We start from the raw sequence: 56,291 nt of genomic DNA on the forward strand, positions 1-56,291 counted from the left end.
TCTGCGGACCCGAGGACGGCGAACGCCGCGCCGTTCCGTCTGGGCGCGAACAGGTCGCTCGAGATCTCCTCGTCCGCCTCCAGGCAGAACGCCGTGTCGATCACGATGTCGTCCATCCACGCCCGGCACCGTTCGATGGTCGTCGCGACGCGTTCCGTCGACAGTTCCGTCCAGCGTGCCGCGCGCGAGATGCCGGTCAGGACCCGGAACGCGCCGGACGGCGACGGATGGACGACCGCGATCCGCTCGAGCTGCTCGATGTCGAGCGCCCCACTTCCGGCCAGTCGGCAGGCCGCGGCGAACCCGGGTGCCTCGTCGAGGAGGCCGAGCATGGCCGCGACGGATGACCCGTAGGTGTCCGCATCGATGAGGACGACCCGGCGGCCGCGCGCAGCGAGCTCACTGGCGATGCCTGCGGCGACGGTGGTCGTGCCGGGCGACCCGGCCGCACCCCACACGGCGATGACCCGCCCTGCGGCCTGGGCGACCGGACGAGGGCTGTCGCCGCCGAGGTCGAGCGGCGCGATGCTCCGATCGAGCTCCTCGGGATCGACCGGCAGGAGGACGATGTCGACGAGACCGAGCCCAGCCGCATGGCGCCGTTCGGACTCGCCGGACGCGAGCGCCACGACCCTCGTGCCCACGCGGTCCGCGAGGTCGATGAGTTCGGCGCGCAGGCGGTCGGCCCCGGGTGACACGAGCAGCACGTCGACGGGCGTGCCGGCGCCGACGCGCTCCTCGAGTTCGGCGCCGTCGTGACAGCGCCAGGCGACGCGGTGTCCGAGGTCGAGCATCGTCGCGAGGATCTCACCCTCGACCCGTGGATCGAGGGCGAGTCCGACGCGCAGCATCAGCGTTCGCCGGGCTCGGTGGGGACCACGGACAGCAGGTGCGCCGCCGCCGTCGCCGAGAGCACCGTCGCGACGGCGGAGCGCGGGACCGCGAGCTCGAGGGCGACCGAACCACGGCCCGACAGGAGCCCTTCGTCCTCGCCGACCCGGACGACGGTCGCGGCCGAGACCAGCACCTCCGGGACACCGTACCCGTCGCCGTCCGGCGCGGCCGCCCAGAGGTCGACGACGGTCCCCGGCACGATGTCGGCGCCGAGCCGTCCGGCCGGTTCGACGACGAGCGTGGTCACGCCGACGGCGCTCGCCTCGCCGAGCGCGTCGAGCGGCACGAGCTCCCCCGCTGCGATCGTCCGCGTGACGACGATCCCCGGCGGCGGTGCCGCTCCAGCTCCGAGGTACCCGCCCTCGACCGACCCCAGACGTGCGTCGATCACCTGGAGTGAGGAGCGGTCGAGCCGTGTTCCGGGCGTCAGCGTCTCGGACGCCGCATACACCGGGGTCGTCCGACTCGAGGTCGTGACGAGCCACCACACTCCCAGGATCGACGCGACCACCAGCATGAGGCCCACCAGGAAGCGTGGGTCCACCCAGATGCGCGACCGGGACACCTGCCGTCCGCCGACACCATGACGCAGTCCGGCGAGACGGTCGGTCATGCGCTCCCCGCCGTCGATTCGCGCTCCTCCCGACTCCGATCCGTGTCCCCGCTCGATTCCCCGCACCGTCTCCTCCTTCATGGGCACCCCGTGCGCCGCCTCCGGTCCCATGCTGCCCGGGCTCCGGACATCGCGCCGAAGTTATCCACAGCCCGGCGGACGCCGCCCGCGCGAGAGGATAATCGAGGAATGGAATCGCAGCGCGATGCGGCCCCGCTCGGTCGCTTCCTCACCGTCGCCGATACGGCCGAGGTCTTGAACGTCTCGGCCCAGCACGTGGCCGAGCTCATCTCGAGCGGTGAGCTGCCCGCCATCCGGATCGGGCGCAGCGGACCGTGGCGCATCGAGTTCCCGGCACTCGAAGCCTTCATCAGCGGTCAGTACGAGGAGGCACGTCGTGCAGGCCTCTGGCACCAGGCCCAGCTCACCGAACTCGCCGAGTTCACCGGCGCCCCGATGCTCCGGCCCGTGCCGCCCCTCGGCTGAGCCCCGGTTCCGGCAAGCGTCCGACGCGCCGCCTCAGGCGGCACGCTCGACGACGACGACCTCAGCGAGCACGATGACGCGGATCTGCTCGATGCTCCGGCTGCGGCGCGGCGACCCTGGCTCGTGGACGGCCAGATCCAGATGGTCGCGGCCCACCCGGTCGACCGTGCCCGTCCAGCTCCCCGTCCGGGTCCGCACGATCACTGCTGCACGGCGTCGGCACAGATCACGGAGCAGGAACGAGACGGTGAGGCGGTCGAGCAGTCGCGGTTCGCGGACCGCGACGTCGTCGAGACTCCAATCGATCTGGGTCTGCGTCATGGCGACCGCCGCGATGGCATCGAGCGGGACGACGACCTCCCGGCCGCCCGGGGTACCGGATTCGGCCTGGATCCAGTCCTTCCCGATGCTCCGGACCCGCAGCCGCCAGGTCGTCCCGTCGACGAGTTCGACGACGAGCGGTCCTGGTGCGTCGGCGTCGCCGCAGAGGGCGACCAGCCGCTCGCGGAGCGTGAGACGCCCGCGCCGAAGCCGCTCGGCCTCGATGCGGAGGGCGTCGTCGTCGACGGCGAGCTCGTCGTCGAGCTGACCGGCGAGATCGTCGAACAGGCTGTCCCAACGCATACGCCGACGGTAGTGCGCAGAGGGCGGCGACGTCCTGCGTTCTCCACAGACCCCTGGTCCTGGACACCAGGGAACTGACATGATGAGTGTGACATGTCAGATTCTGGTCGCCCGACTCGTGGCGGCCGCTCACCCCTCGGAGGCCCCATGAGCACCGTTGCCCGGCACGACGACGACGAGCCCGAAGCACGCACGGCTCGCCTCCGGCCGGCGCCTCCGCTCCCCGAGCGACGCACGCCGGAGGTGCGGGCGGCAGCGCGCACCGGTGCGGACGACTACTTCGCGCCCCAACCGGCGCCCCGAGCCGAACTCCCTGATCCGCGACCGCTGCTCGAGAACCTCACACGGAGCGTGATCGAGGTGATCGCGGGAGCCCGGGACCTCACGCAGCTCGCGCGGTGGATCACCGCCGACGTGCACACCGTCCTGCTGAAGCGCGTGATCCTCGCCGAACGGGCACGACGCGTCCGCGGCGTCCCGGGCACCGTGCCGGCCGTCTCCATCGGCACCGTGACCGTCTCCGAGCCACGCGACGGCGTCGTCGAGTCCGTGGTCATCGTCCACGGACGAGCACGGTCCCGAGCCGTGGCCATCCGGCTGGAGGGCTTGGACGGCCGCTGGCGGGCGACCTCGGTGAGCGTGCTCTGACCGCCGCTGCACATCCGCCCGCAACCGACAGACGGGAGCCCTCCGGACCGATGTCACCATGGTCCGGAGGGCTCCCGTTCGTGCCGGCGTGGGCCTACTTCTTCTTGCCCTGCTTGCGACGGTCCGAACGGTTGCTCGGAGCAGCCGCAGGCGCCTCGGACTGCTGACCGAAGGCCCCACGCGACGCCTTCGCGGCCGGGGCGGCCTTCGTCGCCGGAGCCGCATCGCCGGCGGGACGGTTCGTCTGCTGGAGCCGCTGTGCGCGTTCGGTGGCCGCCTTCTCGATCTGCCCGCGCTGGTTGCGGACCTCGACCCCACCCTGCTCACTCGGAGCGGAGTAACTGAGCTTCTCGGTGTCGGGGGTCTCCTGCGTCAGGCCCTTGGCCGTGATCGCCGGTGCAGCGGTGCCCGCATCGACCTCGCCGGCGACCTCGACCTCGAGGTTGAAGAGGAAGCCGACGCTCTCCTCGCGGATCTGCCCCATCATCTGCTGGAACATCGCGTAGCCCTCGCGCTGGTACTCGACCAGCGGGTCGCGCTGCGCCATGGCCCGCAGACCGATGCCGTCCTTCAGGTAGTCCATCTCGTACAGGTGGTCGCGCCAGCGGCGGTCGATCACCTGGAGGACGACGCGGCGCTCGAGTTCGCGCATCGCCGGGGCACCGAGCGACTCCTCGCGGTTGGTGTACGCGAGCTTGGCATCGGAGAGGATCTCGCGCCGCATGAAGTCGCGGTTGATCCGCCCCTTCGTCCCCGCCTCCTGGACGACCTCGTCGATCGTCAGGCCGACGGGGTAGAGCGTCTTCAGTTCGACCCAGAGTGCGTCGAAGTCCCAGTCGTCGCCGTTGCCCTCGCCGGTGTGCTCGTCGAGGACGTCGTCGACGACGCTCTCCAGGAACTGCTGTGCGCGATCGTGGAGGTCGTCGCCCTCGAGGATGTGGCGGCGGTCGGAGTAGATCGCCTCGCGCTGCCGGTTGAGGACGTCGTCGTACTTGAGCACGTTCTTGCGGATCTCCGCGTTCCGCGCCTCGACCTGCGACTGGGCGCTGCGGATCGCGCGGCTGACGATCTTCGACTCGATCGCGAGGTCGTCCGGCACGTTCTGGCGCCCCATGAGGCTCTCCGCGGCTCCGGCGTTGAAGAGGCGCATGAGGTCGTCGGTGAGGGACAGGTAGAACCGGCTCTCGCCGGGGTCACCCTGACGGCCGGAGCGACCGCGCAGCTGGTTGTCGATGCGGCGCGACTCGTGGCGCTCGGTACCGAGGACGTAGAGTCCGCCGGCGTCGATGACCTTGTCGGCCTCCTCCTTGACCGCGGCCTTCACCTCGGTGAAGACCTCGTCCCACGCGGCCTCGTACTCCTCGGGGGTGTCGATCGGGCTGAGACCCTTGGCGTTCATCTCCGCGACGGCGAGGAACTCGGCGTTGCCGCCGAGCATGATGTCGGTTCCACGACCGGCCATGTTGGTGGCGACGGTGACCGAGCCGAGTCGACCGGCCTGGGCGATGATCGCGGCCTCACGCGCGTGGTTCTTCGCGTTGAGGACCTCGTGCTTGACGCCCTTCTTGGCGAGGAGCCTCGACAGGTACTCGCTCTTCTCGACGCTCGTCGTGCCGACGAGGACCGGCTGGCCCTGCTCGTGGCGCTCGACGATGTCCTCGACGACCTGCGCGAACTTCGCCTCCTCGTTCTTGTACACGAGGTCCGACTGGTCGATGCGCTGCATCGGGCGGTTGGTCGGGATCGGGACGACGCCGAGCTTGTACGTCGACATGAACTCCGCCGCCTCGGTCTCAGCCGTACCGGTCATGCCGGACAGCTTCTCGTAGAGACGGAAGTAGTTCTGGAGCGTCACGGTCGCGAGGGTCTGGTTCTCGGCCTGGACGGCCACGCCCTCCTTGGCCTCGATCGCCTGGTGGATGCCCTCGTTGTAGCGACGTCCGACCAGGATGCGACCGGTGTGCTCGTCGACGATGAGCACCTCGCCGTTCATCACGACGTAGTCCTTGTCCTTCTTGAAGAGCGCGCGGGCCTTGATCGCGTTGTTCAGGAAGGAGATGAGCGGGGTGTTGGCGGACTCGTAGAGGTTGTCGATGCCGAGGTAGTCCTCGACCTTCTCGATGCCGGGCTCGAGCACGCCGACGGTGCGCTTCTTCTCGTCGACCTCGAAGTCCTCACCGGGCTCGAGTCGCACCGCGAGCCGGGCGAACTCCTGGAACCAGCGGTTCGCCTCGCCGGAGGCCTTCCCGGAGATGATGAGCGGGGTCCGTGCCTCGTCGATGAGGATGGAGTCGACCTCGTCGACCACGGCGAAGAAGTGACCGCGCTGGACCATGTCCTTGGCCTGCCACGCCATGTTGTCGCGGAGGTAGTCGAACCCGAACTGGTTGTTCGTGCCGTAGGTGATGTCGGCCGCATACTGCTCGCGGCGCTGCTCCGGCGTCTGACCCTCGACGATCACGCCGGTCGTCATGCCGAGCGCGCGGAAGACGCGCCCCATGATCTCCGACTGGTACGACGCGAGGTAGTCGTTCACCGTGACGATGTGCACGCCCTTGCCGGCGATGGCGTTGAGGTAGGCCGGGAGGGTCGCGACGAGCGTCTTGCCCTCACCGGTCTTCATCTCGGCGATGTTGCCGAGGTGCAGCGCGGCGCCACCCATGATCTGGACGTCGAAGTGGCGCATGCCGATCGTGCGGCGTGCAGCTTCGCGCACCGCGGCGAAGGCTTCGGGGAGGAGGTCGTCGAGGGTCTCGCCGTTCTCGAAGCGCTCGCGCAGCTCGACGGTCTCGCTCTTCAGCTCCTCGTCGCTCAACTCCGTGAAGTCGTCCTCGAGGGCATTGACCGCCTTCGTGAGGCTGGTCAGCTTCCGGAGGATGCGACCTTCGCCGACGCGAAGGATCTTCTCAAGTGGTGAGGCCACGAATTGCTCTCCATTACGTGTTCCTGATCTCCGTCCTGGTCGACTGACCGGGACGGACGGGGTGCACCAGAACGGGGCAGTCCTCTGAACATGTTAGCGGGGAGTCCCTTGAGTGGACGCTGTGTATCGAGGGGCGGACGGATGTCGACGGAGCGCCGCCGCAGCGCGGGCCGGACGGGTCACTAGGCTGGCGACACCTACGGCGTAGGTATTTCATGGAGGTTCGATGTCGGTCAAGCACGGTCTGCTCGCGATCCTCGCGCTCGGCGACGACTACGGGTACCGTCTGCGCGGTGAGTTCGACCGGCGGACGACACCCGACACACCGCTCAACGTCGGCCAGGCCTATGCGACCCTCGATCGTCTCGAGCGGGACAGGCTCGTCGAGCGGGCCGCCGTGGATGCGCAGGGGCATGTCTTCTACCGCATCACCGCCGACGGGCGCGACGTCCTCGAACGCTGGTGGGCGACACCCGTCGCGGCCAGCGCTTCGCGAGACGAACTCCCGAACAAGGTCGCCCTCGCGGCGTCACTCGACGGCGTCGACGTGTTCGGGGTCATCGCCGTCCAACGCGCGTGGGCGCTCGATCTCGTGCAGCAGCTCGACGAGGATCTGTCGACGCTCCCCCCGACGCCGCAGGGTGACATCGCGTGGATCGGGCTCGAAGCCAGACGGCGACGCTCCCTGGCCGAGCTCGACTGGCTCGAGGTGACCTCGGCACGCCTGCGGGTACACGACGCCGTCTTCGACGTCGCCACCGACATGCCACGACGCGGCCGCCCGGCGAACCGGGCGACCGCGTCGGTCGGGGTGCAGGACGCTAGTTCGAGCCGTCCTCGAGGCTGATCACGCCGTAGTCCCAGCCCTTGCGGCGGTACACGACGCTCGCCCGCTCCGACGAGGCGTCGATGAACAGGAAGAAGTCGTGGCCGACGAGTTCCATGCGGTCGACGGCGTCCTCGACGCTCATCCACTCCGCGGGGAACTCCTTCGTGCGGATGACGACGGGCGAGTACGCCTCCTGCTCCTCGTCCTCGTGGGTCAGCGTCGCGACGCTGCCGGTCGCAACCTGCTCGAGCAGCTCCGGCGCGGCAGGCGTGATGTCGACGCCGCTGAACCCCTCGCTGCTGGCGGCGTGCAGGGAGGTGCGGTGCTTGCCGCGGTGCTCCTTCTTGCGGTCCTTCGAGCGGCGGACGCGCTCGAGCATCCGCGCGATCGCGAGATCGAAGGCCACGTACTTGTCGGAGCCGGTCGACTCCGCACGGACCAATGGTCCGGGGCCGACGAGCGTCAGCTCGACGCGGTCCTCGCCCTTGCGTCCGTTGGCGTCGTGATGGCGGGACACCTTGATGTCGAGCGACTGCGCCTGCTCGACCAGATGGGCGACCTTCTCCGCCTTCTCGGTCGCGTACTCGCGGAACCGATCGGTGATGCCGAGTCCAAGTCCGACGATGTTGATATCCACGTTCGACCTCCTCATCCGGCTGACCACCCGGTCCCGGGCGGTCCTTTCACGCCGTTCTGCAACCGTAGTGCCCGAGCCTGCGGAAGTCATCAGCGGTGTTCAGGGAACGTTCATCTTCCGGCCTCGTGACCCGCCGTCCGTTCGCGGTCCGACCCTGGCGAGGGCCACGACGCCGACGACGAGGCCACCGCCGTCGTGCATCGCCCGGACCGCTTCCCCGACGGTGGCGCCCGTCGTGACGACGTCCTCCACGAGCAGGAAGCGGCGCCCGTCGAGCCGCCGTGGCGCGACCAGGGCATCGGCGAGGTTCTCGAGACGCTCCGCCCGGCCGAAGTCCCGCTGGTCGGCGGGCTCCCGCGCCCATCGCAGCGGGCGCGACGGTCTGGCGCCGAGCCGGCGCACGAGCTGCTCCACCGGGTGGAAGCCCCGATCGCGGGCGGCGCGTCGTCTGGCCGGGATCGTCGCGATCTCCGGCGAGACGCCGCCCATCGCCCGGCTCGCCTCGAGCACGGCGGACCGGAACGCCGGTTCGAGTGCGGCGGCCAGCGGTCGGACGAGGCCGGTCCGGGCATCCTCCTTGTAGGCGAGGAGGATGGCGCCGACGAACTCGTCGTAGCGACGGGCGGCGAGACCGGGGGTACCGTCCGCACCGTTCCACCGCACGAGGAGGGCGTCGTCGTCGGGGGCCGCCGGTCGGACCAGACGCCCGCGGCAGTCGTCGCACAGCCCGCGGTCCGGCGCACCGCATCCGGCGCACGTGACCGGGACCACGAGGGCCCATGCGTCCAGGCAGGCCTCGCGGGCATGAGCGAGGGGCGTGCTTCGACTCGACGAGGATCGCATCATCCGATGGTCGCGCCCACGCGGCGCGTCCGGTGGCGCATCGTCCGAGACGCAGACGGCTTCGGCACTCCGAACGCGCTGTGGAGCGCATTCACTCAGTCGGGCGACCCCAGCTGGGTCGCGATGAACCGGACGTCGCTGCCCGCCTCCTGCCAGCTCGACCCACGGGGCAACAGCAGCCGACCGTCACTCGTGAGGGCCCGCAGTTGCGTCGGTCCGTTGCCCCCGACCAGGTTCGTGACGTCCGCGAGCTTCGGTACGGGCGCGGAGCGGCCGCCGATCTGTTGCGTGACGATCGTCGTCCCGTCACCGCCGCCCAGCAGGACGGCGACGGTGATGTCGTCTACCCAGGTGACGGTCGTCGCCTCCGTGGACATGACGCGGAGCTCGACGGGATCGCCGAGTCGCAACGGCGCGTTCCGGTCACCGCGGATGATCGCGGCGGCCACGAGCCGCGACTGCGTCCCGTCCCGGAGCAGCGCGACGAGGCGAGTACCCTCCCGGGACACCTGGATCGAATCGATCGTGGACGCGCCGGTCCAACTCGTCGCGACCTGCACCGTGCCACCCGCGGCGTCGTGCGCGAGCAGCGCGGACGGCGCCGCCGCCGGCACGGTCCAGGTGAAGCCGAACGGGTCCATCGTCGGCGGAAGGAGTCCCGGGCGGTTGTCGACGAGCCGGATGTCGCCGTCGGCCTGGATCACCGTGACACCGGCGGCGGAACGGACCGCGGCCTGGTCATGGTCGGCGGACAACACGGCCGCGTCGGCCCCGGCCGCCACGACCGCCGTCGAGATCCCCGGCACGGCCTCGAGCCGGTTCCCCGAGGCGAAGCCGAACTCGTCCCCGCGCTGGACGAGTGCCCGGGGGTCGACCCGCGGTGCGGCGAGCGACAGCGGCGAGACCGTCTGCGTGGAATTGCCGACGACGGTGATCGCGACGTTCGAGACGGCGGCCACCCCGCCGACGCTGCCGGACAGCTGCACGAGGCTGCTGCTCAGCTGGAGCTGCATCCGCTGGAGGGTGACCGCGTCCGCTTGCAGGGCCGGTTTGGTCAGGTCCACGCGCGCGGTCCCGGCCTCGACCGGAACGGCGTCGCTCGTGAGCGAGGTCCCCTCGGGGAACGCCGTCGCCACCGCGCCCTTCAGCCACTCCGCCGGTCCGTCGAGCAGCGCCCCCACGATCCTCGTCGCGGTCGACGCCCGCGAGGGGAACCAACGTTGGTCGGGGACGAGTCGGGTGAAACTCGGGTCGAAGTAGCTCAGTGAGTAGGCCGCGAAGACGTCGGCGAAGGTCGATGACTCGAGGACGATGCCCGGCGGAGCGGCCGCGATCCGCCACTCCCCCCGCACCTGCTCGAAGGAGTAGGTCCAGCTCAGTGGCGACGAGTTCCCCGATTCGCGGTACTCACCCCGGTCGTCGACCGCCGCGACGGGGCTGACGGTGAGTTGCACCGTGTCGGCGACCGGGGCGAACGTGCGGCCGCCCTGGTCGATGGTCACTCCGGCGTCGGGATCCCAGTCGGACCGGAGCGCGGGTGCGAGGAACTCGCGCGCGATCTCGTAGTTGTTCTGCGGGCTCGCGGCGGCGTCGATGAAGCCCCGGAGGATCTGCTCCGGCGTCGCCCCCTCGGCGGGACCCGGCGCGATGAAGTTGACGTCGACGTCGCCGCCGTCCCCCTCGACCGTTCCGCCGTCCTGCACGGAACCGCCCCGCGGGATGCCCACGCAGGCGCTGAGCACCACCACGAGGAGCATCGGCAGCGCCGCCGCAGCGATCCGACGTACTGCGGATCGTCGTCTCGGCGATCGTGCGGGGACGTCAACCACGAGCATCCTCCTTGTCGTCGTCCGCCGATCGCACGGTCGGGAGTGAGCGGGTCGTCGGCGCGGTGAGCTCGTCGACGATGGACTCGATCGCATCGTCGGGCGGCAGGCTGATGGGCGAGCGGACGATCTCCGTCCCGGGTTCGCGTGGGATGGTGAGGCGGAAGGACGAGCCGGCGGCGGGCTCCGACCAGACCTCCAGCCACCCCTCGTGCAGGACCGCGTCCTCGAGGGATATCGCGAGTCCGAGCCCGGTGCCGCCGATGGTGCGCTTGCGGGACGGGTCCGCGCGCCAGAAGCGGTCGAACACGCGCTCGGTGGCCTCACGCGTCATGCCCTGGCCGTAGTCGCGTACCGCGATCGCGACCGAGGACTCGTTGCTGTCCACCGACACCACGATCGGTTTGCCCTCGCCGTGCTCGATGGCGTTGCCGACGAGGTTGCGCACGATCCGCCGGATGCGCCGCGGGTCCATCGGGACCGCCGAGTAGCCACCCGGTGCGACGATCCGGAGATCCGAACCGGTCGGCTCCGCGAGCGGGCGGAGCTCCTCCACGACCTCCTCCGCGAGATGGACGAGACTCGTCGGTTCCAGTTCGAGTTCGATGCTGCCGGCGTCGTAGCGGCTGATCTCCAGCAGGTCGGCCAGCAGGATCTCGAACCGCCCGACCTGGTCGTGGAGGAGCTCGGCCGTCCGCTCGGTGGCCGGTGGGAAGGAGTCGCGCTGGTCGTAGAGCACGTCGCCGGCCAGGCGGATGGTCGTCAGGGGCGTGCGCAGCTCGTGCGAGACGTCCGACACGAACCGCTGCTGCACGAGCGAGAGCTCCGCGAGTTCCTTGATCTGCTTCTGCATGCTGGCGGCCATCCCGTTGAAGGAGCGGGCGAGGATGGCGAGCTCGTCCTCGCCCTTCTCGGGCATCCGCACGTCCAGGTCGCCGCCGGCCAGACGTTGACTCGTCTCGGCTGCGAACCGGATCGGTGTCGCCACGAAGCGGACGATGAACCACGCGGCACCACCGACGAGGATCATGAGGCCGACGCCCGCGAGGAAGAGCGTCCGTTGGACGAAGCCGAGCGTCTGCTCCGAGTCGCTCAGGTCGAAGCCCAGATAGATCTCGTATGACCCCGCGGTCGGCATCGACACCATGGAACCGACGACGATGCCGGCGGTGGTCGAGCCGTCGGCGGATGTGAGGGTCACCGACTGCCACTGGAGGGTGTCCGGGTCGGCCCGGACCGCCTCACTGAGCGCGTCCGAGATGACACCCCCTCCCAGCCCCGGCGACTCGAAGCCCGGAGGCGTGACCTGGCTGGGGTCCTGCCCGGGAGCCCGGTAGGCGGCGATGAGGCTGCTGCCGGAGGTCGTCTGGAGATCGGTCCGCACGGTCCCCATGAGCTGCTGGAGGGCGACGCGCTCGCTGGCGTCCGACGCGTCGAGGATGCTCTGCGCGGACGCGATGGCACGACCGGAGCCGCCGAGCGCCTGCTGCAGTCGGGATTGGAAGAGATCGTTGCCGATGCTGAACGAGAGGTAGGCACCGGTCAGGAGGATGGCGAGTCCCGAGAGGCCGACCGTGATGGCGACCGTCCGGAACTGCAGCGAGCGCCGCCACTGCGAGCGCACCTGCTGCGGCCACCTCCGCCACAGCCGCCAGTCGGCCGCCCAGCCGGCGAGTCGGGAGGCCATGTCGGATCAGCCGGTGACCGCGCCGGCGCGGTATCCGACGCCACGCACCGTCATGACGATCTTCGGGTTGTCGGGGTCTTCCTCGACCTTCGCGCGGAGCCGCTGCACGTGGACGTTCACGAGTCGGGTGTCGGCCTTGTAGTGGTATCCCCAGACCTGTTCGAGCAGCATCTCGCGGGTGAACACCTGCTGGGGTTTGCTCGCCAGTGCGAGGAGGAGGTCGAACTCCAGCGGCGTGAGCCCGATGACCCCGTCGGCGCGACGGACCTCGTGGCCCGCGACGTCCACGGTGAGGTCGCCGATGCGGAGGGTCTCCGCGAGGTCGGCGGCCGGCGCGCGCAGCCGCGTGCGGATCCGGGCGACGAGCTCCTTCGGGTTGAACGGCTTCACCATGTAGTCGTCGGCGCCGGACTCGAGCCCCTTCACCACGTCCGCGGTGTCGGACTTCGCGGTCAGCATGATGACCGGGACACCGGACTCCTGACGGATCAGGCGGCACACCTCGATCCCGTCGATCCCCGGGAGCATGAGGTCGAGGAGGACGAGGTCGGGCTTGGTGTCGCGGAACGCCTGGAGCGCGCCGCCCCCGTCCGCGCAGAACGACGGCTCGAAGCCCTCGGTGCGCAGCACGATGCCGATCATCTCGGCGAGTGCGGTGTCGTCGTCGACGACGAGAATGCGTGCGTTCATAGCTCCGTCTCGGGTGTGACCGGCCGGCCGCGCTGCCTGACCGGTGTCCTTACGTCTCGCCTCAGCGTAGTCGAAGTGTCCAGGGGAACCGCCGAACCGCCGGTCGCGGGCAGGCTCGGTGTGACAACATGGAGGGGTTCGAGACGGCGAGGGGGTGTTGCTGATGGACACGGAACAGCGAGCCGGGGGCGAGATGGGCGATCAGGATCCGAACCCGTGGGCGACCCCGCAGGGGCCACGACAGCCGGTGGCGCCGGAGCAGGCGACACCGCAGCCGCTGCCACTGCATCAGGGGCATCCACAGCAGCCCGGCTATCCGCCGCCGCCGCAGGGAGCCCCACAGCAGCCCGGGTACCCGCCGCAGCAGGGATACCAGCAGCAGCCCGGGTACCCGCCGCAGCAGGGACACCCGCAACAGCCCGCGTATCCGGCGCAGGCGGCGTACCCACAGCCGGGATACGGCCAGCAGCCGTACCCGCAGCAGGTCCAGCCCCGGTACACCCAGCCCTACCCCCAGGCTCAGCAGCCCGGGTACGGGACCCCTCCCTCGGCTCCGACCGCCGCCTACGACGCGAACCCGTACGCGACCGGCGCGTCCTGGGCCCCGGGTCCCCAGCAGGGATGGGCACCACCGCCGAAGCCGGGGCTCATCCCGCTCCGGCCACTGTCCTTCAGCGACCTGTTCGGCGCCCCCTTCCTTGTCCTGCGACGCAACCCGAAGGCCACGTTCGGCAGCGCCCTCCTGCTGCAGGGTCTCACCGCCGTCCTCTCCCTCGTCATCGTCGGCGTCGTCACCTGGCTCTCGTTGAGCCGGCTGTCGCAGGCGGCCCCTGGCGAGGAGGACGCCATCAGCGCCGGGGCGATCACGGCCATCATCCTGTCCTTCCTCATCCCGGTGGCGGTCTCGATCGCCGGCAGCGCGATCCTGCAGGGGATCATCGCGCAAGAGGTCGCTCGCGGCACCCTCGGCGAGAAATTGCCGCTCGGCGTGCTCTGGCGGCGCACGAAGGCGCGGTTCCTGCCGCTCATCGGCTACACCTTCCTCCTGATCGGTGTCGTGACGGTGTTCATCGCCGTCGCGGTGGGCCTCGGATTCGTGCTGACCGGTCTCGGCGGGACCGCGGGCGTGGCCCTGACGGTGGTCATGGGCATCGGCGCACTGCTCGTCCTGATCGCCGCTTCCGTGTGGCTCGGGACGAAGTTCTCCCTCACACCGAGCATCATCGTCCTCGAGAACGGCAAGGTCTTCGCCTCGCTCGCTCGCTCCTGGCGCCTGACCGACGGCTATTTCTGGCGGACCTTCGGCGTCCAGTTCCTCGTCTCCTCGGTCGTCAGTGTCGCGTCGCAGGTCGTCGCGACCCCGATCAGCCTGCTCGCCAGTCTCGTCCCCGTGCTGTTCGTCGGGGTGGACTCGGAGGCGACCATGATCGTCGCCACCATCGCCGCGCAGGGCCTCTCCCTGCTCGTCTCCGTCATCATCGGTGCGATCACGGTCGTCGTCATCAGTGCCACGTCGGCGGTCATCTATGTGGACCTGCGGATGCGCAAGGAGGGGCTCGACCTCGACCTCGCGCGGTTCGTCGAGGCGCGCGCCGGCGGTCGCGAGACGGTCGACAACCCCTTCGACGTCGCCGCCGCCGGAGGCAAAGCGACCCGATGAGCCCACTGTTCCTCGCGTCGCGCCTCGACGTCCCGCTCGTCCCTGACGCACCGGGCGCCCGGGACCTCCTGCAGCGTGAGCTGTCGAAGCCCGAGTACCAGACAGCGCAACCGACGTTGTGGGACATCGTCTCGAAGGCGTTCTGGGACTGGGTGAACTCCCTCCGGGTGCCGGGTGAGGGCCCTTTCACTGGCCTGTTCCCGATCATCGCGATGACCGTGGTCGTCGTCGGAATCGTCATCGCGTTCATCGTGTGGGGCGTCCCCCGCCTCAACCGACGGAGCGCCCGTCAGCTCGACCTCTTCGGCGAACGCGACGATCGGACCGCCGATCGGTTGCGCCAGGACGCGAGGACCGCCGCCGCGGCCGGCGACTGGACTCTCGCGCTCCAGGAGCTGTACCGGGCGATCGCTCGCGGACTGTCCGAGCGGACGATCGTCGTGGTCACCCCCGGCACGACGGCGCACGGTTTCGCCGCCCGGGCGGCGGCCGCGTTCCCGCAGGACGGGCGGGCGCTCGCGGAGGCCGCGGACGTCTTCGACGCCGTCCGCTACCTCGAGGCGACGGGCACCGAGGCACAGTACCGTGAGCTCGAAGCGCTCGACGCCCGGCTCTCCGCCGCCGCGCCGCAGCTGCTCGCCGACCCCGAGGAGCTGGTCCGGTGACGCTCACGACGAAGCCCACGGTGCAGCGGGAGCCCGAGCCCGACGTCGCCACGCCTCGGCTGCGAACCCGGCTGCGGCGGAACCGGTTCTGGATCGTCGCGGCGGTCTTCGCGGTCGGGATCGCCCTCGTGCTCATGTTCGCCACGCGAGGCGCATCGATCGACGCGGCGCTGCTCAGCCCCGGAAACCAGACCCCGAACGGCGGCCGCGCGCTCGCGCAGGTGCTCCGCCAGGAGGGCGTCACCGTGACGGAGACCACCACGCTCGACGCGACACTCGAGGCGGTCGAGGACACCGACAGCACCGTCCTCCTGTTCGATCCCAGCGGACTGCTCGACGCCTCGCAGCTCGAGCGGTTGGGCGACGCCGACGCCGGACTCGTCGTCGTCACCCCGCGAGCCGCGGCGCTCCGCACCCTGTTCCCCGGCGTCTCGTTCGCGGGCAGCTCGGATGCCACCGACGTCCTGTCGTCCGACTGCGGCGACCCCACCGCCGAGCGGGCCGGGACGGTCACCGGTGGCTGGACGCTGTACACGACCACCGACGCTGACGCCGACGGCTGCTTCACGGCCGACAGCGGCGGGAGCGCGGTCGTGACGCAGGCGGACGGCGCACGGGTGCTGCTCGGCTCGGCCGACGCCCTGACGAACGATGTCATCGACCGGGCGGGGAACGCCGCCCTGGCGCTCGGCCTGCTCGGCTCCACCGAGCAGTTGGTCTGGTACCTGCCGAGCCTCGCCGACGTGCCGGTCACCGGTCCCCCGAGCCTCGACGAGCTGACGCCGAGCTGGGTCGCCGGAGTCACCGGCACCGTCGTCGTCACGGCGATCCTGGCCATGTTCTGGCGCGGGCGACGCTTCGGCCCGCTCGTCATCGAGGACCTGCCCGTCGCGGTCCGCGCGAGCGAGACGATGGAGGGGCGCGCACGCCTCTACCAGCGGTCCGGCAACCGTCAGCGGGCGCTCGACGCGCTGCGGATCGGCACCGTGTCCCGCCTCGCGGTCGCCGCAGGCCTCTCCCGCCACGCCTCGGTCGTCGAGGTCGCCGACACGGTCGCCGGACTCGCCGGACTCGATCCTCGGCACGTGCGGTCCGTCCTGCTCGACGCCGTACCGACGAGCGACGCCGACCTCGTCTCCCTGTCCGATCACCTGCTCGATCTCGAAGCCGCCGTCGCGCGCGCCACGGACCTCACCGGAAGGAACCATCCATGACCGACGCCCCCGTGCCAGGATCCACCGCACCGCACCCCGACGACCTCCGGCGAGCCCTCGCCCAGGTCCGCGTCGAGGTCGGCAAGGCCGTCGTGGGTCAGGACGCCGCCGTCACCGGGCTCGTCATCGCGCTCCTCGCCAAGGGCCACGCGCTCCTCGAGGGTGTGCCCGGCGTCGCGAAGACGCTCCTCGTCCGATCGCTCAGCCACGCGCTGAGTCTGGACACGAAGCGCGTGCAGTTCACGCCCGACCTCATGCCCGGCGACGTCACCGGCTCGCTCGTCTACGACGCCAAGACCGGCGAGTTCGAGTTCCGCGAGGGCCCGGTGTTCACGAACATCCTGCTCGCCGACGAGATCAACCGCACACCCCCGAAGACCCAGTCCGCCCTGCTGGAGGCGATGGAGGAGCGCCAGGTCAGCGTCGACGGCCGTTCGCTCCCACTCCCGGACCCGTTCATCGTGGCCGCCACGCAGAACCCGATCGAGTACGAGGGCACCTACACGCTCCCGGAGGCGCAGCTCGACCGCTTCCTGCTGAAGCTCGTCCTCGACGTGCCCGAACGCGACGTCGAGGTGGAGGTGCTCCGACGGCATTCCGCCGGGTTCAGCCCGCGCGACCTCACGGCCGCGGGTGTCAGGCCGGTCATGGGCGCGGCCGATCTGCGGGCGGCGCAGCTCGAGGTCGGACGCGTGGGTGCCAGCGCCGACGTCCTCGCCTACATCGTCGACCTCGCGCGCGCCACTCGGCGCAGCCCGTCCGTCCGGCTCGGGGTCAGCCCTCGAGGGACGACCGCCCTCCTCGCGTCGGCGAAGGCCTGGGCCTGGCTGAGCGGCTACCAGTCGATCACCCCCGACCACGTGCAGACGATGGTCCTCCCGGTGTGGCGCCACCGCATGCAGCTGCGGCCCGAGGCCGAGCTCGAGGGTGTCTCGGTCGACGCGATCCTGCGTTCGATCATGCAGCAGGTGCAGGTGCCCATCTAGATGGCCGTCACCGGGAGGTTCGTCGCGCTCGTCGCGTTCGGCATCGTGCCGATCGTGGTGCTCGGCGTGCTCACGGGCGACGCAGCTCCGGCGTTCATCGCGTGGCTCGTGCTCGCCGCCGCGCTCGGAGCGCTCGACCTCGTGGTCGCCGGTTCGCCTCGGGACATCGTCCTGCAGCGGCAGCTGCCGTCCCGGGTCAGGCTCGGTGACTCGGCGACGAGCACCCTCTTCCTCACCAACCGCGGAGGTCGCCGCGTCCGGGCGCTGGTGCGCGACGCCTGGCAGCCGTCGGCCGGCGCACCCACCGGGCGGCTCCGCGTCGACCTCCCGCCCGGGGAGCGACGGAGCGTCAGCCTGGTGCTCACCCCGTTCCGTCGGGGCGAGCGACGGGTGTCCCAGGTCACGGTGCGGTCGTTCGGTCCGCTCGGTCTCCTGGCTCGACAGGCGACGCTGAACAGCGCCGGGCACCTCCGGGTCCTGCCGGCGTTCAACTCCCGGAAGCACCTCCCGAGCCGGATCGCACGCCTCCGCGAGCTCGACGGCGCGACGAGCGTCATGGTCCGCGGTCAGGGCACCGAGTTCGACTCCCTCCGCGAATACGTGCGAGGTGATGACGTCCGTTCGATCGACTGGCGTGCCACGGCACGACGCGGCGACGTCATGATCCGCACCTGGCGGCCAGAGCGCGACCGCCGGGTCGTCATCGTCACCGACACCGGCCGCACCTCCGCCGCGCGCATCGCCGACGAGCCGCGCATCGACACCGCGTTCGAAGCCGCGCTCCTCCTGGCCGCGCTCGCCACGAGAGCAGGCGACCGCATCGACTATCTCGCCTACGACCGTCGCGTGCGTGGTCGCGTCCAGGGGGCGACCGGCGCCGAACTCCTCTCCAGGATGGTCGATGCGATGGCGCTCGTCGACCCGGAACTCATCGAGACCGACTGGGACGCCGTCCCCGGCCAGGTCAGGCAGATCACGAACCAGCGCGCCCTCGTCGTCCTGCAGACCTCGATCGACGCCCCCGGGGCCGCGCGCGGGCTCCTCGCCGTCCTCCCCCAGCTCACGCAGCGCCACACGGTCGTCGTGACGAGCGTCGTCGACCCGGCGACCCTCGAGGCCACGCGCGACCGCGGCGACCGCGAGACCGTCTACCGCGCCGCTGCGGCCGAACGCGCCCTGCTGGACATCGAACGCGTGTCGGCGGCGATCAGACAGCTCGGGGCCGACGTCGTCACCGGTTCGCCGGAGACCCTCCCCCCGGCGCTCGCCGACGCCTACATCGCGCTCAAGGCCTCCGGTCGGCTCTAGCCCGATCCGTCGCCGATCGAGCGGCTTCCTCCGAGTGCCGGCCGGAACCGGATCGACGGGTCAGCGGCCCTTGCGCTTCCTGCGGCGTTCCCGGGCGAGCTCCTCCTGCTTGGCCTTGCGCGCGGCGAGCTGGGCGCCTCGGCTCGTCCCGGCGGCGGTGCCCTGGGTCGAACCGGCCTTCGGCGCCTTCCGTCGTCTCGCGGCCTGCTGCGGTGCAGGAGCGGCGGCCTGCTCGGTCGGGGCGGACCGTCGCGAGCTGTTGGCCGTGCGTCCGCGCACGATGCCGATGAACTCCTCCACGGCTTCGTCCTCGCGGTCCTGCGGCCAGACCAGCACGACCGGGATCGAAGGAAGACCGACGATCGGACGGTACTCCACGTCCTTCCGCTGGTGCAGTCGCGCGACCGACTGCGGGACCACGACGATCCCGACCTCGGACGCGGCCAGTTCGACCGCTGCCTCCGGGTCGTCGGTCAACGGGGCCGCCGGGGCGTCGAACCCGAGCACGGCGGCACGTTCGGCCCACTCGAGGACGAGCGGCGTCATGATCAGCTGCTCGTCGGCGAGCGCGGCCATCCCGACCGTGTCCTCGGCTCCGAGGGCAGCGCCCTTGGCGAAGACGACGACGGGGAGTTCCTCGAACAGGGCGATCGTGTTCAGCCCGTCCTGGTCGATCGGGACCCGGGCGAGCACGACGTCCGCCGCACCGGAGGCCAGGACCGCTCGCTGCTCGTCGAGGTCCACTCGGATCAGGCGGAGTTCGTCGTCCGGACGGCGCTCGCTCCAGATGCGCGCCCACTTCCCCGGGTTCACGCCGCGCGCGTAGGCGACGGTCAGCGCCGGCGGGACGATCTCCGGCACCGTGTCGGCACCGATCCCGTCGTCGCCGACCTCGATCCCGTCGACCTGGTCGTCCTGCCTGTCCATCGAAGCCTCCACTGCTCGGCTTGCCACACTACTGCAGCTCAGTCGACGGGTGATCCGGCCGGTTGGGCGAGGACACCGCAGCGAGGTACGCTGAGCGGATGGGTGCGAGCGAACAGATCATGAAACCGGCGACCGCGGCGAAGAAGCTCGGGGTCTACCTGCCGGCGACCCCGGCGTCGTTCCAGGAGGAGCCGATCACGCGGTCGGCGTTCCTCGAACTGCAGGCGAACCCGGCGGACTGGCTCGTCGAGCTCCGCAAGAACGGACCGCACCCGCGGGACGTCGTCGCCCGCAAGCTGGGTGTGTCGACCTCCGGTCTGGCTCGCGCCGAGATCACCGAGGCGTTGACCACCGAACAGATCCAGGAGCTCCTCCGCACGCTGCCCGCCTGGCTCGTGCAGGAGCGCGCCGTCCACGCCGAGGTCAACGCCGAGAACGCCCGGGTCAACGCGAGGAACGCCGAGCGCCGCGCACGATCCGAAGCCGGCGAGTAGCCGTCAGCCGGCGACGATCCGCTTCGCGCCGGCCTCGAACTCAGCCAGGTCACCGCGCTCGCCCGAGCGGTACGCGCGGCCGCCCCACCAGCACATGTAGCTCAGGAATGCGGCGAGCGCTCCCCCGCCGATGAGCATCTTGACCGCCCACGGCCATGGTGCGGGCGTCACGAAACCCTCGACGAGCCCCGAGACGAAGAGCACGATCACCAGCCCGATGGCGATCGTGAACAGCGCTCGGCCCTCCTCGGCAAGCGCCTGGCCCCTCGTCCGTGGCCCCGGTGCCACCCAGGCCCAGAAGATGCGCAGACCCGCCGCTGCCGCGACGAACACCGCCGTGAGCTCGAGCATGCCGTGCGGGAGGATGTACTCGAAGAACACGTCGCCCTTGCCGTAGGCGAACATGACCCCTGCGGCCTGCCCGACCCCCTGGGCGTTGGTGACGATGATGTACGGGACCCAGACACCGCTGATGCCGAACGCGACGCATTGCGCTGCGATCCACGCGTTGTTGGTCCACACCTGGCCGGCGAAGCTCGCAGCCGGGTTGTTGGAGTAGTAGGCGACGAAGTCGTCCTCGACGTACTGCTTGAGCTGGGCGTCGGTACCGAGGTTCGCGAGGACCTGTGGGTTGCCGGCGATCCACACGGCGTACAGGGTCGCGATGACGACCGTCGCGACCGCGACCGCGAGGGTCACCCATCGGACCCGGTAGAGCGCGGCCGGCAGCGCCAGGACGAAGAACCGCGGGACACTCGACAACACGTTCGCGCTGGCCCCGGTGAACCGCAGGCGCGCCCGCGAGAGCGACACCGAGAGGCGGTCGCCGACGAGGGTCGATCCGGCCGTCGTCTTGATCGCGGAGAGCTGGGTCGCTCCGGCCTGGTAGCGGTCGATCAGCTCGTCGGCCTCCGGCCCGCTGAAGAACCGCTGCTTGCCGAGCGCGTCGAGGCGGTCCCATTCCTGGCGGTGGGCTGCGGAGTAGGCGTCGAGGTCCATCGCAGCCATGCTACGCGGTGGTGGCGCTCCATGGCCGGTCCCCCGCGCATCTGCTTGAATGGAGCACATGTCCGAACCGGCCCGGGTCCCGCTGCACGAGACGACGCTGGACGACGGCACCGAGCTGATCACCGGCGAGGCGGTCGCCCTCGACGTGCGGCCCACCGGATTCATCCTGCGCGCGGCGGGCGCCATCATCGACTACGTGGTGTCCATCCTCGTGTTCGTCGGCCTCATGCTCGCGATGTTCTCCTGGATCCTGTCCGGGGTCGCCATGGACACCGCGATGTTCACCGCCATCGTGCTCGGCCTGACGGTGCTCTGTCTCGTCGTCCTGCCGGCAGCGGTCGAGATCGCCACCCGCGGACGGTCGCTCGGCAGACTCGTGGTCGGTGCCCGCATCGTCCGGGACGACGGCGGTGCACCCGGCTTCCGGCACGCGTTCATCCGTGCCCTCACCGGGTACTTCGAGATCTACGCCACAGCTGGCGGCATCGCCGCACTCACCGGCCTGCTCAGTGCTCGCTCGAAGCGTCTGGGCGACGTGCTCGCCGGGACCTACAGCCAACGTGAGCGTCTGCCGCGGGTGGTGGAGCCCGTCGCGATGATCCCACCGCAGCTCGCCGCCTGGGCCGGCGGCGCCGACGTGGCCCGACTGCCCGATCCGCTGGCGCGGCGCGTCACCCAGTTCCTCAAGCAGGCCGGCTCACTGACCCCGGCCACGAGGACCCGATTGGCGGCCGAACTCGCGGCAGAGGTGTCCCGATTCGTGTCGCCGCTGCCGATCGCTCCCCCGGAGGCGTTCCTCGTCGGTGTCTCCGTCATCCGCCGGGAGCGCGAGTACCAGGCCCAACTCGCGGCCCGTCAGCGCCTGTCACTCCTCCAGCCGGTGCTGAGCGGTCAGCCGCACCGGTTCCCCGACCGCTGAGGCGGGGAACCGGCGGCACCGCCTAGTAGCGGTAGTGGTCGACCTTGTACGGGCCCTCGACCGGCACACCGATGTAGTCGGCCTGCTCGCGCGTGAGCGTCGTCAGCTGCACGCCGAGCGCGTCGAGGTGCAGGCGTGCGACCTTCTCGTCGAGGTGCTTCGGCAGCACGTACACGCCGATCGGGTACTCCTCGATCCGCGTCCAGAGCTCGAGCTGTGCGAGCACCTGGTTCGTGAAGGAGTTGCTCATCACGAACGAGGGGTGCCCCGTCGCGTTCCCGAGGTTCATGAGTCGTCCCTCGCTGAGCACGAGGACGCTGCGCCCCGTGGGGAGGCGCCACTCGTGGACCTGGGGCTTGATCTCGATCTTCTCGGCGCCCTCGAGCGCCTCGAGCGAGGCCATGTCGATCTCGTTGTCGAAGTGCCCGACGTTCGAGACGATCGCGAGGTGCTTGAGCGCGAGGATGTGATCGAGGGTGACGACGTTGAAGTTGCCGGTGCACGTCACGATGATGTCGACCTGGTCGGCGACGCTCTCGAGGGTCGCGACCTGGAAGCCGTCCATCGACGCCTGGAGGGCGCAGATCGGGTCGACCTCGGACACGATGACCCGAGCGCCCTGGCCGCGGAGGGCCTCAGCTGCACCCTTGCCGACGTCGCCGTAGCCCGCGACGAAGACGACCTTGCCACCGATGAGCACGTCGGTCGCGCGGTTGAGGCCGTCCGGCAGCGAGTGCCGGATGCCGTACTTGTTGTCGAACTTGCTCTTCGTGACCGAGTCGTTCACGTTGATCGCGGGGAACAGCAGCTCACCCTGCTTCGCCAGCTCGTAGAGGCGGTGGACACCGGTGGTGGTCTCCTCGGTCACGCCGAGGATGTCGGCGGCGACCTTCGTCCAACGGTCGCTGCTGCCGGCGAGCGAACGGCGGAGCACGTCGAGGACGATGCTGTACTCGTGGCTGTCGGCGTCGGTCGTGTCGGGGACCGCTCCGGCCAGCTCGAACCGACGGCCCTGGTGGACGAGCATGCTCGCGTCGCCACCGTCGTCGAGGATGAGGTTGGGTCCGGTCCACTCGGCTCCGGCCGCGGCGGCCTCGGTCGACCAGTCGAAGATCTGCTCGGTGCACCACCAGTACTCTTCGAGCGTCTCGCCCTTCCAAGCGAAGACCGGCACGCCGGCCGGTGCCTCGACGGTCCCGTGCTGACCGACGGCGACGGCCGCTGCCGCCTCGTCCTGGGTCGAGAAGATGTTGCAGCTCGCCCAGCGCACCTGGGCACCGAGCGCGACGAGCGTCTCGATGAGCACCGCGGTCTGCACCGTCATGTGCAGCGAACCGGCGATGCGGGCACCGGCGAGCGGCTGGCTCGCGCCGAACTCCTCACGGAGGGCCATCAGGCCGGGCATCTCGTTCTCGGCGAGGCGGAGCTGGTGTCGGCCGGCCTCGGCGAGCGACAGGTCGGCCACCTTGTAGGGCAGGGTGGTCGTGGGGGCAGTCGGTGCGGAAGAACTCATGACGCCATTCTCGCAGACCGTCAGGCGTCGTGGACCTTCATGTCGGGCCCGAGATCGGCACCACGCGGTGGCGGGCCGACGGTCAGGAGCCGTAGCCGACGTCGCCGAGGACGCTGTGCTTCACGACGCTCCAGCCCTGCGGCACGCTCAGCCGTACGGCGTGGATGGAGCAGAGGTCGTAGCTGTGCGGGCTCTTCTCGATGCTCAGCGGCCCGAGGACGGCCATCGAGTCACGGTAGTCGTAGGTCAGCGTCGCCACGGGCTCGCGCGAGCAGCCGACCTTCGAACACATCCTGTCCACCATTTGCCCCAGCGTAGCCCGCGGGCGCCGGCGGCACCGTCCGGCTCGCCGGTCGAGCGGGTCTGAACCGGGCCGCCGACCACACCTAGACTGGACGCATGGCGCAGGCTGACGAGGAGACGCGAGGCGCCCTCTCGCGCCGCCGATCACGGCACGGTCGCAACGGTCGGTCGAGCGTCGTCGGACCGGACGTGCCACCGATCGACACCCGGATCGACCAGTTCGACCTGACGGTCGCCACCACCGCCGACTACCTCCGCGGAGCCTGGCCCGCCGAACTCGCCGACGTCCGGTTCGAGGTCGGCGCGATGCCGGCGCAGAACTCCGGGACGGACGGCGTCGACCGCTGGTTCGTCGACCGAGCACGCCGACGCATCATCCTGTACCGGTTGCCCATCCAGCGGATGAGCAAGCTCCACCGGAACGACGAGCTGCATCAGCGCATGATGGTGGAGAGCTGCGTGTTCCGCGCCGTCGCCGAGCTCCTCGGCAAGGACCCCTGGGACCTCGGGCCGGAACGGTACCGGTTCCTCTGACCCGAGGCCGCCGCGGTCAGCGCGGGTAGACGCTGATCGGCGCCGCCAGCGGGTTCGGCGGCGTGACCGGCAGCGACGTGAGCCGCCCCGCCGCGGCGAGACTGATCGAGGCGTGGAGGCCGTCGGCCCCGGCGAGGACGTAGCTCTGACCGGCGCCGACGCCGATGGTCACCGCCGCTCCGGCGCCGACCTTCGCCGTGGTCTCCTTGCCGTCAGCCCCCGTCAACGTGAGTTCGGCGTCGGAGCCAGACGGGTTGAAGACGTGGAGCTTCTGCCCCGGCCCGGTGGGGACCGTGAGGGCCGCGGTGTCGTCGAGTGCGGGCGTCGCTCCGAACCAGGCGAAGTCCTCGAGCGTTCCGCCGCGCGAGTTCGTCCGGGCCGCCGCGACCACCGGTCGGGTCGAGGTGACCTCCAGCGAGAACTCACCGGCCGGGAGTTCGGCCAGGGCGATCTCACCGGGAACGCCCGGCTGGATGGTCGCGTCGATGACGATCGGCTCGTCCTTCGCGTTCTCCCGGGTGGCGGTGATGACGACGTCGGCTGGCTCGGATCCCGGCGCGAACAGTCTGAGGGCCGTGGCCCGGTCGTCGACGGACGCGGTGTCGGAGCTCGCCCCTGCGGCCGCGGGGGCCGTGACGACGACGCCGGGGATCACGAGGTCGGTCGAAGGCGACGCGGTCGGCCCCTGGACCTCGACGCCACCGGGGGTCAGGACGCGGACCGTGCTCTGCTGGAGCGCGGCCACCACCTGGCCGCCCTCGCTCGTCACGTGCACGACCGGGGTCGGCTCGTTGGGTGCGAGGCCGGTGAGGGCGATCACGCGCTGCGTGCCGGTGGCGACGACGATCCCGGCGGCACCCGGAGCGTCGATCCGCCCGGCGGCACCGAAGACCTCGAGGGTCACGTTCGCGTCGACGGCCGACGGGTTGCTCAAGAGGATCAGGGTGGTACGACCGATGTCGCTCGAACCACCGACGAGCCAGCTCTCGGCCGATGCCGGCGTGCAGGCGGCGGCCGCCAGACCGGCGACCTCGGCTTCGGCGGCGATCTGCGACTGCGCGCCACTCAGGGGCGTCACCGTGCCGTCGGTCGCGCCGGGGACGGTGATCACCGTGGGTCCGCCGTCCGCCGCACCGCTCGTGTTGTCGGGTGCTGCCAACTCACTCGTCGTGGGCGTCACCCCGTTCGCTCCGAAGTCGACACTCGCCGGGCCGAAGGAGCCGGCTGCCGTGGCGGCCGTCGCATCCTGAGCCAGGGCGAGCAGCGGCCCCGGGCACACGACCGACTGATCGCCGGCCACCGGGGTGACTCGGATGTCCTGAGGGGCGATCTCGACCGTCGGGAGGGGCAGCTGCCCAGCCGCTGCGATCGTGACCGCGGCGATCCCGATCCCGACGAGGCCGGTGACGATCCGACCGGAGGTGATGGCGACTCCGCGCTTACTGGGCATGCGGCTGCTCCGTTCCCGGGGTGTCCCGGCGGGTGGTGTCGGGATCCGGCGTCGTCTCGGTGGAGTCGCTCGGATCCGGATCGGGCACGGCGACCTCGCCCGTGGCGACCGCCGGTTCGTCGGGAACCTCGTCGGCTGTGGTGTTCGTGTTCGTGTTCGTGTCGGCCTCTGGAGTCGACCCGGTCACGTCGCGGTCCGTGTCGACGGTGTCGTCCGTGACCGGCACGGTTCCATCGCGAGCGACGGTGTCGTCGGCCGACCCGGTGTCGACTGTCAATGCACGGTCGTCGACGGACTCGGCGTCATCGGCTGGTTCGGCCTCCACCGCCGCGGGCGCGGGTGCCTCGGCGGAGGCCTGACCCCGACGCCACCAGCGCGGCTTGGACGGGCGGGTCGACGCGTCGGTGGTGTCGGCCGACTCGGATCCCTCCGCCTCGTCGTCGAGATCGGCGGTCGGTTCCTCGTCGTCGTAGGTGCCGGTCTCGTCGTCGTCGATCACCGCGACCGTCGCCCCGGACGCGGCCGCCTTGCGAGCGGCACGGCCCTTCAGCTTCGCGGGCTTCCGGGATCCCGCGCGGTACCCGTCGCGGGACGCGCCGTTGGGGATGCTCAGGAGCAGGGTGATGAGGAACACGACGCCCAGGCCGACACCGATGAGGGTGCCGAGCACGTTGGACGTGGGGAGCTCGGGACCGGTGCCGACGTCCGCGACGGTGCGCCAGAGCGTCCCGCTCGTCGTGTCACCGACGGCGACCAACGCCGCGTTGGCGTCGAGCGCACTCGCCGCGCGGCCGGCGGTCTGACCCGCCACCGTCTGCTCCTCGCCGTCTGCGACCGGCGACAGCAGCACGAAGGCGATGCCGTGCTCGACGAGGGTCTCCGTCGGGTCCAGTCCGCTCTGCGATGCGAGGTTGCCGGCGAGCTCGGCGACGATGCGGTCGTCCGAGGACACGCCGGGGGCCGTCTGGGCGATGGTGGACTGGCCGTCGAGCGTCTCCCCCTGTCCACGGATGACGACTGCGGTGATGGTCCCGTCGTCGCCGGGCGTGATGACGAGGGTGCCGAGCCGAGGATCGGTCTGCGTCGCGGCCGTCACGTAGGCGGGCAGCTGGCGACCGGAGCTCTCACGGACCACCGAGGTGCCGAGAGGCTGGGCGAGGGCGAGTGGGAGGGCGATCACCGCGGCGGCGAGGACCATGACGAGCGCCGGAACCGCCCGGAACCGTGGGATGCGGTCGAGGCCGAGGGTCGCAGCACCCACGATCCCGAGCCAGTACAGGCTGATCGCCGCGCCGGCCCAGACGGGGACGGCCGTTCCGGCGGCCGAGGCGAGGAGGAGATGCGTGGCGAACACGGCCGACACGAGTCCGAGGAACGCCGCGATGAGCAACGGGACGGCCCGTCGGGACCCCGGGAGGAACAGGGCCAGCAGAGCGAGGATCGCGAGCGGCGCGAGCAGCGCGGGCACCACGATGGCGGGAGCCGTACCCGGCAGCCCGAGCGCTGCACCGAGCTGGCTCCATCCACCCAGGCTGCCGCCGGGGAAGCCGAGGGACAGTTGCCAGCCGGACGCCGCGGTCGCAGGCGTCGCGACACCGGGGTCGGCGAGGATTCCGAGCCAGTTGTTCCGGTGGAGCCCCTGCTGCCAAATGAGCGGAGCGAACAGCGCGATGGCGGGGATCGGGACAAGGCCGACCCTGGCGACACCCCGACCGGCGAAGACCATCGCGACGACCCAGATGACGAGCAACGCCGGGGCGAGGGACGGCGAGCTCGCGACGATCGCGGCGAACAGGAAGGCGCTCGTGCCGGCTGCGGCCCACGACCGGGACGCGACCACACCCGCGTAGAACAGCCAGGGCAGCAGGACATGGACGATGACGGCCGAGGGACGGCCATCGGCGAGTGCGGTCAGGAGCGTCGGGGCGAGCGCCCAGAGCAGCGCCGCCACCGCTCGAGGACCGCTGCGCTCCGTGAGCCGGGTGGCGGCGAACCAGGCGCCGAGCGCCGAGAGCGGCAGCGCGAGCAGGAAGAGGAGGACCAGGGAGAAGGACGGCTGCCAGAAGGTGATGGACCCGAGCACTGCGAGGACCGCGCTGAACGGGTCGGCGGCACCGACGAAGCCGAGACCGACGTCGCGCCACCCGAAGCCGATGTGCTGCCAGAGTTCGCCGACCGTCGCCGAGAGCGGGAGGAGTCCACCACCGGTGAGGTACGTGGCTCCGAGGAGCGGAGCGAGGATCGCCGCTCCGATGACCGCCGTCGCAAGGACGACCCAGGCGCCTCCCCCGGAGAAGAAGCGAAGGTCGCGTTCCTCACCGATGAAGCCGATCTGCGTCGCCTCCCGCGCGAGCGCGCGTTTGCGTCGGACCTCGTCGAGTCGCATCCGCAGGCCGGCGATACTCGACCAGCCCAAGGTGCGGTTCTTCGCGAGCTGGCGCCGCGCACTCCCGACCTTCGTCCCGGAGAACGCGACGGCGAACGCCGCCGAGAGCTCGCCCAGCACGAGCTCGGGTTGCTTCTTCACGAAGTGGCCGATGACCCGCAGGATGGCGAGGGGCACGAGGCTGAGCCAGTGCACCGGGACCATGATCCCGGGCGCATAGACGAGACGGCGGTGGAGCTGTGCGGCGCGGGCCTGGCGGTGGCGACGACGACGCGCGCCGAGCCGGTTCGACCAGGAGGGCCCGGCGATGCCTTCGCCGGCGGAGGCGACCCGCGCCGTCGGCACGACCGCGACCAGGTAGCCCGCGAGGCGGGTCCTGATGCAGAAGTCGAGGGCGTCGTCCGCCACGAGGGCCTGGTCGAAGCCGCCCAACCGGTCCCACAGCTGATGGCGCACGAGCATGCCGGCCGGACCGACCGCCATCACGTCGTTCATCGTGTCGTGCTGGGCCTGGTCGAGCTCGTCCTCGACCACCGGGACCGCCGCCCCGAGGGTGGTGATCGTCTCGCCGTAGCGACGGAGGAACGACGCGTCGTCCCAGTCGAGGATCTTCGGGCCGGCCACACCGACGGACGGCGAGACCTCGAGGGCGCCCAACAGGGCGGCGAGCGCCGTCGGCTCGGGAGCCGTGTCCTCGGAGAGCAACCAGAGCATCTGCTCGGCGTCCTCCGGCTGATCGGTGACGCGGACGCCGGCGGCCACGGCCTGCGCGAAGCTGAGGTCCTCGGTCGAGGTCACGAGCTTCATGCCGGGGACGCGACCGAGTTCCTCGATCGTCGCCTCACTCGCGCGGGTGGCGACGGCGATGATCCCGTCCGCCGGACGGGTCTGGGCACGGAGGGCGTCGAGCGTGCGTGCGAGCGGCTCTGAGCCGTCGCGCACCACGAGAATCGCCGTTACTCGGGGAGACATCGGATTCAGACTAAGCGGGTCCGGCCGGAAGAGCGGGAACCGAGCGGGCGCGCCCCGAATCGGGGGCGTTCCGGTGAGCCGGGAGCGGTTCGGCCAGCGTTCGAGGAAGCGTCAAACGGCGCGCTTGCGCAGCTTCCGGCGCTCGCGCTCGGAGAGGCCGCCCCAGATGCCGAAGCGCTCGTCGTTCGCGAGCGCATACTCCAGGCACTGCGACTTGACGTCGCAGCTGGTGCAGATCCGCTTCGCGTCGCGCGTGGATCCACCCTTCTCGGGGAAGAACGCCTCGGGGTCGGTCTGCGCGCACAGCGCATCGGTCTGCCAGGAGAGCTGGGTGTCGTCCTCGCCCTCCGCAGCGGGCTGACGGACGCCGGGGACTCCCAGATTGACCGGATCGACGAACCAGTCGTCGGGTACTCCGGCACGATACTCAGGAATCGCCATACCGTCTCCCCACCTACTCGTACCCTGCGCCACGCGGCGCGATACATAATTACACCCTTGTAGTTATGGTCGAGTCAAGTCGCACATCGTAAAGCCTCAATCACGAGGTGAGGGTTCGCGACGCGCCGAGTGTGACCCGAACTGGGTGTCGGGGCACGTCGGGGCGGATCGTGCGGCCGCGCGACGTCAGTCGGCGGCGCGCCTGGCCCGCCATGCACTCTCCACCATCTGGCGCAGATCGTGTCGCATCCGCCAGTCGAGGTCGCGCGCTGCGAGCGCGCCGGACGCGACGATCCGTGCGGGGTCGCCCGCCCTCCGCGGCATAATCTCGGGGGTGAAGTCGATCCCGGTCACCTCCGCCATCGCGGTCATGATCTCGCCGACGCTCGACCCGTCGCCGCTCCCGAGGTTGTACGCCGCCTCGAGGGGCTCACCCGCATCGAGCCGCTTGGCCGCGGCGACGTGCGCGGCCGCGAGATCCGCGACGTGCAGGTAGTCGCGGACGCAGGTGCCGTCCGGCGTGGGGTAGTCGTCGCCGTTGATGCGGGGCGTGCGTCCGGCGAGGAGCGCGTCGAAGACGAGGGGGAAGAGGTTGTGCGGGCTCGTGTCGTAGACCTCGTCCGTCCCGGAGCCGACGACGTTGAAGTACCGCAACGAGGTGTGGCGAAGCCCGGTCGCGACACCCTGGTCGCGGAGCAGCCACTCGCCGATGAGCTTGGACTCGCCGTAGGGCGACTCAGGGGCCTTCGGGGTGTCCTCGGTGACCAGGTCGACGTCCGTGGTCCCGTACACCGCGGCGCTCGACGAGAAGACGATGCGCTCCACCCGGTGCTCCTCCATCGCGGCGAGCAGCATCGCGGTGGCCGTGACGTTCTGGGCATAGGTGTGGAGTGGGCGCTGCACGGAGACACCCGCGTACTTGTACCCGGCGACATGGACGACGCCGCTCAGCTCGAACTCGGAGAAGGTGCGCTCGAGGACCGAGCCGTCGAGCAGGGTTCCGCGGACGAACGGCACTCCGGCCGGGACGAAGCGCTCGTGCCCGCTCGACAGGTCGTCGAGGACGACGACGTCGATCCCCTCCGCCTGGAAGGCCCGAACCACATGGGCTCCGATGTATCCGGCTCCGCCCGTCACCAGCCACGCCACGATGCTTCCTCCAGGGAGTCCTCCACCTGCCGTGCTGCAGACGGAGTGACCAGACTACTGGAGGCGCGTGCGTCGTGCGCCGGCACGGCTGGGGACACGGCGATAGCCGTCGGTCAGGACGGCACGGAGGGTCGCGGCGGAAGCGACGACGACGATGAGGACGGTGATGATGCCGATGACGAGTGCGATGATGGACATGTCTGAAACTCTAGGAATGGCGAAAAACTGCCACCAGTGGCAGGATGGACGCAAAGCAGCACATTCCTGCCAAATCGATCATCCGGAGGTCCCATGCTGTCGAAGGTCGCCCTGCTCGCCATCCCGGGGTTGCAACCGTTCGAGTTCAGCGTCGTCTGCGAGGTCTTCGGCATCGACCGGTCGGACCAGGGCGGTCCCGCCTTCGACCTCCGCATCGTCACGAAGGACCCCGGTCCGGTTCGAATGAACCTGAGCGACGACGGTTCGCGGGGCTTCGACATGATCGTCGACGACGACCTGTCGTTCGCGGCCGAGGCGGACCTCGTGGTGATCACCGGTCGTGGTGGATCGCGTGCCGGAGCGGTCGACGAGGCCTACCTCGACGTCCTCCGAGCAGCGGAGGCACGTGGTGCCTGGGTCCTCAGCGTGTGCAGCGGGTCGTTCGTCCTCGGTCAGGCCGGGCTGCTCGACGGTCGGCGCAGCACGACCCACTGGATGTACACCAGCGAGCAGCAGACGATGTTTCCGGGCACCACCGTCGACCCGGACGTGCTGTTCGTCGAGGACCGCAAGGTCATCACGGGCGCGGGGACCGCTGCCGGCATCGACGCGTGTCTGCACCTGGTACGACAGGAGTACGGCGCGGCGAGCGCGAACGTCATCGCCCGCCGGATGGTCGTCCCGCCACAGCGTGACGGCGGTCAGGCGCAGTACGTCCTCTCCCCCGTCGCGGCGCAGCAGTGCGAGTCCCTTGCCCCGGTCGTCGACTGGATGCTCGACCACCTCGCCGAGGACCTGCCCATCGGGCGCCTCGCGCGGCAGGCGCACATGTCCGAGCGGACCTTCGCACGCCGCTTCCGCTCGGAGCTCGGCAGCACGCCGGCCGCCTGGCTGAACCGGCAACGCCTGTTCCGAGCCCAGGAGATGCTCGAACGGACCGACCACGGTGTCGAGCGGATCGCTGCGGACACCGGGTTCGGCACCGCGGCGGTCCTCCGTCATCATTTCGACCGCGTCCTCGGCACCACGCCCGCCGCCTACCGGCGGAGTTTCGGGGTGCGGGAGAGCGCCTGAGCCGCGTGGACCGGACCGGCGGGCCGCGCGGTCAGCCCTGAGTGGTCGCCAGGAAGAGGGTCCCGGTCCCGGAGAAGCGCAGCTCCGCCTCGTCGGGCGTGATGAAGGCGTAGCCACCTCGACCGAGCTCGATGGACGAGGTGGCTCCGGTGATCCGCACCGAGCCGTCGACCACGATCGCGATCCCGGGGCCGGGGAGCCGGAACGACGACTCCTGCTCGGACGGCTCATCGGACAGGTCCACCCGCAGCAGCTCGAAGTCCGGCACGTCCGGGACGAAGAGGCTGAGCCCCCCACCCAGGTCCGTCGGGGTGAGCCACGGCACCGGCCGCGGCTCGAACTCCAGGACCTCGAGCAGCTCGGGCACGTCGACGTGCTTCGGGGTGAGCCCGCCGCGCAGGACGTTGTCGCTCGCGGCCATGAGCTCGACGCCGATGCCGCGGAGGTAGGCGTGGATGTTCCCGGCTGGGAGGTACAGCGCCTCTCCTGCTCGCAACGTCACGAGGTTGAGGAGGAGGGCGACCGCGATGCCGGGATCACCCGGATACTCCTGCGCGAGCCGCCCGACCAGGGCACGCTCGGCGTCGAACGCGCCCGAACCGGGAGCCGCGGCGGACACGACGAGGGCGTCGAGCAGCCCGCCGGGGAGCTGCTCGAGCAGGATCCGCACGGTGTCGCGGAGCCCGTCGGGGGCGGCCAGCATCCCCCGGAGCATGGTGATGCGCGCCGCAGCAGCCGGATCGGGCGCCGAGGCCACCAGCTCGGCGAGCAGCGCATCGGTCGCATCGAGCTCGCGGAACCCGCAGAGCGCCTCGAAGCCGTCCCGGAGGGCGACGATGAGTTCCGGCTTGTGGAGCGCGTCCTTGTAGTTGCGGTGCGGAGCGTCGAGCGGCACCCCTCGTACGTTCTCGGCGGCGAAGCCCGCGGCGGCGCGGTGCAGGTCGGGGTGGGCCTGCAGCGAGAGCGGATGGGCCGCTGCGAGGACCTTGAGGAGGAACGGCAGCGAGCCGTGCCCGCCGAGCGCGGTGGGATCGGCGGCGAGCCAGCGCTCGAGGTCGGCGTGTCCCCCCACCGTCGACGGATCCGCGATCGGCGTCGGCGCCCCGGGGTGTGCGCCGAGCCAGAGTTCCGCCTCCGGACGTCCTGAGCGCTCGGACCCGAGCACCTCCGCGATCGCCGTCGACGACCCCCACGCGTAGTCACGAGGAGTGGCACGGAGCGGCACGAACATGGTGGGGCCCTTTCGACGGACGAGGGTGACGCGCCAGCCGGACCCTGGGGCCGCTTGGCGTCGTCCTACAAGCCGTGCGACGCGGTCGCCCGGCACCGTGCACCAAACTACCAAGCCGTTGTCCGCGCCGAGCACACCTGCCTAGGCTGGCCGGGACGCCGATCCGGCGCCAGCGGACGCAATGGAGCAACGGACCATGATCTTCGAACCCCTCGCCAGCGACTTCTACGGCTTCGAGAGCCTTCTGACGGCTCCCGAGCAGGAGGCCATCGCCCGCCTCCGAGCCTGGGCCGAGACCGAGGCGAAGCCGATCGTGAACGAGTACTGGGAGCGGGCCGAGTTCCCGAAGCACCTCATCACCCCGCTCCTCGAGCTCGACGTCGCCCGGTGGGCCTGGCCGGAGACGACGCCGTTCGAGAACAGCGCCGTGTTCCGCGGCCTCGCCTCGATGGAGCTCTCCCGGATCGACGCGTCGATCTCCACCTTCGTCGGGGTGCAGGACGGTCTCACCATGGGCTCGATCAGCGAGTGCGGCTCCCGGGAGCAGCAGGACGAATGGCTCCCGAAGCTCGCCTCCGGCGAGGTCCTCGGTGCCTTCGGACTCACTGAACCGCAATCGGGGTCGGACAGCGCACAGGGGCTCCGCACCACGGCGACGAGGGACGGCGACGACTGGATCCTGTCCGGCTCGAAACGGTGGATCGGCAACGCGACCTTCAGCGACATCACGATCATCTGGGCGAAGGACACCGCCGACGGTCAGGTGAAGGGCTTCATCGTGCCGACCGACTCCCCCGGCTACTCCGCGACCAAGATCGAGGGCAAGATCAGCCTGCGCATGGTGCAGAACGCCGACATCACCCTCGAGAACGTCCGGGTCCCCGAGCGCCTCCGGCTGCAGCACGCGAACTCCTTCCGCGACACGGCGAAGGTACTGCGACTCACGCGCGCCGGCGTCGCCTGGTCGAGTGTCGGCGTCGCTGTCGGCGCGTACGAGGCGGCGGTCGCCTACGCCAAGGAGCGCGTGCAGTTCGGCAAGCCGATCGCGGGCCACCAGCTGATCCAGGACCTGCTCTCGAAGTGCCTCGGGAACATCACGGCATCGATGGCGATGTGCGTCCGGGTCTCGCAGATGCTCGACGAGGGCACCCAGCGCGACGAGCACTCCGCGCTCGCCAAAGCGTTCTGCACCGCGCGGATGCGCGAGACGGTCGCGTGGGCACGGGAGATCATGGGCGGGAACGGCATCGTGCTGGACTACCACGCCGCCCGGTTCTTCGCGGATGCCGAAGCCCTCTACAGCTATGAGGGCACGCGGGAGATGAACGCGCTCATCGTCGGGCGGGCCATCACCGGCACTGCGGCGTTCGTCTGACCACCGCGCTGGACCAGGGCCTCGGTGGCGGCCGCAGCCGCTACCCTGGGGGCACGATGCTGTCCACCGAACCCGCCCCGCCCCGCCCGCCGGCAGCGCTGACGACACGCGCACTCGTCGTCAGGCACGTCGCGGTGTTCGCGACGTTCGCGGTCCTCGCCGGGACGTTCTGGACGAACCTCTTCACCATCTGGGGGTACACGGCGGTGGCCCTGGTCTCAGGCGGCGCCGCGCTCGCGTGCCTGATGGTCGTCCGCCCGAACTGGCGGCGCACCAGGGTGCCGTGGTCGCTCGTCGGTTACGGGGTGCTGTCGATCGTGTCGCTCGCCTGGTCCGCCTACCCCAGCGGCACGGCCGCGACCCTGCTCGGTGCGGCGCTGTGCACGATCCTCGGCGTGACCCTCGCCGGCTGCTTCACTTGGCCCGAGGTCATCCGGGTCCTCGGCCGTGCCGTGACGTGGGTGCTGTCACTGTCCCTCCTCTTCGAGTTCGTCGTCGCAGCGATCATCCGGCACCCGGTCCTCCCGAACTTCTACGCCGGGGACTCGGCGGACCCGCCCCTGCTCGACTACTGGTCGCGGGACCTCCTGTTCTCCGGAGGACGCATCCAGGGCATCTCGGGGAACGCCAACCTCCTCGCCGTGGTGGCGCTGCTCGGGATCATCGTCTTCGGGCTCCGGCTGGCGGCGCGCCGCGACGAGCCCGGCGCAGCCAGGCTGACCGGCCCGGAACGTCGCTGGACCCTGCTCGTCCGCCTCGGTCTCTCCGTCGTGATGTTCCTCCTGAGCTTCTCGACCACCATCCTGCTCGCCGCCGTGGTGACGGCGGTGGTCCTCGCCGCTGCACTCGCGATCCGTCGGGCGCCTCGCCCGGAGGCGAGGACACCGGTGTACCTCGGCTTCCTCGGCATCGGGGTCGTCGGCGCGGTGGGAGCGGTCGTCTTCCGGACGCAACTCCTCGGCCTCCTCGGGAAGAGCCCGGACCTCACCGGTCGACTCGACATCTGGGCGACCGTCTGGCGCCTCATCGAACAGCGGCCGGTCTTCGGTTGGGGTTTCTCGAGCCCGTGGGCACCGTGGGAGCCGCTCTTCACCGACCTCGTCATCCGACGCGGCGTCCGACAGCTCCAGGCGCACAACGCCTGGCTCGACGTCTGGTTCCAACTCGGCGTCGTCGGCCTCGTGCTCTTCGCCGCGGTCGTCCTGTCCATGTTGACCCGCACCTGGTTCCTCGCCGTCGACCGTCCACGCGTCGACCTCGACGCGCGGCGTCCGTACACGGCACTCTCGCTCGCCCCCGTCCTCATCGCGGTCTCCCTCGTCGTGCAGTCGGTCGCGGAGAGTCGGTTGCTCATCGAGTCCGGCTGGGTCCTCCTCGTGCTCCTCGTCGTGAAGACCAAGCAGGAACCCGCCTGGCCGATCCCCGCCGTCGCCGCGTCGTCCGATCTCGCACCCGCGCACCGGCGCGACGTCGTCGGCGGATGAGCCCGGCGTGAGACCGGCGGACTTCGACGCGTTCTCCGTCGCCGCGCGCGTCCTGTCGTCTGCGCCGTTGGCCGCCGCGTTCGCCACCATCGCCGTCGCGACCGCCTTCGGTGAGCACCTCGTCACGAGCCTGATCGGTGTCGCCGGGTTCAGCGCGATGCTCGTGGGCCTCGCGACGATCGGCACGGGCATCCTCCTCGCACGCCTCCCCATCATCGAGTGGCGTGGCCTCCTGCCGATCTCAGTCCTGCTGTTCCTCGCCTGGAGCGCGCTGTCGCTGGTGTGGAGCGCCACGCCGCTCGCAACCGTGCCCGCCATCGGCGGGCAGCTCGCGTGGGCCTTCATCGCCATCGTGATCGCGCTGACCCGTGACACCATCCAGATCGTCCGGGCGACGGGCACCGCCTTCCGCGCGCTCCTCGGCACCTCGCTGGCCCTCGAGGTCGTGAGCGGCGTCCTCATCGACACCCCGCTGCCGTTCCTCGGGATCAGCGGGAACCTCGCCTTCGGTGGCCCGTTGGAAGGGGTCTTCGGAAGCCGGAGCGCCCTCGGCATCGCAGCCCTGCTCGGTCTCGTCACCTTCGTCGTCGAATGGCGGACCCGTTCCGTGCGGCACGGGGTGACGATCGGGTCCATCGCCCTCGCCGCCGGGCTCATCCTCGGCACGCGCTCACCGAGCGTCGCGCTCCTCGCCGCAGCCCTCGGCATTGCGACCGCCGTGCTCTACGGCTTCCGGCAACTCCGACCGGAACCGCGCCGCACCTGGCAGTTCGTCCTCCTCACCGTCCTCGCGCTCGTCGGCCTCATCGGGTACCTGTTCCGATCCGAGGTGTTCCGCGTCCTCGGTCTCGGGCTCGAGATCGAGCAGCGTTACGCACTCTGGCAGGAGACCCTGCGACGCCTGGCTCCGAGCGAGATCAACGGCTGGGGATGGACGGGCGGCTGGGTCTCCGATGCCGTCCCATACCGGTTCATCGACGCTGGCCTCGGCCGCACGAACGACTCGGCGCTGAACGCCTACCTGGACGTGTACCTGCAGCTCGGACTGATCGGGCTCGCCCTGTTCCTCCTCCTCGGCGGCCTGGCGCTCGTGCGGACCTGGCTCATCGCGACCAACCGGCGGAGCGTCGTGCACGTCTGGGCTGCGCTCATCGTCGTGACCCTGCTCGCATCGGGCGCTGCCGAGAGCAGCCTGCTGCTGAGCGGCGGGTGGTTGCTCCTCGTGGTCTGCGCCGTCATCGGTGCCGGCGGGCTGAGCTGGCGGCACAAGCTCCCCGAACGCTGAACCCGGCCGCGCGGTTCCGGATCACCGTGCATCGGTTCCCGGGGCGACGCCCGCTCGCACCGTCTGCGCGAGGATCCTCAGATCCACCGCAGCCGACCAGTTCTCCACGTAGTACAGGTCGAGATCGACCGAGTCGTCCCAGGAGAGGTTGGACCGCCCGCTGACCTGCCACAGTCCGCTCATACCCGGCTTCACCAGGAGGCGTCGCTGCGCGAGCAGGTCGTAGCGCTCGACCTCCCAGCCCCGATGGGGCCTCGGACCGACGAGGCTCATCGAACCACCGAGCACGTTCAACAGCTGCGGCAGCTCGTCGAGCGAGTATTTCCGGAGGAGCCGTCCGATCGGCGTCACGAGCGGATTGTCCGGGGCCTTCGTCAGCAGTTCGTCCGCGTGCTGCTGCACCGCGAGGGCTGCCCCGGTGTCGGCGTCGGCGGCCATCGAGCGGAACTTCAGGATACGGAACGGGCGGCCGCGCAGACCGATGCGCTCCTGCCGGTACAGCACGGTCCCCCGACTCGTCGTCTTCACTGCGAGCGCGACCGCGAGCATGACCGGGGCCAGGAGCACGAGCAGCGTCGCGGACCCGATGATGTCGAACGTCCGCTTCGCCGCAGCCTTGGCCCCGGACATCTCGAGATGGTCCACGTGGATGAGCGGGATGCCGGCCACCGCCTGCAGGTACAGGCGGGTCGAGGCCACACCCGTGAGCGTCGGTGCGATGATGAACTTCACCCCGCGCTCGCTGAGGTCCCAACCCAGGCGTCGGAGATCTGCGGGGGTGAGTTCGGCGGGGCCGACGAGGATCACGGTGTCCGCTTGGACCTCCATCGCGGCGTCGAGGATCGACGGCCGCCCGGCGAGGACCGGGGCGTCCGCGATGCGTGCATCGTCGTCGATACCCGGGGTCGCGACTCCCACCACCCGATGCCCTGCCCAGTCGCCCCGTCGCATGCGCTCGGCGACATGCACCGCGTGGTCGCGGTCACCCACGAGCAGCGTGCGGTAGACGAGCGCGCTTCCGCGCCGCCGCGCACGGAGGTGTCGACGGGCGCCCCAGCGGACCGCCAGGAGCAGGGCGACCCCGAGCGGCATGGCTGTGAGCAGGAACCCGCGTCCGATCTCGAGCTTGAGGAGGTAGGACGCCATCGCCACGGTGCCGAAGACCGTCGTCGTCACGACGACGACCCGTCGATACGGCGTCCACCCGTCCGCCAGGACCCGCGGGTGGCGCGACCGGGCAGCGGCCAGGGGCGACCACCACGCGACGGCGAGCGCGAAGGTGACTGCGGGATAGCCGAGGTCGAAGCGTCCGAACGACCCGACGACCTGCACGGTCCCGTGCCAGTACGCGTCCCACCACAGGAGCTGGGTCACGCTGAGCGCCACCGTGACGGCCAGGAGGTCGAGGACGAGGATCACGCGTGAGCACCGGCGCTCCCAGAGGCGTCGAGCTTCGACGAAGGGCATGACGGTGGCCTTCCTAGGTTCGGACCGATCCAGTCAGCCGGACCGGTCCCGGCTGGGGTCGCAAACGAGTCGACCGATGTTCGAGCATAATGTATTCCATCAACTCATATCCGCTGATGCAAGCGGGCCGGACGGAGTGCCATGACCTATCTCGAGACCATGCGTCGACGCACGGAAGCGGCGTTCACCGCATTGCACCGAGGCGTCTCCGAGCTCCACTACACGCAGTTCCCCGACCACAAGAACTCCGGCGACTCGGCCATCGCTCTCGGACAGGCCCGGTTCTGGCGGGAACACGGCATCGCGGTCCGCACCACGTCGAGCGCCGGGAGCATGCCGGAGCGGGTCCGAGACTCGTCGATCCCGGTCCTCATCCAGGGCGGCGGCAATCTCGGAGGCCTCTACCCGGTGCTGAGCGAAGCCCGCTACGACCTCGCGGAGCGCCTCCCTGCCGACACGTTGCTCATCCAGGCACCGCAGTCGGTCGTGTTCCCCACGGATGCAGACCGCCGGGCGTTCTCCCGACGGTTCGCCGCCCGGCCCAACCTGCGGGTCGCCGTCCGCGACCGGACCTCCTACGACCTCCTCCGCGACGAGGTCGAGGATCTCACCCTCTCGCCGGACGCGGTGCATCTCCTCGGCTCGATCAGCGCCCCCGAGCCGACGCAGCGGCGCATCGTCATCGCCCGGACGGACGACGAGACCTCGGGTCGGCTCGCGGGCTCCGAGAGCGCCGACTGGCCAGCCGACCCCCTGGACCTCCGGGCGCACGAGTGGCTCGGCTGGCGGGCGGCGAAGCACCCGGCCCTGAAGCCGCTCATGGCGCGGGACCACGAGGCGTGGATGCGACGGGCGGAGCGCCGCTTCACCGCGGCGGTCCGACTCATCTCCCGCGGCGAGGAGGTCGTCACGGATCGCCTGCACGCCATGCTGATCGCCCTGCAGATGGGACGCCACGTCATCGCGATCGACAACAACAACCGCAAGCTGACCAGGTACGCGGAGACCTGGTTCGGCGAGCTCCAGCCGTCGTTACGGTTCGAGCACGCTCCGCACACGCTCCGTCCGTGACCGCCCGGCAGTCGCCCGAACCCCTGACCCGGCGGGAACTGGCCCGTGCCCGGGCCGACGCCGCCGCCCGCCGGACCGAGTACCGCCATCGACTGATCCAGCGGACACCCGGGATCGGCGATCGCGGGCACCACCGTCCGTTCGTCGGCGGGTCGCTCCTCATGATCGCCTCACTCCTCGCGCTCGCCTGGGTGGCAGCCGAACAACCAGGACTGCCCGGGCACTTCGCGAATGACGAGGGCACGATCATCAGCGTGAACCGGGGGACGTTCACCGAGGCCGACTCCTCGTTCCAGCTCATCGCCGCGGTCTACCGCTGGATGGGCCTCGCCGAAATGCCGACGCTCGCCGCGCTCGTCGGTGTCGCGAGCTACCTGCTCGTCCTGACGGTGGCGATCTCACGCACCCGGACGACGACGGCCGAGTGGGTGGACTGGGCCATCATCATCTGCTGCGTCGCGCTCGCCGCCGTCTACCACGGCGCATACACGAAGGACCTGCTGACCGTGGGAGCGGTCCTCGCGCTCGTCGTCAACCGGGGACGAGGCCTGCCGGCCGAGCTGGTACCGGTGGCCGCGATGCTGCTGTACGCCCAGGGCTTCCGCACGTACTGGTTCCTCGTGGCCGGTCTCTACCTGGCGCTCCGTCTCGCACTGCGGGCGCGGCGCGGCCGGACAGCCACCCTGGCGCTCATCCTGGTGCTCTACGCCGGGCTGTCCGTCGTCTTCCCGCTGGTCGTCGGTGTCGACCTCGACCACTACCGCCTGATGGTGAACGAGCACCGCACCGCGGAATCGGTCAACACCTTGATCGTGCAGTTCTTCCCCGGTGCCGGCCCCGTGTCCGGGTTCGTCAACAGTGTCCTCACCTTCGCCTCGTTCGTCATCCCGATCCCGCTGATGCTCCGCGGCGGGGCGATCTACCTGGTCGTGGCGCTCGTCCTGCTCGCCATCTGGGGGTCGCTCATCGCCGCGATCCGGTCGGCGAGGATCCGAGCGCCCCGCGGCTCGTCGGTCCTCACGGCGTTCCAGAACCGGTTGTTCGCGGCGATCCTCGCGTTCCTGATCGTGCAGTCGATCTTCGAGCCGGACTACGGCTCGTTCCTCCGGCATCTCACACCGATGCTCATCGTCGCCGTGTGCCTCCTCCTGAGCCTGCGGCCCGGAGCGACGGGAGCCTCAGCCCGGCGGGGGCCGACATCCGCCGCATGCCGTCGGGGTCAGCGACCCGTGGGCACGACGGATGCTGCCGCGACGCGCACGTCGGCTGCGACGCGCGCCCAGGAGAACGGACCCGCTGCAGCGAGCACCCCCGCCGTGGAGAGCGCCTGGTAACGACCGGCGTCGGCGAGGAGCTCCTCCAGCGCGTCGGCGAGCGCGGTCGACGTCACCGCCGTGGCCACGATGCCCGATCCTGACGCGATCGCCTGCTCGGCGAGTCCGCCGACCGGCGTCACGACGGACGGCACCCCGAGTGCCATTGCATAGGCGAGCACACCGGACTGACTGGCCTCGGTGTACGGCAGCAGGGCGACGTCGAAGCCGTCCACCACGTCGACGATCTCCTCCTGGGCGACCCAGCGGTTCTCCAGTTCGTCGTCCGGGTGGTGCAGGAGTGCGAGGGCGTCGTCGGTCCCGGACCCGACGACCCGAAGCCGGACGCGGACACCGCGAGCCCGCAGTTCGGTGATCGCCGCCACACCGAGACCGAGCCCCTTGTACGCCGACAGCCGACCGAAGCATCCGACGACCGGAACGCCCTCCCGGTGCGTCGACCGGACCACGGCACGGCCCGCGTCGACCCGGTACGCGGCGTGGACGGTCTCGTGGACACGGTCCGCGCGGAACTCACCACGGGACGTGAGTGCAGCGGCGACCGGGGCGGAGAACACGATCGCTCCGTCCGTCGCCCGACGCTCGGCACGACGCAGGAGGTGCTCGAGCCGCGAGAAGTCCCCGGGGTGCATCGTGGCGTCATGGACGCAGAGCAGACTCCGACGACCACCGAAGCGGAACACGGGCGCGACCACCCCCTGCCAGAGCTGCTCCATCGCGATGACGACGACGTCGATGCGATGCCGACGGAGGAAGCGGTCGAGCCGGAGCGCCGCCCAGAGGAGGCGCGGGAGGCCGACCACCGCGCCGCGCTTGTCGCGATACGTGCGGATCGTGAAGGACGGCACCCCGAGGGCGACGAACCGCTCCGCCACCTCGGCGTCGAGGGAATAGGACACGACGACATCGCAGCCGCCCTCCTGAAGCGCCTGAGCCAGTTCCTGGGCGAAGAGCGGGCCTCCCCCGGTCCGACCCCACTGCACGACCGCGACGCGCATCAGGCCACCTGCGGTATCCGGTACGCCTCGGCGAGGGCCGCCCGTTGGCGGGCCGGGGTGTGATCCTTGAGGCGTTCCGACCAGCGGGAGACGTTCCGCTCCGCCCAGGTGGCGAACGCCTCCGGGCCGGCCAGCCTCCGGGCGACCATCACCTCGAGGCCGCGGTCGAGGGTGAGGACGTCCGGGAGCGCCCCGAACGCGGCGATCGGGCGGACGAGCGTCGGGACGCCGGCCTGCACGGCCTCCAGGACGGCGAGCGGAAACCCTTCCCAGGCGGCAGTGTGGAGGTAGACGTCGCTCCGCGCAAGGCGCGAGCCCACCTCGGCGTGCGGGATCCAACCGGTGACCTCGACGCCGGCCGCCTCCAGTCGGGTGACGTCGTCGACGCGGCCGCCGCCCATCCACACGGGAGCGACCTCGACCCCGCCCGACCGGATCGACGCGACCGCCTCGGCGAACCGCATCGGATCCTTCTGCGGAGCGATGCGTCCGAGACTCGCGACCCGCAGCGGCCGATGGAGGTCCGGGTCATCGTTCCGGCGAGCGCTGGGAGGCGGAACCGCGACCACGTTCGGCACGTGGACCACCCGTGGCCGCAAGGGTCCGCGCCGTTCCGCGGTTGCCGCCTCCCCCTCGGAACAGGCGGCGATGGTCTCGACGTTGAACGAGAGCAACCATTCCACGGCACGGAACGCTCGACGACTCCATCGCGGGAGGTCGGCACGCTCGAACGCGTAACAGTGCGGGGTGTAGACGATGCGGGACCGCGGCGAGCTGCGCATGGCGACACGGGCGTACGCACCGGCGAAACTCGAGTGGGCGTGCACGATGTCCGCGCCCGTCCGACGCCGAGCGCTCCTGATCGCGCGCACGGCACCGAGCCGGCTCCGACCGAGCGCGGTGACCGACGCGAAGCGGTCGAACAGGCTCTCGTCGACCGATGCCCCCACCGGAACCTCGGCGAGCAGATGGTGTTCGACCCCGGCGGGCGCGTTCCGGACGTACGCGTCGATGGCGACCGGAATACCTCCCGCATAGCAATCGGTGACATGGAGAACGGTTGCGGTCATGGGGCGCCCTTCGATCGTCGACCGTCGAACGGGCGCGACGTGGCCAGCGCGCGCTTCCGGCAGCGAACAGTCTGATGTTCATCTAACATATGACATATATCAGTGCCACCACCAGCCTTGGGAGTTCACCGCATGCCCGCTCCGATCCGCCGCCTGTTCCGGCGGTGCACGCAGGTGTGGTCCAACGGATCCGGCCTCATGCGCGCGTGTGTCCTCCTCTGGTTGTTCGCAGGCGCAACCCCACGGCTCGCCGTCTTCGAAGGACGCTCTCCGTCGTTGCGGATCCTCGGGTCCTTCGAAGCGGGAACCCGGCTGAAGATGCGGGCCGTGACCCTGCGCTCAGCACTGTCGACCAGCCCCGAGGGCGAACTCATCCTGGGGGACCGCGTGTTCATCAACCAGGGCACCACGATCCACGCTCAGCGCTCCATCCGCATCGGCGATCGCGTCTCCATCGGTGATGGCGTCCGCATTTACGACACCGGATTCCATCCCGTCCGGCCCGAGCAGTCGGTCAAGACGGAACCGATCGTCATCGAGGACGACGTCTGGATCGCCGCCGGCGTCACGATCCTCCCCGGCGTCACCATCGGCCGGGGGTCGGTCATCGGCACCGGCGCCGTCGTGACCCGGCCCATCCCCGCAGGCTCCCTCGTCGCCGGGCCGGCCGCCGTCGTCATCGACGGGTTCGACGTCCCGGACGACTTCAGACGCACCGGGCGATGAGGCACACAGAGACAACAGACGTCGCCGGACTTCTCCGCGCCCAAACGATATGGTGGCATCCTCCCCCCGCGCCGGACCAGCCAGCTGGAGCATCATGCTGTCCATCGTCATCCCGTGCCGGAACGGCTCGCGGACGCTCGCATCCCAACTCGACGCCATCCTGGCGCAGGCGACGGACCTCCCCATCGAGATCATCGTGGCCGACAATGGCTCGACCGACACCACCGCAGAGCTGGTCCAGACGCTCCATGCTCACGACGACCGCGTCCGTCTGGTGAGCGCCCACGGGACCATCGGGATCAATCACGGGCGCAACGTCGGCATCCGAGCGGCCAATGGCCAGTACATCCTGTTGTGCGACGCCGACGACCTCGTGCAACCCGGCTGGCTCGCCGGCCACGCGCAGGCATTCACCCAAGGAGCCCTATGCGTGGGCGGCGGCGTCGAGTTCACCCTCGACGACGGTACGGTCATCGACCACATCCCGGGGGTCGTGACCGTGAACTGGGACGTCCCCTCGCCCATCGGCGCGAACTGCGGGTTCCGCCGGGAGGTCTTCGACGGCATCGGGGGCTTTGACGAGTCGTTCCGCGGAGGCGGCGACGAGACCGACTTCTTCTGGCGCGCGCATGCCGCGGGCTTCCCGACCACGGCGGTGCCGGACGCACTGGTCTCCTACGCCTTGCGATCGAAGCTCTCGGACGTCGCTCGGCAGTTCTTCGGATACGGCCTCGGAACCGTCGCCCTGTATGTCGCCCATCGAACCTGGGGAATGCCGAGATCACGGTGGTGGCAGGCTCCCGTCGTGATCGCGATCGCAGCAGCGCAGCTTGTCGCGCCGGACCCGCGACGACGACGCAAGGCTGTCGAGCGGATCGCAGTCCGCGCAGGTCGACTCGTCGGTAGCGTGCGGCATCGCACCATGTATCTCTGACGAGCACCGGAACCGCCCGGCGCAGTGCGCCCCCCGACCAGAGCGACGCCACGGTCACCACCACCACACCTTGTTCCGCCGCGCGTCGAGTCGATAGGAATCAGCCCGTGGACGCGAGGTGATCGGGACAGCGGGAACGCCGCCGACGAGGGTCCATTCCGGGACGTCTCGACTCACGACGGCGCCGGCCGCGACGACCGCCCCCTCACCGATCGTCACCCCCGGAAGGATCACCGCCCGAGCACTGATCCATGCGCGGTCGCCGATCCGGACCGCTTCTGACACGAAGGCGAAGTCATGCGAACGGAGGTCGTGCTGTGCCGTCCAGATCTGCGCGCCGCTGTTGATGCTCACGTGCGATCCGATGGACAGGCCGCCCCGCGCATCCAGCGTGACATCCTCCGCGACGAAGCAATCCTCCCCGAGCGCCAGACGGCGAGCCGCGCGGACCTGCAGTCCGTGATGGATCGCGCACCCTCCGCCGATGGCCGCCCCCCACGACCGGAGTGCCGCCACACGAACGTCATTGCTCGGCACTGAGGAGGCCGCCCGCAGGGCGACCATCTCGGCTGACCCGACGATCAAGCCCACTCGTTTCCGTACCATTCTTCATCCCCGCTCGAATCAGTCGACACGATCAACTAAAATACCGAGTATACAAACATCACATCTCATGAAGGGGACCTATGCTCTCGATCGTCATCCCCTGTCGGAACGGGGCGGCCACACTGCATCGACAGCTCGACGCGCTCCTCACCCAGGAAAGCGACGAGGCGTTCGAGATCGTCGTCGCGGACAACGGTTCCTCCGACTCCACGGCCGAGATCGTCAGGCGATACGCCCGTCTCGATGCTCGCGTCAACCTCGTCGACGCGAGCGGGAGACCCGGGATCAACCACGCCAGGAACAGCGGCGTGGCAGCCTCGCGCGGGCGGATCGTACTGATGTGCGACGCGGACGACGTCGTTCGACCGGGCTGGCTCACCGCCCATACCAGGGCGTTCGCCGCGGGTGCGGAATGCGTCGGCGGGGCGGTCGATCGACGACTGCCCGACGGACGCCTCGTCACCAGCGATGAGGGTGTCTACCGCACGCTGTGGAACGTCCCTTGGCCGGTCGGCGCAAACTGCGGCTTCGCACGAACGGTCTACGACCGCGTCGGCGGGTTCGACGAGTCGTTCGTCGGCGGCGGTGACGAGACCGACTTCTTCTGGCGCGCGGCACGACTCGGCTTCGAGACGATCGCGGTGCCCGACGCTGTCCTCGACTACACCCTGCGTGGCGACCTCCGCTCGGTCGCGAGGCAGTTCTTCGCCTACGGCCGCGCGAATGTCAGGCTGTACCGGGAGCACCGGCCCGCCGGTATGCCACGGTCGCCCTGGTGGTCCATGCCCGCGGCCGTCAGCTCCGGGGTCCTCCTCCTCCTGTCGAGCCGCCCGTCGAGCTTGCGGCGCCGTCGAGCAGTCGAGCGGCTCTGCTCTCGGGCCGGTCGACTCGTCGAGAGCCTCCGTCTCCGGACGCTCTACCTGTGACGCCTCGATGATCAACCTCGCGTGGTCGGTGCTCGAGCGGGTCCTGCCGCGCGCGGCCTCGGCGCTCATCATGCTCGTCTTGGCCGCGAGCCTCGCGCCGTCCGTCGTCGGCATGTACGCGTGGATGGTCCTCGCCCTCACGCTGGTCCAGACCGTCGGCGACACGGCCGCTCGGCAGACCGCCGTCGTCCACGACGGGACCGCTTCCGGGGCACGCTTCATCGGACGATTCCGGGTGTGGTCCGCCGTCGTCGGAGGAGCCCTCCTCTCGGTCGTCGTCATGGCGCTCCTCCTCACACACGCGGAGCAGGACCGGTGGCAGGCGCTCGCCCTCGCGCCGTTCGTCCTCGTCCCCGCCGCGTCGGCCGCCGGTATCGATGCCCTGGTCAGACTGCAGCGATCGGGGCGTTGGAAGGACATCGCATCGAATCAGGCATGGTCGTCGACCTGCTCCCTCCTGTGCAGCGTGCCGACGCTGGTCGCGACAGGGTCGCTCCTCGCGAGCGCGCTGCAGGCGCTCCTCGCCGAAGCCGGGTTCGCCGTCCTCAACCGTCGGCGAGCGGCGCGACTGGGACGTGGAGCAGACACCGGGACGCGACCCTCGGAGCTGACCGGCGGCGTGTTCCGCGACTACCTGCACACGGCGCTCTTCGCCCTCCTCGGTTGGGGACAGGGACAGACCGACCGCCTCTCGATCGGGGGTCTTGCGGGCGGGTCGCGCCTGGGGCAATACGCATTCGCCATGTCGTTGTCACGCAGCATCGGCGACGCGGCGGCGCTTGCCGCGGTCAACGTCCTCCGGCCGGCCCTCACCGAGGCGGCACGTGACGGCCGAGGGTCCGAGATCGTCGCGGTCACGGAAGCTTCGCTCCGACGATCGCTGGTCCTGGCGGTCGTGGCCGCCGTGGCGACGAGCATCGGGGTTGAGCTGATCGTGGCCCCCTTCCTCGCAGACGACTGGGACCCCGCCCTCGCACTCGTCCCCGTCCTCGCCCTGTCGGTCGCTCCCTCGGTCGTCGCCTGGTCGATCACAGCGGTCCTCCAGGCCGAGAGCCGGATGCGCTGGGCGAGTCCGATCAAAGCGGTCGGCGTGCTGCTGTCCCTCCCGGTCGGCCTCGTCGCCCTCCAGGACCTGCAGCTCGCGGCCTGGCTCGTGAACGCCCGGGAACTCGTCGTGATGGCGCTGCTCCTCCTCGCCGCTCGCCACCGGGCCCCGTGGCGGGGTGGCCTCCTCGCCCTCGGCGTCGTCCTGGTCGGCGCGGCCGTATGGCATCTGACCCGAGGCTAGGCCGGCTGCAGCAGATCCCTCAGGATGTCCAGCGCCCCCTGGCTCGCATACCGCTGGTACTCGCCGCGGGGAGCACGCAGCATGACGGGGAGGATCCGTCGCCACCGGGCCGGAGCGAGATCGGCCCGGAACCGCTCGAAGGCCGCTTTGGCGACGACCGCCGAGGGGTCGGCGCGCGGCGCGGGATCACGGGCGTCGTCGAGCCAGGATGCGAGCCCTGCGACGCGATCCGCGATGTCGCGGTTGCGCTGCCGCCCCGGCTGCATCAGTCTCGAGATCTTGTACGCCAGCGTCGGCTCGACGATCCCGATCTGGTTCGCGCCGTGCTGCCGGTAGTCGACGAGCGGTTCATCCAGGAACTCGATCGGTCCTCGTGATGCGGCGACGATCGCCAACCACTCGTCGTGGACCCACGGTGCGGGGAACGGCGCGGCCGCGTCGAAGACCGCACGTCGGAACATCGCGGTCGCGCCAGTGACGAGGTTGCGTCGCAGCAACACGCCGAAAGCATCACCAGCCCGGATCCCGTCGCGTTCGTGCGGGCCGATCGACAGCGACGCGAAGAGCGTGGTGCCGAGGGACACCCCGTCGGCTCCGACGAGCCGGGCGTCCGAGCACACCATCTGCAGCTCCGGACGCGCGTCGAAGGCGGCCAGGGCACGCTCGACGCGGTCGGGCCGCCACACGTCGTCCTGATCGGAGAGGACGATCAGGCTCCCCGTGGTCGCGCGGATCGCCCCCTCGAAGTTCTTCGTGACGCCGAGTGGACTCGGATTCCGCAGGACACGCACCGGGACGGACGACTCAGCGGCGAAGCGCTCGACGATGGCGGATGTCCCGTCAGTCGAACCGTCGTCGCTGACCACGATCTCGCCCGGGAGCACGGTCTGCGCGAGCATGCTGGCCAACTGCTCTTCGAGGAACACGGCGCCGTTGTAGGTGCACAGGGCGACGGAGACGCGTCCGTCGACTGCTGCTGTTGCTGGCATGGACCCGCCCCTCACCGCTCATCGGACCGCGGACCAGCCTATCCCGCCCGCCCCACTGGTATCCTCGTGCCTTATGCCCCGCGTAGCCGTCGACCTCCTCTCGTACACCGGAACGAAAGGCGGTATGGAGACATACGCGCGCGAGCTGTACCGCGAGATCGGCCGACTCGGCAGTGAATTCGAGTTCGTCGGACTCGCCAGCAAAGAGGGATACCAGCTCGACCGTTCCTGGTTCCCCGGGGACATGATCGACACCGGTATCACCGGAGAGAACCGCTTCCGGTGGGCGATCGGCGAGCTCTGGTCGATCGGTCGTATCGCGAAGCGTCACGGTGCGGATCTGTTGCACTGCCCGGCTCTGCTCGGTCCTGCCCGGAGCAGCATGCCCACCGTGATCTCCATGCACGACATGCTCTACTGGAGCCAGCCCCAGATGATGAGCACCCCGGCGTTCACGGAACCCGTGAAGTTTATGGAGCGCCTGGGTGCACGGAACGCCAGCCGGATGATCACCATCAGTGAGGTGTCCCGGCGCGAGATCATCACCTACCTCGGCTTCCCGGCAGACCGCATCGACCTCATCCCCCTCGCCGGAACCGCCCTGCCGATGGGCGAACGACGACCGGACAAGGAGCACCCCTTCATCCTGGCGACGGGCAACCGGCGCCCGCACAAGAACTGGGCTGGTCTCATCAGGGCGTTGCCGCTCGTTGACGAGGCGATCCGCCCTCGAGTGGTCATCACCGGCAGCCACGGTGAGGACCCTCTGCGCGCCGTCGTCAACGAGGTCGGCATGCACGACTGGGTCGAGCTGCGATCCTGGTTGACCAGCGAGGAACTCGGTCACCTCTACGAGACCGCGACCGCGCTCGCCATGCCGTCGTTCCACGACGGCTTCAGCCTGCCCGCCCTCGAGGCCATGATGGCGGGGCTCCCCGTGCTCATCTCCGACATCCCCGTGTACCGGGAGGTCGCCGGCGATGCGGCCGAGTACTTCGATCCCCATTCGCTCGAGTCGATCGCCACTGCCATGACGACGGCGGTCAGTGACCCCGCACGGATGGCCGAACTCGCCGATCAGGGCAGGGAACGCGCCAAGCAGTTCTCCTGGGAACGCGTGGCGACACGCACGCTCGAGACCTTCCGGACCACACTCGCCTGACACGGCCGCGGCTGGCCGACGGGCCACCGCCATCCAGCCGCGTCGCCTCACTCCGACTGCGGCTGGATGACCGGGATCGACTCGGTGTCGGCCGGGCCGAGCGCGATGGTCGGCATCGAGACGGTGATGAGTGAGCCGTCGGCACGGCGGCTGCCCTCGATGTCGCTCGCGCTCGGCTCGCCGACGAGGTGCGGACCCTGGTTGTCGAGTGGAACGGTGACCGTGGTGCCGGCCTCGACGAGGACGTTGCCGCCGCCGACGACGAACGAGGCGGAATCGCCCTCCTCGACGGTGAACCGCATCTCGGTGCGCCGGACGGAGATCCGCACCCGAGTGCCCTTGACAGTGAGCCGGAAGGTGATGCCCTGCCAGTCGACCGGCAGGCGCGGCGAGAAGGAGATCACGCCGCCGTGGTCGCGCATCCCGGCGAAGCCGAGCACGAGCGCGCTCCACACGCCACCGGTGGAGGCGACGTGCACGCCGTCCGGGGTGTTGCGGTGCAGGTTCGCGAGGTCGACGAACAGCGCCGACCAGAAGTACTTGAGCGCGAGCCGCTGGTACCCGACCTCGGCGGCGATGATCGACTGCACGACCGCCGACAGGGTCGAGTCGCCCGTCGTCAGCGGATCGTAGTAGTCGAAGTCGGCGAGCTTCTCCTCGTCGGTGAAGTGGTCGCCCTGCAGGAGCAGCGCCAGCACGACGTCCGCCTGCTTGAGCACCTGGAACCGGTAGATGACGAGCGGGTGGAAGTGCAGGAGCAGCGGGAGGTGCTCGGGCGGGGTGTGGTCGAGGTCCCACAGCTCCTTCTCGAGGAACTGGGCGTCCTGCGGGTGGATGCCGAGCCGCTTGTCGAAGGGGATGTGCATGTGCTCGGCGGCGCGCTGCCACTCGCGGACCTCGGCATCGTCGAGCGAGAGCCGCGTGACCAGGCGTTCGAAGGAGGCCGGATCGTCCTCGCGGAGGCGCTCCACGGCCTCGACGGCCGACAGCAGGTTCGACCGCGCCATGACGTTGGTGTAGAGGTTGTCGTTCACGACGGTCGTGTACTCGTCGGGCCCCGTGACCCCGTAGATGTGGAACGAGTCCTTGCCGTTCGCGCGCCAGAAGCCCAGGTCGGCCCACATGCGCGCCGTCTCCACGAAGATGTCGACGGCTCCGCGGGCGAGGAAGTCCTCATCCCCCGTCGCCGCGACGTACTGCCGCAGCGCATAGGAGATGTCGGCGTCGATGTGGTACTGCGCCGTGCCGGCCGCGTAGTACGCGGACGACTCGAGCCCGTTGATCGTGCGCCACGGGAACAGGGCGCCGTGCTGGTTGAGCTCGGTCGCGCGGGAGCGGGCGGCGTCGAGCATGTTCTGACGGAACCGGAGGGCGTTCCGCGCGACGAGCGGTGCCGTGTAGCTGAGGAACGGGAGGACATAGACCTCGGTGTCCCAGAAGTAGTGGCCGCCGTACCCGGAGCCGGACACGCCCTTCGCCGCGACACCGCCGCCGTCCGTGCGTGCCGACGCCTGCGCCAGCTGGAAGAGGTTCCACCGGGTCGCCTGCTGGATGGCCGGCTGTCCGTGGACCTCGACGTCGGAGCGCGCCCAGAAGTCCTCGAGCCACAGCTCCTGGTTGCGGATCGCCGATTCGATGCCGTTCTCAGCGGAACGGTCGAGCGTGCGGGCGCAGCGGTCGGCGAGTTCCTTCGGCGGGACGGCGTTGGACGTGTGGTAGCTGATGATCTTGGTGAGCTTCGTGGGCACGCCCGCGCGGCCGCGGATCGTGTACACGTGCTTCGCGAGGTCGGCCTCGATGTGCGTCGAGACCTCGTATTCGTTCTCGGTCTCGATCGTGTGGTCGGCGCCGGCCACGATCGTCATGCCGGAGTTCGTCGTCTGGTACCCGAGCATCGCGCGCGGACCGTCGATGAGCTTGTACCGCGGCTGCAGCACCCGCTCGGTGAGGGACTCCGCCTTGCGCGGGTCACCCATCCCCGGCTCAGGTGCGTTCGTGAGGTAGTCGTCCTGACGGTCCTGCCGGTTGATGATCTGGCTGGAGAGCACGAGCGACGCGTCCGCGTCGAGCAACGTGACCTCGTAGTCGAGGACCGCGAGATGGCGGTCGGTGAAGGACACCATGCGACGGGAGCGGATGTGGACCCGCTTGCCCGAGGGCGTCCGCCATTCGAGTTCACGGCTGAGGACACCGGTCTTGAAGTCGAGGCGACGCTCGAAGCTCAGGAGGTCGGCGTCGTTGAGGATCAAGGGCTCGTCGTCGACGTAGAGGCGCACGACCTTCGTGTCGGGCGCGTTGACGATCGTCTGACCGACGCGGGCGAAGCCGAACGCCTCCTCGGCGTGACGGATCGGCCAGGTCTCGTGGAACCCGTTGATGAACGTGCCGTGGACGTGGCCGTCGCGGCCCTCCTCGACGTTGCCGCGGAAGCCGAGGTAGCCGTTGCCGAGCGCGAACAGGGTCTCGGTCGTGCCCTCGTCGTCCGCGTCGACATGGGTCTCGACGAGCGCCCAGTCGTCGAGCGGGAACCGGTGACGGTCGAGCGGGTCGCTGGTGATGTGGTTCATGCCTGGTCCTCGGAGGAGTCGTGGGGTGCCGTGAAGGTCTGGGAGTCGGCCGGATCGTCCGGCCCCGCTGTTCGCGAGGCCGACCGCAGTGGGTCGACGAGCTCGTCGAGGTCGTCGACCACGATGTCGGCTCCCGCGTCGATGAGGGCCTGGTGCCCGATGCCGCGGTCGACGCCGAGTACGAGACCGAAGTCGCCACGTCGACCGGCCTCTACCCCGGAGTGCGCGTCCTCGACGACGACGCATTCAGACGGCGCGTAACCGAGCAGACGACCGGCCGCGACGTAGGTGTCCGGCGCGGGCTTGCCGGCGATCCCCTCACGCGCGGCGACGACGCCGTCCATCACGACCGGGAACCGCTCACGGAGTCCTGCCGCTCGGAGGACGACCTCGGCGTTCTTGGAACTCGACACCACGGCGACCGCGAGCCCTGCCTCCTCGACCGTGTCGAGGAAGGTCGACGATCCCGGGTACGCGGCGATTCCGTCCGCTTCCAGGACGGCCGTGAACACCGAGTTCTTCCGGTTGCCGAGACCGCACACGGTCTCCAGCTCAGGCGCGTCGGTCGGCGAACCCTCGGGGAGCGTGATGCCGCGTGACGCGAGCATCGCGCGCACCCCGTCGTACCGCGGCTTGCCGTCGATGTACCGGAAGTAGTCGGCGTCGGTGTACGGCTCGGCGATCCCGTGGGCGACGAGCTCGTCGGTGAAGAGCTTCGCCCAGGCGTGCATGTGGATCTCGGCGGTCGGGGTGATGACGCCGTCGAGGTCGAACAGCACCGCCCGGCAGCCGAGGAGCCGCGAGGCCGCCTCGTCGAGGGTCAGGACGTCGTTCGATGGCGCGTTGATCGGCTGGGTCACGGTGCACGGTCCTCGTCGGTTTGGGGGAAGAGGTGGACAGTGGAACGGAAGCTGCTGCGGACCGGTGGGGCGGCCGCGCAGACCCAGCCTAGGAGAGTTTGGCCACCACGTCGTACACGCGGTCGATACCGGCGTGGACCGGGAAGTGGTGGTTGCCCACGAACAGCCCGTCCTCGTGGATCTTGTCGGCGGCGGGGAGTTCGGCCGGGACCTTCGCGTCGAGGTACTTCATGACCGGGTTCTTCGTGAAGTTGCCCGCCACGATGGGCCGTGACTCGATCCCCTCGGCAGCGAACGCCTGCACGACCTCCTTGCGTCGGCCGGCGAGCGCGCCCTCGAGCACGAGGGAGAAGCCGAACCAGCTGCTCTCGCCCTGCTCGCGCTGGATGCGCACGGAATCGAGGTCGGCGAAGCGTTCCGTCCAGTACACGGCGTTCTCCCGACGACCCGCGATGAGCTGTGGGACCTTCTGGATCTGCTCGATGCCGATCGCGCCGGACATCTCGAGCGGACGGACGTTGTAACCGGGAAGGACGAAGCGGAAGAGGTCGTCCCACTCGTCGCCCGACTTGTCGTGGACGGCGTTCTGCTCGGGGAGTCCACGGGTCCAGCCGTGGGCCCGCAGCGAGATGAGCATCTGCGCCGTGGCCTCGTCGTCCGTCAGGATCATCCCGCCTTCCATCGTCGAGATGTGGTGGGAGAAGAAGGCGCTGAACGTGCCCATCGCTCCGACCGTTCCGGCGAACCGACCGTCGTCCTTCGCGCCGAGCGACTCGCAGTTGTCCTCCAGCAGGAGGAGACCGTGACGTTCGGCGAGTGCCGTGAGCGCCGCGAAGTCGTTCGGGTTGCCGAGGAGGTTGACCGCGAAGATCGCCTTGGTGCGCGGGGTGATGGCGGCCTCGGCGAGCGACAGGTCCAGGTTGAGGGTGTCGACGTCGATGTCGACGAAGCTCGGGATGAGGCCGTACTGCTGGAGGGGGTAGTAGGTGGTGGCCCACGACACGGCGGGCACCAGGACCTCGTCGCCCGCCTGCAGGTCGACCCGGTCGTCGAGGACGGCTGCGGCGATCGCGAGGAGGTTCGCGCTCGACCCGGAGTTGACCATGACGCCGAACCCGGCGCCGAACGCACCGGCGAAATCGCGCTCGAACTGCGCGACGAGCGGACCCATGGTGAAGCGGCCGCTGTCGACGACGCGCTGGATGGCGGCGTACTCCGCGGCATCCCAGGAGGAGGTGGCGAGGGGGAAACCGGAGTCGAAAGTGTCGTCGGTCATGCTGTCTGTGGCTCCTGAGCTGCGAGGTAGGCGTGGTAGCTCGCGGCGACGCCGGCCGCGAGCGGGGTGGTGGGGTTCCAGCCGAGCGCACGGGCGGCGGCCGAATCGAGCAGGCGCTGGTGCACGCCGGAAGGCTTGGTGGCGTCGTACCGGAAGTGACCGGTGAAGCCGGCGGCGCGACCGGCTGCTTCGTAGTACTCGGTGATGCTGTGGTCGACACCCGGCCCGAGGTTGAGCGTGACGGGCCATGCGTCGAGTGAGCCGAGCTGCGTGACGAGCCACGCCGCGAGATCGGGCGTGTAGGTGAATTCGCGTCGGGCGGTGCCGTCACCCCAGACCTCGACCTCGTCGGAGCCGCTCGTCACGGCGGCGTGCACCTTACCGAGGGCGGCGGCGATGAGGTGCGCCTGACCGTGGGTGTAGTCGTCGCCCGGGCCGTAGAGGTTCGACGGCACTGCTGCGCGATAGGCGAACCCGTACTGCCGACTCGCGTACTCGCAGAGCTTCGTCCCGGCGATCTTCGCGAGCGCATATCCCTCGTTCGCGCCCTCCAGCGTGCCGCTGAGGAGCGCGCCCTCACCGATCGGCTGTGGGAGCCCCTCGGGGTAGATCGCCGCGCTCGACACGTAGAGCAGCTCGGGGACGCCGGCGTCGATCGCGCCTCGGATGACCGAGGTGTCGATCAGGAGGTTGTCGAGCAGGAAGTCGGTGGGACGCTGCAGCTTCGCCTGGATGCCGGCTACCTTCGCGGCGGCGTGCACGATCGCGTCCGGCGACGTGCGCCCGATGAGGGCGGCGACGGCGGCACGATCGGTGAGGTCGGCGTCCGCGCGCGTCGCCACGATCAGTTCGTCGGCGGCGCGGAGCGTGGGCCAGACCTCGGCGATGCTCGAACCGAGCATGCCGGCACCACCCGTGAGGAGGACGCGCACCGCGCCTAGACCTCCGCGGTGTCGATGTAGGGCTTGCCCGACGCCTCGAGCTCGGCGACGTCGGAGTCGACCATGATCTGCGCGAGGCGCGGTGGCAGCACCTTCGGGGTCCAGCCGAGGACCGACTCGGCCTTCGCATAGTCGCCGATCAGCGCGTCGACCTCGGTGGGACGGAGGTAGCGCTCATCGAACTTGACGTACTTCTCCCAGTCGAGGTCGAGCCGCTCGAAGGAGAACTGGAGGAAGTCCTTGACCGTGTACGCGGTGTTGGTGGCGAGGACGAAGTCGGTCGGTTCGTCGGCCTGCAGCATCCGCCACATGCCCTCGACGTAGTCGGGCGCGTAGCCCCAGTCGCGGACGGCGTCGAGGTTGCCCATGTACAGGAAGTCCTGCTGGCCGGCGGCGATGCGCGCGGCGGCACGGGTGATCTTGCGGGTCACGAAGGTGCCACCACGCCGCGGCGACTCGTGGTTGAACAGGATGCCGTTGACCGCGAACATGCCGTAGGCCTCACGGTAGTTCCGGGTGATCCAGTAGGAGTAGACCTTCGCGACGCCGTAGGGCGAACGCGGGTAGAACGGGGTCTCCTCGTTCTGCGGCGGTGGCGTCGCACCGAACATCTCGGAGCTCGACGCCTGGTAGAAGCGGCAGTGGAGACCGATCTGGCGGATGGCCTCGAGGAGACGGACCGTCCCGATGCCGGTCGTGTCGCCCGTGTACTCGGGCTCGTCGAAGCTGACGCGCACGTGGGACTGGGCGGCGAGGTTGTAGACCTCGTCGGGCTGGATCTCGGCGAGCAGTGTTGCGAG

The 56,291-nt window shown here is 70.1% G+C and carries 51 protein-coding genes (2 of these 51 cut by a window edge); 22 read left to right on the forward strand and 29 right to left on the reverse strand.

Features of this window, described 5'->3' with window-relative positions:
- Both IFR14_RS13920 and IFR14_RS13925 read right to left on the reverse strand, forming a co-directional pair.
- A protein-coding gene (locus IFR14_RS13920) for an AAA family ATPase (protein WP_124769634.1) crosses the window boundary here: on the reverse strand, positions 1 to 851 show its 5' portion. Its footprint begins 415 nt before the window's first position; only the first 851 of its 1,266 coding nucleotides appear in the window; the start codon lies at positions 849 to 851; the stop codon falls past the left edge of the window.
- Positions 851 to 1,507: a hypothetical protein gene (locus IFR14_RS13925; RefSeq protein WP_139382579.1), complete on the reverse strand. Its 657-nt coding sequence runs from the start codon at positions 1,505 to 1,507 to the stop codon at positions 851 to 853. Before IFR14_RS13925 ends, IFR14_RS13920 begins: the two co-directional genes overlap by 1 nt.
- A 189-nt stretch (positions 1,508 to 1,696) precedes the next feature.
- On the opposite strand from IFR14_RS13925, the gene IFR14_RS13930 reads away from it, so the two are divergent.
- Positions 1,697 to 1,993, forward strand: coding sequence for a helix-turn-helix domain-containing protein (locus tag IFR14_RS13930; protein ID WP_079707250.1), 297 nt, complete (start codon positions 1,697 to 1,699; stop codon positions 1,991 to 1,993).
- 33 nt (positions 1,994 to 2,026) lie between these two features.
- On the opposite strand, the gene IFR14_RS13935 is transcribed toward IFR14_RS13930, so the two are convergent.
- Positions 2,027 to 2,617, reverse strand: coding sequence for a hypothetical protein (locus tag IFR14_RS13935; RefSeq protein ID WP_191941439.1), 591 nt, complete (start codon positions 2,615 to 2,617; stop codon positions 2,027 to 2,029).
- A 147-nt stretch (positions 2,618 to 2,764) separates the two neighbouring features.
- Between IFR14_RS13935 and IFR14_RS13940 the strand changes: the two genes are divergently transcribed.
- Positions 2,765 to 3,265: an Rv3235 family protein gene (locus IFR14_RS13940; protein WP_194718995.1), complete on the forward strand. Its 501-nt coding sequence runs from the start codon at positions 2,765 to 2,767 to the stop codon at positions 3,263 to 3,265.
- A 94-nt stretch (positions 3,266 to 3,359) separates the two neighbouring features.
- Here IFR14_RS13940 and secA read toward each other — a convergent pair whose 3' ends face one another.
- Positions 3,360 to 6,188, reverse strand: a complete 2,829-nt coding sequence (gene secA, locus IFR14_RS13945; RefSeq protein WP_191941440.1) for a preprotein translocase subunit SecA — start codon at positions 6,186 to 6,188, stop codon at positions 3,360 to 3,362.
- Between the two features lie 226 nt (positions 6,189 to 6,414).
- On the opposite strand from secA, the gene IFR14_RS13950 reads away from it, so the two are divergent.
- Positions 6,415 to 7,035, forward strand: a complete 621-nt coding sequence (locus IFR14_RS13950; RefSeq protein WP_124769637.1) for a PadR family transcriptional regulator — start codon at positions 6,415 to 6,417, stop codon at positions 7,033 to 7,035.
- Here IFR14_RS13950 and hpf read toward each other — a convergent pair.
- From hpf to mtrA, 5 genes are all read right to left on the reverse strand, one after another.
- Complete coding sequence (gene hpf, locus IFR14_RS13955) at positions 7,010 to 7,654, reverse strand: ribosome hibernation-promoting factor, HPF/YfiA family (RefSeq protein ID WP_064295235.1); 645 nt, start codon at positions 7,652 to 7,654, stop codon at positions 7,010 to 7,012. The two genes, IFR14_RS13950 and hpf, sit on opposite strands and share 26 nt — an antisense overlap.
- A 99-nt stretch (positions 7,655 to 7,753) precedes the next feature.
- Positions 7,754 to 8,497 carry a ComF family protein gene (locus IFR14_RS13960; RefSeq protein ID WP_191941441.1) on the reverse strand — a complete coding sequence of 248 codons (744 nt, stop codon included), beginning with the start codon at positions 8,495 to 8,497 and terminating at the stop codon, positions 7,754 to 7,756.
- Between the two features lie 95 nt (positions 8,498 to 8,592).
- Complete coding sequence (locus IFR14_RS13965; protein WP_159879333.1) at positions 8,593 to 10,326, reverse strand: LpqB family beta-propeller domain-containing protein; 1,734 nt, start codon at positions 10,324 to 10,326, stop codon at positions 8,593 to 8,595.
- Positions 10,319 to 12,010: an MtrAB system histidine kinase MtrB gene (gene mtrB / locus IFR14_RS13970; RefSeq protein ID WP_124769640.1), complete on the reverse strand. Its 1,692-nt coding sequence runs from the start codon at positions 12,008 to 12,010 to the stop codon at positions 10,319 to 10,321. The genes IFR14_RS13965 and mtrB overlap by 8 nt, the downstream gene beginning before the upstream one ends.
- A 6-nt stretch (positions 12,011 to 12,016) precedes the next feature.
- Positions 12,017 to 12,700 carry an MtrAB system response regulator MtrA gene (gene mtrA, locus IFR14_RS13975; protein WP_064295232.1) on the reverse strand — a complete coding sequence of 228 codons (684 nt, stop codon included), beginning with the start codon at positions 12,698 to 12,700 and terminating at the stop codon, positions 12,017 to 12,019.
- Between the two features lie 163 nt (positions 12,701 to 12,863).
- Between mtrA and IFR14_RS13980 the strand changes: the two genes are divergently transcribed.
- From IFR14_RS13980 to IFR14_RS14000, 5 genes are read left to right on the forward strand one after another with little or no spacing between them, the layout of a single operon-like run.
- Complete coding sequence (locus IFR14_RS13980) at positions 12,864 to 14,360, forward strand: hypothetical protein (protein WP_124769642.1); 1,497 nt, start codon at positions 12,864 to 12,866, stop codon at positions 14,358 to 14,360.
- Positions 14,357 to 15,025 (forward strand): DUF4129 domain-containing protein, encoded by a 669-nt coding sequence (locus IFR14_RS13985; RefSeq protein ID WP_124769643.1) that lies wholly within the window; start codon positions 14,357 to 14,359, stop codon positions 15,023 to 15,025. Before IFR14_RS13980 ends, IFR14_RS13985 begins: the two co-directional genes overlap by 4 nt.
- Positions 15,022 to 16,239: a DUF4350 domain-containing protein gene (locus IFR14_RS13990; RefSeq protein WP_191941442.1), complete on the forward strand. Its 1,218-nt coding sequence runs from the start codon at positions 15,022 to 15,024 to the stop codon at positions 16,237 to 16,239. The genes IFR14_RS13985 and IFR14_RS13990 overlap by 4 nt, the downstream gene beginning before the upstream one ends.
- The gene (locus tag IFR14_RS13995) at positions 16,236 to 17,225 is read left to right on the forward strand and encodes an AAA family ATPase (protein WP_124769645.1); all 990 of its coding nucleotides are present in this window, start codon (positions 16,236 to 16,238) and stop codon (positions 17,223 to 17,225) included. The genes IFR14_RS13990 and IFR14_RS13995 overlap by 4 nt, the downstream gene beginning before the upstream one ends.
- A complete protein-coding gene (locus tag IFR14_RS14000; protein WP_191941443.1) occupies positions 17,226 to 18,533 on the forward strand; it encodes a DUF58 domain-containing protein in 1,308 nt (435 codons plus the stop codon).
- Positions 18,534 to 18,593: 60 nt separating this feature from the next.
- Here the strand turns inward: IFR14_RS14000 and IFR14_RS14005 are convergent, their stop codons facing one another.
- Positions 18,594 to 19,460, reverse strand: coding sequence for a LysR family substrate-binding domain-containing protein (locus IFR14_RS14005; protein ID WP_191941444.1), 867 nt, complete (start codon positions 19,458 to 19,460; stop codon positions 18,594 to 18,596).
- A gap of 98 nt (positions 19,461 to 19,558) precedes the next feature.
- Here IFR14_RS14005 and IFR14_RS14010 point away from each other — a divergent pair, with 98 nt between their 5' ends.
- Positions 19,559 to 19,954, forward strand: a complete 396-nt coding sequence (locus IFR14_RS14010; protein ID WP_056012681.1) for a DUF5997 family protein — start codon at positions 19,559 to 19,561, stop codon at positions 19,952 to 19,954.
- A gap of 3 nt (positions 19,955 to 19,957) precedes the next feature.
- Here the strand turns inward: IFR14_RS14010 and IFR14_RS14015 are convergent, their stop codons facing one another.
- Positions 19,958 to 20,953: a stage II sporulation protein M gene (locus IFR14_RS14015; RefSeq protein WP_191941445.1), complete on the reverse strand. Its 996-nt coding sequence runs from the start codon at positions 20,951 to 20,953 to the stop codon at positions 19,958 to 19,960.
- 67 nt (positions 20,954 to 21,020) lie between these two features.
- Between IFR14_RS14015 and IFR14_RS14020 the strand changes: the two genes are divergently transcribed.
- Positions 21,021 to 21,881: an RDD family protein gene (locus tag IFR14_RS14020; protein WP_085513390.1), complete on the forward strand. Its 861-nt coding sequence runs from the start codon at positions 21,021 to 21,023 to the stop codon at positions 21,879 to 21,881.
- Between the two features lie 22 nt (positions 21,882 to 21,903).
- Here IFR14_RS14020 and ahcY read toward each other — a convergent pair whose 3' ends face one another.
- Positions 21,904 to 23,394, reverse strand: a complete 1,491-nt coding sequence (gene ahcY / locus IFR14_RS14025) for an adenosylhomocysteinase (protein WP_191941446.1) — start codon at positions 23,392 to 23,394, stop codon at positions 21,904 to 21,906.
- 82 nt (positions 23,395 to 23,476) lie between these two features.
- A complete protein-coding gene (locus IFR14_RS14030) occupies positions 23,477 to 23,686 on the reverse strand; it encodes a DUF3499 family protein (RefSeq protein ID WP_369808449.1) in 210 nt (69 codons plus the stop codon).
- Between the two features lie 107 nt (positions 23,687 to 23,793).
- Here IFR14_RS14030 and IFR14_RS14035 point away from each other — a divergent pair, with 107 nt between their 5' ends.
- Positions 23,794 to 24,231 carry a metallopeptidase family protein gene (locus tag IFR14_RS14035; protein WP_064295223.1) on the forward strand — a complete coding sequence of 146 codons (438 nt, stop codon included), beginning with the start codon at positions 23,794 to 23,796 and terminating at the stop codon, positions 24,229 to 24,231.
- A gap of 16 nt (positions 24,232 to 24,247) precedes the next feature.
- On the opposite strand, the gene IFR14_RS14040 is transcribed toward IFR14_RS14035, so the two are convergent.
- From IFR14_RS14040 to IFR14_RS14060, 5 genes are all read right to left on the reverse strand, one after another.
- On the reverse strand, positions 24,248 to 25,681 hold the full coding sequence (locus tag IFR14_RS14040) for a DUF5719 family protein (RefSeq protein ID WP_124769649.1): 1,434 nt from the start codon (positions 25,679 to 25,681) through the stop codon (positions 24,248 to 24,250).
- The gene (locus IFR14_RS14045) at positions 25,671 to 29,039 is read right to left on the reverse strand and encodes a glycosyltransferase family 2 protein (protein WP_191941447.1); all 3,369 of its coding nucleotides are present in this window, start codon (positions 29,037 to 29,039) and stop codon (positions 25,671 to 25,673) included. Before IFR14_RS14045 ends, IFR14_RS14040 begins: the two co-directional genes overlap by 11 nt.
- Before the next feature lie 111 nt (positions 29,040 to 29,150).
- Positions 29,151 to 29,480, reverse strand: a complete 330-nt coding sequence (locus tag IFR14_RS14050) for a WhiB family transcriptional regulator (RefSeq protein ID WP_079002812.1) — start codon at positions 29,478 to 29,480, stop codon at positions 29,151 to 29,153.
- A gap of 186 nt (positions 29,481 to 29,666) precedes the next feature.
- Positions 29,667 to 30,629 (reverse strand): UDP-glucose 4-epimerase GalE, encoded by a 963-nt coding sequence (gene galE / locus IFR14_RS14055; RefSeq protein WP_064295220.1) that lies wholly within the window; start codon positions 30,627 to 30,629, stop codon positions 29,667 to 29,669.
- A 54-nt stretch (positions 30,630 to 30,683) separates the two neighbouring features.
- On the reverse strand, positions 30,684 to 30,827 hold the full coding sequence (locus IFR14_RS14060) for a hypothetical protein (RefSeq protein ID WP_161578604.1): 144 nt from the start codon (positions 30,825 to 30,827) through the stop codon (positions 30,684 to 30,686).
- A gap of 93 nt (positions 30,828 to 30,920) precedes the next feature.
- Between IFR14_RS14060 and IFR14_RS14065 the strand changes: the two genes are divergently transcribed.
- Positions 30,921 to 31,901 (forward strand): GlxA family transcriptional regulator, encoded by a 981-nt coding sequence (locus IFR14_RS14065; protein WP_137243358.1) that lies wholly within the window; start codon positions 30,921 to 30,923, stop codon positions 31,899 to 31,901.
- 31 nt (positions 31,902 to 31,932) lie between these two features.
- Here the strand turns inward: IFR14_RS14065 and manA are convergent, their stop codons facing one another.
- Positions 31,933 to 33,132: a mannose-6-phosphate isomerase, class I gene (gene manA / locus IFR14_RS14070; RefSeq protein WP_137243359.1), complete on the reverse strand. Its 1,200-nt coding sequence runs from the start codon at positions 33,130 to 33,132 to the stop codon at positions 31,933 to 31,935.
- 196 nt (positions 33,133 to 33,328) lie between these two features.
- Between manA and IFR14_RS14075 the strand changes: the two genes are divergently transcribed.
- The 3 genes from IFR14_RS14075 to IFR14_RS14085 are packed head-to-tail and all read left to right on the forward strand — an operon-like array spanning position 33,329 to position 37,276.
- Positions 33,329 to 34,507, forward strand: a complete 1,179-nt coding sequence (locus IFR14_RS14075; protein ID WP_137243360.1) for an acyl-CoA dehydrogenase family protein — start codon at positions 33,329 to 33,331, stop codon at positions 34,505 to 34,507.
- A gap of 56 nt (positions 34,508 to 34,563) precedes the next feature.
- Positions 34,564 to 35,991 carry an O-antigen ligase family protein gene (locus IFR14_RS14080; protein WP_191941448.1) on the forward strand — a complete coding sequence of 476 codons (1,428 nt, stop codon included), beginning with the start codon at positions 34,564 to 34,566 and terminating at the stop codon, positions 35,989 to 35,991.
- Positions 35,992 to 35,998: 7 nt separating this feature from the next.
- Positions 35,999 to 37,276: an O-antigen ligase family protein gene (locus IFR14_RS14085; protein WP_191941449.1), complete on the forward strand. Its 1,278-nt coding sequence runs from the start codon at positions 35,999 to 36,001 to the stop codon at positions 37,274 to 37,276.
- A gap of 21 nt (positions 37,277 to 37,297) precedes the next feature.
- Here IFR14_RS14085 and IFR14_RS14090 read toward each other — a convergent pair whose 3' ends face one another.
- The gene (locus tag IFR14_RS14090) at positions 37,298 to 38,743 is read right to left on the reverse strand and encodes a sugar transferase (protein WP_191941450.1); all 1,446 of its coding nucleotides are present in this window, start codon (positions 38,741 to 38,743) and stop codon (positions 37,298 to 37,300) included.
- A gap of 141 nt (positions 38,744 to 38,884) precedes the next feature.
- Between IFR14_RS14090 and IFR14_RS14095 the strand changes: the two genes are divergently transcribed.
- Entirely contained in the window at positions 38,885 to 39,814 is a 930-nt protein-coding gene (locus tag IFR14_RS14095; protein ID WP_191941451.1) for a polysaccharide pyruvyl transferase family protein, read from the forward strand.
- Positions 39,811 to 41,148, forward strand: coding sequence for a hypothetical protein (locus tag IFR14_RS14100; protein ID WP_191941452.1), 1,338 nt, complete (start codon positions 39,811 to 39,813; stop codon positions 41,146 to 41,148). The genes IFR14_RS14095 and IFR14_RS14100 overlap by 4 nt, the downstream gene beginning before the upstream one ends.
- Here IFR14_RS14100 and IFR14_RS14105 read toward each other — a convergent pair.
- Entirely contained in the window at positions 41,034 to 42,146 is a 1,113-nt protein-coding gene (locus IFR14_RS14105; protein ID WP_191941453.1) for a glycosyltransferase family 4 protein, read from the reverse strand. The two genes, IFR14_RS14100 and IFR14_RS14105, sit on opposite strands and share 115 nt — an antisense overlap.
- Positions 42,146 to 43,216: a glycosyltransferase family 4 protein gene (locus IFR14_RS14110; protein WP_191941454.1), complete on the reverse strand. Its 1,071-nt coding sequence runs from the start codon at positions 43,214 to 43,216 to the stop codon at positions 42,146 to 42,148. Before IFR14_RS14110 ends, IFR14_RS14105 begins: the two co-directional genes overlap by 1 nt.
- A gap of 132 nt (positions 43,217 to 43,348) precedes the next feature.
- Between IFR14_RS14110 and IFR14_RS14115 the strand changes: the two genes are divergently transcribed.
- Both IFR14_RS14115 and IFR14_RS14120 read left to right on the forward strand, forming a co-directional pair.
- On the forward strand, positions 43,349 to 43,942 hold the full coding sequence (locus tag IFR14_RS14115) for an acyltransferase (RefSeq protein WP_191941455.1): 594 nt from the start codon (positions 43,349 to 43,351) through the stop codon (positions 43,940 to 43,942).
- Positions 43,943 to 44,036: 94 nt separating this feature from the next.
- A complete protein-coding gene (locus IFR14_RS14120; protein ID WP_191941456.1) occupies positions 44,037 to 44,876 on the forward strand; it encodes a glycosyltransferase family 2 protein in 840 nt (279 codons plus the stop codon).
- Between the two features lie 54 nt (positions 44,877 to 44,930).
- Here the strand turns inward: IFR14_RS14120 and IFR14_RS21420 are convergent, their stop codons facing one another.
- Positions 44,931 to 45,230 (reverse strand): acyltransferase, encoded by a 300-nt coding sequence (locus IFR14_RS21420; RefSeq protein WP_307783387.1) that lies wholly within the window; start codon positions 45,228 to 45,230, stop codon positions 44,931 to 44,933.
- Positions 45,231 to 45,562: 332 nt separating this feature from the next.
- On the opposite strand from IFR14_RS21420, the gene IFR14_RS14130 reads away from it, so the two are divergent.
- Positions 45,563 to 46,408, forward strand: coding sequence for a glycosyltransferase (locus tag IFR14_RS14130; protein ID WP_191941457.1), 846 nt, complete (start codon positions 45,563 to 45,565; stop codon positions 46,406 to 46,408).
- A 7-nt stretch (positions 46,409 to 46,415) separates the two neighbouring features.
- Positions 46,416 to 47,696, forward strand: a complete 1,281-nt coding sequence (locus tag IFR14_RS14135; RefSeq protein ID WP_191941458.1) for a lipopolysaccharide biosynthesis protein — start codon at positions 46,416 to 46,418, stop codon at positions 47,694 to 47,696.
- Here IFR14_RS14135 and IFR14_RS14140 read toward each other — a convergent pair.
- Positions 47,693 to 48,685 (reverse strand): glycosyltransferase family 2 protein, encoded by a 993-nt coding sequence (locus IFR14_RS14140; RefSeq protein ID WP_191941459.1) that lies wholly within the window; start codon positions 48,683 to 48,685, stop codon positions 47,693 to 47,695. The two genes, IFR14_RS14135 and IFR14_RS14140, sit on opposite strands and share 4 nt — an antisense overlap.
- A gap of 73 nt (positions 48,686 to 48,758) precedes the next feature.
- On the opposite strand from IFR14_RS14140, the gene IFR14_RS14145 reads away from it, so the two are divergent.
- A complete protein-coding gene (locus tag IFR14_RS14145) occupies positions 48,759 to 49,847 on the forward strand; it encodes a glycosyltransferase family 4 protein (protein ID WP_191941460.1) in 1,089 nt (362 codons plus the stop codon).
- A gap of 47 nt (positions 49,848 to 49,894) precedes the next feature.
- On the opposite strand, the gene IFR14_RS14150 is transcribed toward IFR14_RS14145, so the two are convergent.
- The 5 genes from IFR14_RS14150 to gmd all read right to left on the reverse strand — a co-directional run.
- Positions 49,895 to 52,414, reverse strand: a complete 2,520-nt coding sequence (locus tag IFR14_RS14150) for a glycoside hydrolase family 65 protein (RefSeq protein WP_137243373.1) — start codon at positions 52,412 to 52,414, stop codon at positions 49,895 to 49,897.
- Entirely contained in the window at positions 52,411 to 53,238 is an 828-nt protein-coding gene (locus IFR14_RS14155; RefSeq protein ID WP_191942099.1) for an HAD family hydrolase, read from the reverse strand. Before IFR14_RS14155 ends, IFR14_RS14150 begins: the two co-directional genes overlap by 4 nt.
- A 124-nt stretch (positions 53,239 to 53,362) precedes the next feature.
- Entirely contained in the window at positions 53,363 to 54,550 is a 1,188-nt protein-coding gene (locus IFR14_RS14160) for a DegT/DnrJ/EryC1/StrS family aminotransferase (RefSeq protein WP_137243374.1), read from the reverse strand.
- Positions 54,547 to 55,482 carry an NAD-dependent epimerase/dehydratase family protein gene (locus IFR14_RS14165; protein WP_079707283.1) on the reverse strand — a complete coding sequence of 312 codons (936 nt, stop codon included), beginning with the start codon at positions 55,480 to 55,482 and terminating at the stop codon, positions 54,547 to 54,549. Before IFR14_RS14165 ends, IFR14_RS14160 begins: the two co-directional genes overlap by 4 nt.
- Before the next feature lie 5 nt (positions 55,483 to 55,487).
- Positions 55,488 to 56,291, reverse strand: the 3' portion of a protein-coding gene (gene gmd, locus IFR14_RS14170; RefSeq protein ID WP_137243375.1) for a GDP-mannose 4,6-dehydratase. Its footprint extends 258 nt past the window's final position; 804 of the gene's 1,062 nt are visible here — the last part of the coding sequence; its start codon lies off the right edge, out of view — the gene reads right to left on this strand; the stop codon is at positions 55,488 to 55,490.

The sequence above is a fragment of the Plantibacter sp. CFBP 8775 genome (assembly GCF_014839505.1).
GTDB classification, from domain to species: domain Bacteria; phylum Actinomycetota; class Actinomycetes; order Actinomycetales; family Microbacteriaceae; genus Plantibacter; species Plantibacter auratus.

What these genes read in the sequence shown, in the direction of transcription:
- IFR14_RS14105 (WP_191941453.1), bottom strand. Translation starts at nt 42,146, where the DNA reads ATGCGCGTCGCGGTCGTGCAGTGGGGTCGGACCGGGGGAGGCCCGCTC.
- IFR14_RS14160 (WP_137243374.1), bottom strand. Translation starts at nt 54,550, where the DNA reads ATGACCGACGACACTTTCGACTCCGGTTTCCCCCTCGCCACCTCCTCC.
- IFR14_RS14090 (WP_191941450.1), bottom strand. Translation starts at nt 38,743, where the DNA reads ATGCCCTTCGTCGAAGCTCGACGCCTCTGGGAGCGCCGGTGCTCACGC.
- IFR14_RS14140 (WP_191941459.1), bottom strand. Translation starts at nt 48,685, where the DNA reads ATGCCAGCAACAGCAGCAGTCGACGGACGCGTCTCCGTCGCCCTGTGC.
- IFR14_RS13925 (WP_139382579.1), bottom strand. Translation starts at nt 1,507, where the DNA reads ATGACCGACCGTCTCGCCGGACTGCGTCATGGTGTCGGCGGACGGCAG.
- IFR14_RS13985 (WP_124769643.1), top strand. Translation starts at nt 14,357, where the DNA reads ATGAGCCCACTGTTCCTCGCGTCGCGCCTCGACGTCCCGCTCGTCCCT.
- IFR14_RS14000 (WP_191941443.1), top strand. Translation starts at nt 17,226, where the DNA reads ATGGCCGTCACCGGGAGGTTCGTCGCGCTCGTCGCGTTCGGCATCGTG.
- mtrB (WP_124769640.1), bottom strand. Translation starts at nt 12,010, where the DNA reads ATGGCCTCCCGACTCGCCGGCTGGGCGGCCGACTGGCGGCTGTGGCGG.
- IFR14_RS14060 (WP_161578604.1), bottom strand. Translation starts at nt 30,827, where the DNA reads ATGTCCATCATCGCACTCGTCATCGGCATCATCACCGTCCTCATCGTC.
- IFR14_RS14145 (WP_191941460.1), top strand. Translation starts at nt 48,759, where the DNA reads ATGCCCCGCGTAGCCGTCGACCTCCTCTCGTACACCGGAACGAAAGGC.
- IFR14_RS13935 (WP_191941439.1), bottom strand. Translation starts at nt 2,617, where the DNA reads ATGCGTTGGGACAGCCTGTTCGACGATCTCGCCGGTCAGCTCGACGAC.
- IFR14_RS14020 (WP_085513390.1), top strand. Translation starts at nt 21,021, where the DNA reads ATGTCCGAACCGGCCCGGGTCCCGCTGCACGAGACGACGCTGGACGAC.
- manA (WP_137243359.1), bottom strand. Translation starts at nt 33,132, where the DNA reads ATGTTCGTGCCGCTCCGTGCCACTCCTCGTGACTACGCGTGGGGGTCG.
- IFR14_RS14010 (WP_056012681.1), top strand. Translation starts at nt 19,559, where the DNA reads ATGGGTGCGAGCGAACAGATCATGAAACCGGCGACCGCGGCGAAGAAG.
- IFR14_RS13940 (WP_194718995.1), top strand. Translation starts at nt 2,765, where the DNA reads ATGAGCACCGTTGCCCGGCACGACGACGACGAGCCCGAAGCACGCACG.
- IFR14_RS14065 (WP_137243358.1), top strand. Translation starts at nt 30,921, where the DNA reads ATGCTGTCGAAGGTCGCCCTGCTCGCCATCCCGGGGTTGCAACCGTTC.
- IFR14_RS13960 (WP_191941441.1), bottom strand. Translation starts at nt 8,497, where the DNA reads ATGCGATCCTCGTCGAGTCGAAGCACGCCCCTCGCTCATGCCCGCGAG.
- ahcY (WP_191941446.1), bottom strand. Translation starts at nt 23,394, where the DNA reads ATGAGTTCTTCCGCACCGACTGCCCCCACGACCACCCTGCCCTACAAG.
- IFR14_RS14005 (WP_191941444.1), bottom strand. Translation starts at nt 19,460, where the DNA reads ATGGACAGGCAGGACGACCAGGTCGACGGGATCGAGGTCGGCGACGAC.
- IFR14_RS14015 (WP_191941445.1), bottom strand. Translation starts at nt 20,953, where the DNA reads ATGGACCTCGACGCCTACTCCGCAGCCCACCGCCAGGAATGGGACCGC.
- IFR14_RS14095 (WP_191941451.1), top strand. Translation starts at nt 38,885, where the DNA reads ATGACCTATCTCGAGACCATGCGTCGACGCACGGAAGCGGCGTTCACC.
- IFR14_RS13930 (WP_079707250.1), top strand. Translation starts at nt 1,697, where the DNA reads ATGGAATCGCAGCGCGATGCGGCCCCGCTCGGTCGCTTCCTCACCGTC.
- IFR14_RS14080 (WP_191941448.1), top strand. Translation starts at nt 34,564, where the DNA reads ATGCTGTCCACCGAACCCGCCCCGCCCCGCCCGCCGGCAGCGCTGACG.
- IFR14_RS14040 (WP_124769649.1), bottom strand. Translation starts at nt 25,681, where the DNA reads ATGCCCAGTAAGCGCGGAGTCGCCATCACCTCCGGTCGGATCGTCACC.
- IFR14_RS13995 (WP_124769645.1), top strand. Translation starts at nt 16,236, where the DNA reads ATGACCGACGCCCCCGTGCCAGGATCCACCGCACCGCACCCCGACGAC.
- IFR14_RS14110 (WP_191941454.1), bottom strand. Translation starts at nt 43,216, where the DNA reads ATGACCGCAACCGTTCTCCATGTCACCGATTGCTATGCGGGAGGTATT.
- IFR14_RS14030 (WP_369808449.1), bottom strand. Translation starts at nt 23,686, where the DNA reads ATGTGTTCGAAGGTCGGCTGCTCGCGCGAGCCCGTGGCGACGCTGACC.
- IFR14_RS14150 (WP_137243373.1), bottom strand. Translation starts at nt 52,414, where the DNA reads ATGAACCACATCACCAGCGACCCGCTCGACCGTCACCGGTTCCCGCTC.
- IFR14_RS14045 (WP_191941447.1), bottom strand. Translation starts at nt 29,039, where the DNA reads ATGTCTCCCCGAGTAACGGCGATTCTCGTGGTGCGCGACGGCTCAGAG.
- IFR14_RS14035 (WP_064295223.1), top strand. Translation starts at nt 23,794, where the DNA reads ATGGCGCAGGCTGACGAGGAGACGCGAGGCGCCCTCTCGCGCCGCCGA.
- IFR14_RS13980 (WP_124769642.1), top strand. Translation starts at nt 12,864, where the DNA reads ATGGACACGGAACAGCGAGCCGGGGGCGAGATGGGCGATCAGGATCCG.
- IFR14_RS14135 (WP_191941458.1), top strand. Translation starts at nt 46,416, where the DNA reads ATGATCAACCTCGCGTGGTCGGTGCTCGAGCGGGTCCTGCCGCGCGCG.
- IFR14_RS14120 (WP_191941456.1), top strand. Translation starts at nt 44,037, where the DNA reads ATGCTGTCCATCGTCATCCCGTGCCGGAACGGCTCGCGGACGCTCGCA.
- IFR14_RS14050 (WP_079002812.1), bottom strand. Translation starts at nt 29,480, where the DNA reads ATGGCGATTCCTGAGTATCGTGCCGGAGTACCCGACGACTGGTTCGTC.
- IFR14_RS14075 (WP_137243360.1), top strand. Translation starts at nt 33,329, where the DNA reads ATGATCTTCGAACCCCTCGCCAGCGACTTCTACGGCTTCGAGAGCCTT.
- IFR14_RS13950 (WP_124769637.1), top strand. Translation starts at nt 6,415, where the DNA reads ATGTCGGTCAAGCACGGTCTGCTCGCGATCCTCGCGCTCGGCGACGAC.
- IFR14_RS14115 (WP_191941455.1), top strand. Translation starts at nt 43,349, where the DNA reads ATGCCCGCTCCGATCCGCCGCCTGTTCCGGCGGTGCACGCAGGTGTGG.
- mtrA (WP_064295232.1), bottom strand. Translation starts at nt 12,700, where the DNA reads ATGAACGCACGCATTCTCGTCGTCGACGACGACACCGCACTCGCCGAG.
- IFR14_RS14130 (WP_191941457.1), top strand. Translation starts at nt 45,563, where the DNA reads ATGCTCTCGATCGTCATCCCCTGTCGGAACGGGGCGGCCACACTGCAT.